The organism is Streptomyces sp. NPDC051315, assembly GCF_044455165.1.
Lineage (GTDB): Bacteria > Actinomycetota > Actinomycetes > Streptomycetales > Streptomycetaceae > Streptomyces.
In genome coordinates, this window is sequence record NZ_JBITEN010000005.1 from 169,738 (window position 1) to 225,796 (window position 56,059).

The 56,059-nt window shown below is 73.5% G+C and carries 51 protein-coding genes and 3 pseudogenes (2 of these 54 running past the window's edge); 32 read left to right on the forward strand and 22 right to left on the reverse strand.

The features are described from left to right. From rhaS to ACIBBD_RS12135, 6 genes are all read left to right on the forward strand, one after another. Nucleotides 1-585 carry the 3' portion of a rhamnose ABC transporter substrate-binding protein gene (gene rhaS, locus ACIBBD_RS12110; protein ID WP_399419241.1) on the forward strand. Its footprint begins 498 nt before the window's first position, so only the last 585 of its 1,083 coding nucleotides appear in the window; its start codon lies off the left edge, out of view; its stop codon occupies nt 583-585. A gap of 17 nt (nt 586-602) precedes the next feature. Next, nucleotides 603-923, forward strand: a complete 321-nt coding sequence (locus ACIBBD_RS12115; RefSeq protein ID WP_067280349.1) for an L-rhamnose mutarotase — start codon at nt 603-605, stop codon at nt 921-923. Between the two features lie 60 nt (nt 924-983). Next, nucleotides 984-2,408 (forward strand): BNR repeat-containing protein, encoded by a 1,425-nt coding sequence (locus ACIBBD_RS12120; protein WP_399419242.1) that lies wholly within the window; start codon nt 984-986, stop codon nt 2,406-2,408. Nucleotides 2,409-2,487: 79 nt separating this feature from the next. Next, the gene (locus ACIBBD_RS12125) at nt 2,488-3,507 is read left to right on the forward strand and encodes a LacI family DNA-binding transcriptional regulator (protein ID WP_399419243.1); all 1,020 of its coding nucleotides are present in this window, start codon (nt 2,488-2,490) and stop codon (nt 3,505-3,507) included. A 101-nt stretch (nt 3,508-3,608) separates the two neighbouring features. After that, on the forward strand, nt 3,609-4,910 hold the full coding sequence (locus tag ACIBBD_RS12130; protein ID WP_399419244.1) for an alpha/beta fold hydrolase: 1,302 nt from the start codon (nt 3,609-3,611) through the stop codon (nt 4,908-4,910). A gap of 64 nt (nt 4,911-4,974) precedes the next feature. Then, on the forward strand, nt 4,975-5,718 hold the full coding sequence (locus tag ACIBBD_RS12135; RefSeq protein WP_399419245.1) for a PIG-L deacetylase family protein: 744 nt from the start codon (nt 4,975-4,977) through the stop codon (nt 5,716-5,718). 95 nt (nt 5,719-5,813) lie between these two features. Here the strand turns inward: ACIBBD_RS12135 and ACIBBD_RS12140 are convergent. Further along, nucleotides 5,814-5,984 (reverse strand): annotated as a pseudogene (locus tag ACIBBD_RS12140) (DUF5999 family protein); the annotation flags it as partial. 181 nt (nt 5,985-6,165) lie between these two features. Here ACIBBD_RS12140 and ACIBBD_RS12145 point away from each other — a divergent pair. Continuing rightward, nucleotides 6,166-6,996 carry a pentapeptide repeat-containing protein gene (locus ACIBBD_RS12145; RefSeq protein WP_399419246.1) on the forward strand — a complete coding sequence of 277 codons (831 nt, stop codon included), beginning with the start codon at nt 6,166-6,168 and terminating at the stop codon, nt 6,994-6,996. Here the strand turns inward: ACIBBD_RS12145 and ACIBBD_RS12150 are convergent. Continuing rightward, nucleotides 6,958-8,493 carry a cytochrome P450 gene (locus ACIBBD_RS12150; protein ID WP_399419247.1) on the reverse strand — a complete coding sequence of 512 codons (1,536 nt, stop codon included), beginning with the start codon at nt 8,491-8,493 and terminating at the stop codon, nt 6,958-6,960. The genes ACIBBD_RS12145 and ACIBBD_RS12150 overlap by 39 nt on opposite strands. Nucleotides 8,494-8,602: 109 nt before the next feature. Between ACIBBD_RS12150 and ACIBBD_RS12155 the strand changes: the two genes are divergently transcribed. Next, complete coding sequence (locus ACIBBD_RS12155; protein WP_399419248.1) at nt 8,603-9,223, forward strand: TetR/AcrR family transcriptional regulator; 621 nt, start codon at nt 8,603-8,605, stop codon at nt 9,221-9,223. A 226-nt stretch (nt 9,224-9,449) separates the two neighbouring features. Continuing rightward, nucleotides 9,450-10,175 (forward strand): DUF2470 domain-containing protein, encoded by a 726-nt coding sequence (locus ACIBBD_RS12160; protein WP_399419249.1) that lies wholly within the window; start codon nt 9,450-9,452, stop codon nt 10,173-10,175. Here ACIBBD_RS12160 and ACIBBD_RS12165 read toward each other — a convergent pair. From ACIBBD_RS12165 to ACIBBD_RS12175, 3 genes are all read right to left on the reverse strand, one after another. Further along, on the reverse strand, nt 10,143-11,393 hold the full coding sequence (locus ACIBBD_RS12165) for a lactonase family protein (protein ID WP_399419250.1): 1,251 nt from the start codon (nt 11,391-11,393) through the stop codon (nt 10,143-10,145). The two genes, ACIBBD_RS12160 and ACIBBD_RS12165, sit on opposite strands and share 33 nt — an antisense overlap. Before the next feature lie 452 nt (nt 11,394-11,845). Then, nucleotides 11,846-13,099, reverse strand: a complete 1,254-nt coding sequence (locus ACIBBD_RS12170) for an FUSC family protein (protein WP_399419251.1) — start codon at nt 13,097-13,099, stop codon at nt 11,846-11,848. A gap of 155 nt (nt 13,100-13,254) precedes the next feature. Beyond that, nucleotides 13,255-13,749 (reverse strand): FBP domain-containing protein, encoded by a 495-nt coding sequence (locus ACIBBD_RS12175; RefSeq protein ID WP_399419252.1) that lies wholly within the window; start codon nt 13,747-13,749, stop codon nt 13,255-13,257. Between the two features lie 522 nt (nt 13,750-14,271). On the opposite strand from ACIBBD_RS12175, the gene ACIBBD_RS12180 reads away from it, so the two are divergent. Together ACIBBD_RS12180 and ACIBBD_RS12185 are read left to right on the forward strand one after the other, a co-directional pair. Beyond that, nucleotides 14,272-15,561 (forward strand): ROK family protein, encoded by a 1,290-nt coding sequence (locus tag ACIBBD_RS12180; RefSeq protein ID WP_399419253.1) that lies wholly within the window; start codon nt 14,272-14,274, stop codon nt 15,559-15,561. Between the two features lie 90 nt (nt 15,562-15,651). Further along, entirely contained in the window at nt 15,652-15,906 is a 255-nt protein-coding gene (locus ACIBBD_RS12185) for a hypothetical protein (RefSeq protein WP_399419254.1), read from the forward strand. Nucleotides 15,907-16,157: 251 nt separating this feature from the next. On the opposite strand, the gene ACIBBD_RS12190 is transcribed toward ACIBBD_RS12185, so the two are convergent. The 5 genes and pseudogenes from ACIBBD_RS12190 to ACIBBD_RS12210 all read right to left on the reverse strand — a co-directional run bounded on the left by ACIBBD_RS12190 (nt 16,158) and on the right by ACIBBD_RS12210 (nt 21,564). Then, nucleotides 16,158-17,186 carry an SDR family oxidoreductase gene (locus ACIBBD_RS12190; protein ID WP_399419255.1) on the reverse strand — a complete coding sequence of 343 codons (1,029 nt, stop codon included), beginning with the start codon at nt 17,184-17,186 and terminating at the stop codon, nt 16,158-16,160. Nucleotides 17,187-17,305: 119 nt separating this feature from the next. Continuing rightward, nucleotides 17,306-18,225: pseudogene (locus ACIBBD_RS12195) on the reverse strand (SDR family NAD(P)-dependent oxidoreductase). Nucleotides 18,226-18,536: 311 nt separating this feature from the next. Continuing rightward, the gene (locus ACIBBD_RS12200; RefSeq protein WP_399419256.1) at nt 18,537-19,787 is read right to left on the reverse strand and encodes an aromatic acid exporter family protein; all 1,251 of its coding nucleotides are present in this window, start codon (nt 19,785-19,787) and stop codon (nt 18,537-18,539) included. Further along, nucleotides 19,784-20,440, reverse strand: a complete 657-nt coding sequence (locus tag ACIBBD_RS12205) for an HAD family hydrolase (RefSeq protein ID WP_399419257.1) — start codon at nt 20,438-20,440, stop codon at nt 19,784-19,786. The genes ACIBBD_RS12200 and ACIBBD_RS12205 overlap by 4 nt, the downstream gene beginning before the upstream one ends. A gap of 83 nt (nt 20,441-20,523) precedes the next feature. Next, on the reverse strand, nt 20,524-21,564 hold the full coding sequence (locus ACIBBD_RS12210) for a PHP domain-containing protein (protein WP_399419483.1): 1,041 nt from the start codon (nt 21,562-21,564) through the stop codon (nt 20,524-20,526). A gap of 162 nt (nt 21,565-21,726) precedes the next feature. On the opposite strand from ACIBBD_RS12210, the gene ACIBBD_RS12215 reads away from it, so the two are divergent. From ACIBBD_RS12215 to ACIBBD_RS12225, 3 genes are read left to right on the forward strand one after another with little or no spacing between them, the layout of a single operon-like run. After that, nucleotides 21,727-22,536, forward strand: a complete 810-nt coding sequence (locus ACIBBD_RS12215; protein ID WP_399419258.1) for an SDR family oxidoreductase — start codon at nt 21,727-21,729, stop codon at nt 22,534-22,536. Between the two features lie 4 nt (nt 22,537-22,540). Continuing rightward, nucleotides 22,541-23,566 (forward strand): DNA topoisomerase IB, encoded by a 1,026-nt coding sequence (locus ACIBBD_RS12220; protein ID WP_399419259.1) that lies wholly within the window; start codon nt 22,541-22,543, stop codon nt 23,564-23,566. A 58-nt stretch (nt 23,567-23,624) separates the two neighbouring features. After that, nucleotides 23,625-23,861 carry a hypothetical protein gene (locus ACIBBD_RS12225; RefSeq protein ID WP_399419260.1) on the forward strand — a complete coding sequence of 79 codons (237 nt, stop codon included), beginning with the start codon at nt 23,625-23,627 and terminating at the stop codon, nt 23,859-23,861. Nucleotides 23,862-23,907: 46 nt separating this feature from the next. On the opposite strand, the gene ACIBBD_RS12230 is transcribed toward ACIBBD_RS12225, so the two are convergent. Together ACIBBD_RS12230 and ACIBBD_RS12235 are read right to left on the reverse strand one after the other, a co-directional pair. Then, nucleotides 23,908-24,558 (reverse strand): VanZ family protein, encoded by a 651-nt coding sequence (locus tag ACIBBD_RS12230; RefSeq protein ID WP_399419261.1) that lies wholly within the window; start codon nt 24,556-24,558, stop codon nt 23,908-23,910. Between the two features lie 168 nt (nt 24,559-24,726). After that, on the reverse strand, nt 24,727-25,389 hold the full coding sequence (locus tag ACIBBD_RS12235) for a DUF4230 domain-containing protein (protein WP_399419262.1): 663 nt from the start codon (nt 25,387-25,389) through the stop codon (nt 24,727-24,729). A 500-nt stretch (nt 25,390-25,889) separates the two neighbouring features. Here ACIBBD_RS12235 and ACIBBD_RS12240 point away from each other — a divergent pair, with 500 nt between their 5' ends. Beyond that, the gene (locus ACIBBD_RS12240; RefSeq protein WP_399419263.1) at nt 25,890-26,843 is read left to right on the forward strand and encodes a ribose-phosphate diphosphokinase; all 954 of its coding nucleotides are present in this window, start codon (nt 25,890-25,892) and stop codon (nt 26,841-26,843) included. Between the two features lie 132 nt (nt 26,844-26,975). On the opposite strand, the gene ACIBBD_RS12245 is transcribed toward ACIBBD_RS12240, so the two are convergent. After that, nucleotides 26,976-27,356, reverse strand: coding sequence for an anti-sigma factor antagonist (locus ACIBBD_RS12245; protein WP_399419264.1), 381 nt, complete (start codon nt 27,354-27,356; stop codon nt 26,976-26,978). Between the two features lie 320 nt (nt 27,357-27,676). Next, nucleotides 27,677-27,976 (reverse strand): annotated as a pseudogene (locus tag ACIBBD_RS12250) (MarR family transcriptional regulator); the annotation flags it as partial. A 20-nt stretch (nt 27,977-27,996) separates the two neighbouring features. On the opposite strand from ACIBBD_RS12250, the gene ACIBBD_RS12255 reads away from it, so the two are divergent. Continuing rightward, nucleotides 27,997-28,122 (forward strand): hypothetical protein, encoded by a 126-nt coding sequence (locus ACIBBD_RS12255; RefSeq protein ID WP_399419265.1) that lies wholly within the window; start codon nt 27,997-27,999, stop codon nt 28,120-28,122. Nucleotides 28,123-28,134: 12 nt separating this feature from the next. Here the strand turns inward: ACIBBD_RS12255 and ACIBBD_RS12260 are convergent, their stop codons facing one another. Continuing rightward, complete coding sequence (locus ACIBBD_RS12260; protein ID WP_399419266.1) at nt 28,135-29,085, reverse strand: NADP-dependent oxidoreductase; 951 nt, start codon at nt 29,083-29,085, stop codon at nt 28,135-28,137. Nucleotides 29,086-29,156: 71 nt separating this feature from the next. Between ACIBBD_RS12260 and ACIBBD_RS12265 the strand changes: the two genes are divergently transcribed. Further along, a complete protein-coding gene (locus tag ACIBBD_RS12265; RefSeq protein ID WP_399419267.1) occupies nt 29,157-30,116 on the forward strand; it encodes a GlxA family transcriptional regulator in 960 nt (319 codons plus the stop codon). 61 nt (nt 30,117-30,177) lie between these two features. Next, nucleotides 30,178-31,032, forward strand: coding sequence for a hypothetical protein (locus ACIBBD_RS12270; protein WP_399419268.1), 855 nt, complete (start codon nt 30,178-30,180; stop codon nt 31,030-31,032). A 4-nt stretch (nt 31,033-31,036) separates the two neighbouring features. Here ACIBBD_RS12270 and ACIBBD_RS12275 read toward each other — a convergent pair whose 3' ends face one another. Both ACIBBD_RS12275 and ACIBBD_RS12280 read right to left on the reverse strand, forming a co-directional pair. Then, complete coding sequence (locus tag ACIBBD_RS12275; RefSeq protein WP_399419269.1) at nt 31,037-31,600, reverse strand: TetR/AcrR family transcriptional regulator; 564 nt, start codon at nt 31,598-31,600, stop codon at nt 31,037-31,039. Continuing rightward, nucleotides 31,597-31,959 (reverse strand): DUF1304 domain-containing protein, encoded by a 363-nt coding sequence (locus ACIBBD_RS12280; protein ID WP_399419484.1) that lies wholly within the window; start codon nt 31,957-31,959, stop codon nt 31,597-31,599. Before ACIBBD_RS12280 ends, ACIBBD_RS12275 begins: the two co-directional genes overlap by 4 nt. 133 nt (nt 31,960-32,092) lie before the next feature. On the opposite strand from ACIBBD_RS12280, the gene ACIBBD_RS12285 reads away from it, so the two are divergent. After that, on the forward strand, nt 32,093-32,560 hold the full coding sequence (locus tag ACIBBD_RS12285) for a pyridoxamine 5'-phosphate oxidase family protein (RefSeq protein WP_399419270.1): 468 nt from the start codon (nt 32,093-32,095) through the stop codon (nt 32,558-32,560). 68 nt (nt 32,561-32,628) lie between these two features. Continuing rightward, nucleotides 32,629-33,021, forward strand: a complete 393-nt coding sequence (locus ACIBBD_RS12290; RefSeq protein WP_399419271.1) for a VOC family protein — start codon at nt 32,629-32,631, stop codon at nt 33,019-33,021. A gap of 51 nt (nt 33,022-33,072) precedes the next feature. Here the strand turns inward: ACIBBD_RS12290 and ACIBBD_RS12295 are convergent, their stop codons facing one another. Further along, nucleotides 33,073-33,369, reverse strand: coding sequence for a DUF4235 domain-containing protein (locus ACIBBD_RS12295; protein ID WP_399419272.1), 297 nt, complete (start codon nt 33,367-33,369; stop codon nt 33,073-33,075). A 66-nt stretch (nt 33,370-33,435) separates the two neighbouring features. Beyond that, entirely contained in the window at nt 33,436-34,455 is a 1,020-nt protein-coding gene (locus ACIBBD_RS12300; protein WP_399419273.1) for a glutathione S-transferase family protein, read from the reverse strand. Between the two features lie 212 nt (nt 34,456-34,667). Here ACIBBD_RS12300 and ACIBBD_RS12305 point away from each other — a divergent pair, with 212 nt between their 5' ends. After that, entirely contained in the window at nt 34,668-35,579 is a 912-nt protein-coding gene (locus ACIBBD_RS12305; protein ID WP_399419274.1) for a cation diffusion facilitator family transporter, read from the forward strand. 95 nt (nt 35,580-35,674) lie between these two features. On the opposite strand, the gene ACIBBD_RS12310 is transcribed toward ACIBBD_RS12305, so the two are convergent. Together ACIBBD_RS12310 and ACIBBD_RS12315 are read right to left on the reverse strand one after the other, a co-directional pair. Then, a complete protein-coding gene (locus ACIBBD_RS12310) occupies nt 35,675-36,124 on the reverse strand; it encodes a nitroreductase family deazaflavin-dependent oxidoreductase (protein WP_399419275.1) in 450 nt (149 codons plus the stop codon). 122 nt (nt 36,125-36,246) lie between these two features. Then, nucleotides 36,247-36,870 (reverse strand): LysE family transporter, encoded by a 624-nt coding sequence (locus ACIBBD_RS12315; RefSeq protein WP_399419276.1) that lies wholly within the window; start codon nt 36,868-36,870, stop codon nt 36,247-36,249. Nucleotides 36,871-37,190: 320 nt separating this feature from the next. On the opposite strand from ACIBBD_RS12315, the gene ACIBBD_RS12320 reads away from it, so the two are divergent. From ACIBBD_RS12320 to ACIBBD_RS12350, 7 genes are all read left to right on the forward strand, one after another. Beyond that, a complete protein-coding gene (locus ACIBBD_RS12320; RefSeq protein ID WP_399419277.1) occupies nt 37,191-38,489 on the forward strand; it encodes a cytochrome P450 in 1,299 nt (432 codons plus the stop codon). A gap of 12 nt (nt 38,490-38,501) precedes the next feature. Then, nucleotides 38,502-38,699, forward strand: a complete 198-nt coding sequence (locus tag ACIBBD_RS12325) for a ferredoxin (protein ID WP_399419278.1) — start codon at nt 38,502-38,504, stop codon at nt 38,697-38,699. Nucleotides 38,700-39,011: 312 nt separating this feature from the next. After that, the gene (locus ACIBBD_RS12330; RefSeq protein WP_399419279.1) at nt 39,012-40,970 is read left to right on the forward strand and encodes a M28 family metallopeptidase; all 1,959 of its coding nucleotides are present in this window, start codon (nt 39,012-39,014) and stop codon (nt 40,968-40,970) included. 51 nt (nt 40,971-41,021) lie between these two features. Beyond that, nucleotides 41,022-43,043 carry a M36 family metallopeptidase gene (locus tag ACIBBD_RS12335; RefSeq protein WP_399419280.1) on the forward strand — a complete coding sequence of 674 codons (2,022 nt, stop codon included), beginning with the start codon at nt 41,022-41,024 and terminating at the stop codon, nt 43,041-43,043. 43 nt (nt 43,044-43,086) lie between these two features. Beyond that, nucleotides 43,087-43,614, forward strand: a complete 528-nt coding sequence (locus ACIBBD_RS12340; RefSeq protein ID WP_399419282.1) for a flavoprotein — start codon at nt 43,087-43,089, stop codon at nt 43,612-43,614. 103 nt (nt 43,615-43,717) lie between these two features. Then, nucleotides 43,718-44,686, forward strand: coding sequence for an aldo/keto reductase (locus ACIBBD_RS12345; protein WP_399419283.1), 969 nt, complete (start codon nt 43,718-43,720; stop codon nt 44,684-44,686). A 465-nt stretch (nt 44,687-45,151) separates the two neighbouring features. Further along, nucleotides 45,152-47,125, forward strand: a complete 1,974-nt coding sequence (locus ACIBBD_RS12350; RefSeq protein ID WP_399419284.1) for a ricin-type beta-trefoil lectin domain protein — start codon at nt 45,152-45,154, stop codon at nt 47,123-47,125. A gap of 109 nt (nt 47,126-47,234) precedes the next feature. On the opposite strand, the gene ACIBBD_RS12355 is transcribed toward ACIBBD_RS12350, so the two are convergent. Beyond that, the gene (locus tag ACIBBD_RS12355) at nt 47,235-49,619 is read right to left on the reverse strand and encodes a SpoIIE family protein phosphatase (RefSeq protein WP_399419285.1); all 2,385 of its coding nucleotides are present in this window, start codon (nt 49,617-49,619) and stop codon (nt 47,235-47,237) included. Between the two features lie 267 nt (nt 49,620-49,886). Between ACIBBD_RS12355 and ACIBBD_RS12360 the strand changes: the two genes are divergently transcribed. From ACIBBD_RS12360 to ACIBBD_RS12375, 4 genes are all read left to right on the forward strand, one after another. After that, on the forward strand, nt 49,887-52,973 hold the full coding sequence (locus ACIBBD_RS12360; protein ID WP_399419286.1) for a glycoside hydrolase family 2 TIM barrel-domain containing protein: 3,087 nt from the start codon (nt 49,887-49,889) through the stop codon (nt 52,971-52,973). Between the two features lie 179 nt (nt 52,974-53,152). Beyond that, nucleotides 53,153-55,393 carry a glycoside hydrolase family 9 protein gene (locus ACIBBD_RS12365; RefSeq protein WP_399419287.1) on the forward strand — a complete coding sequence of 747 codons (2,241 nt, stop codon included), beginning with the start codon at nt 53,153-53,155 and terminating at the stop codon, nt 55,391-55,393. A 140-nt stretch (nt 55,394-55,533) separates the two neighbouring features. Beyond that, a complete protein-coding gene (locus ACIBBD_RS12370) occupies nt 55,534-55,779 on the forward strand; it encodes a hypothetical protein (RefSeq protein ID WP_399419288.1) in 246 nt (81 codons plus the stop codon). A 3-nt stretch (nt 55,780-55,782) separates the two neighbouring features. Then, nucleotides 55,783-56,059, forward strand: partial view of a toxin Doc gene (locus ACIBBD_RS12375; protein WP_399419289.1) — the 5' portion only. The gene runs 101 nt beyond the window's last position; only the first 277 of its 378 coding nucleotides appear in the window; the start codon lies at nt 55,783-55,785; its stop codon lies beyond the right edge, outside the window.

The window sequence follows — 56,059 nt, forward strand, 5'->3', positions numbered from 1 at the left end:
CTCGGCCGCACCGAGGTGCAGTTGCTCGCCGAGCAGATCGGCTACAAGGGCGAGATCGCGATCCTGTCCGCCGCGCAGACCGCGACGAACCAGAACATCTGGATCGACTTCATGAAGGACGAGCTGAAGGACCCCAAGTACAAGGACATCAAGCTCGTCAAGGTCGCGTACGGCAACGACGACGCCCAGCAGTCCTTCCAGCAGACCCAGGGCCTGCTCCAGGAGTACCCGAACCTGAAGGGGATCATCTCCCCGACCACCGTCGGCATCAAGGCCGCCGCCCAGTACCTGTCGGGCTCCAAGTACAAGGGCAAGGTCAAGCTGACCGGCCTCGGCACCCCCAACGACATGCGCAAGTACGTCAAGAACGGCACCGTCGACGCCTTCGAGCTGTGGGACCCGGCGAAGCTCGGCGCGCTGGCCGCGCAGACCGCCGTTGCCCTGGTCTCCGGCCAGATCACCGGCAAGGAGGGCGAGACCTTCAAGGCCGACGGCACCACGTACACCATCGGCAAGGACGGCGTGATCAGCCTCGGCAAGCCGACCGTGTTCGACGCCAAGAACATCGACCAGTTCAACTTCTGATCCCCGGAGGGGTGTTGATGCAACGCGTGTGCTTCCTGCTGAAGGTCCGGGCCGACCGCCTCGACGAGTACCGCGAGCGGCACGCCGCCGTCTGGCCGGAGATGCTCGAGGCCCTCTCGGCCACCGGCTGGCACAACTACTCGCTCTTCCTGCGCGAGGACGGCCTGCTCGTGGGCTACCTGGAGACCGAGGACTTCGCCGCGGCCCAGGCCGGCATGGAAGCCACCGACGTCAACGCCCGCTGGCAGGCGGAGATGGCGCCGTTCTTCGAATCGCTGGACGGCGCCCGGCCCGACGAGGCCATGAAACCGCTCACCGAGGTGTTCCACCTCGCCTGACTTCCCCGCGCCGCACCCCCGTCCCCCTCCCGCACCTCGCCGACAACGGAGTCCACCGAGATGAAACGACGCACGCTGCTGGGCGCAGCCCTCGCCGGTGCCGTGGTGACCCCCGCTCTCGCCTCCGGCACCGCACGAGCCGCCGACCCCGGCCCGTCGGTCACCCGGACCGGTACCACGACGCTCGACAGCCAGGCCATCTTCTTCGTCTCCTACGACGGCCTGGTCAACAACAACTCGTTCCAGAAGAACGGCCTGCTGACCTACAAGGGCTACCAGTACGCCGTCTGGTACACCGCCGACCGCAACGCCGTCGTCGGCCGCCGTGTCCTCGGCGGCACCACGTGGTCCACCGTCAAGGTCGGCCACACCCTGCGCTACAACGACTCCCACAACGTCATCTCCATGGGCGTCTCCAAGGTCGACGGCCGCCTCCACCTCACCATGGACTCCCACAGCGACGGCTTCACCTACGTCAAGTCGGTCGCCGGGCTCATGGACAACCCCGCCGGCCTGAGCTGGACCACCAGCCGCTTCGGCGCCCCCCAGTCCACCCTCGACGGGCTGGCGCTCACCTCGCAGTTCACCTACCCGCAGTTCGTCTCGACGCCCGACGGCAGGCTCCAGCTCAGCTACCGCGCCGGCATCTCCGGCAACGGCCGCAACGCGCTCGCCGAGTACAACGGCACCTCCTGGACCAACCTCGGCGAGTGGACCAGCTCCACCGGCACCTACACCAGCGAGCACGGCTCCAGCACCGCCCGCAACATGTACCTGCACGGCATCGACTACGACAGGAACGGCCGCCTGCACTCCTTCTTCACCTGGCGCGAGCAGAACGGCGCCGTGATGTGCTCCGGCGGCGGCATCACCAACCACGACACCGGCTACGTCTACTCCGACGACCGCGGCCGTACCTGGCGCAACAACGCCGGCACCGTCGTCGGCACCACCGGCGGCTCCGACCGGGTCGCCGTCACCGACGCCGGCCTGGTGGTGGACCCGCTCGACCCGGACCACTCCCTGATGAACCAGGAGAGCCAGTTCACCGACTCCGCCGGCCTCCCGCACGCGATCATCAGCTACGTCCCCGGCCGCTTCGGCCAGTGCACGACGAACTACGTCGCCGACCGCACCGCCAACGGCCGCGCCTTCCACCTCCGCAGGAACTCCTCGGGCACCTGGCAGAAGACCGAGATCCCGGTCCCGCTCAACTCCAGCCAGCGCACCAAGCTGGTCCTGGACAGATACGACAACGCCTACGCGGTCCTCCCCTTCGGCCGGATCGCGGGCGCGTCGAAGGCCTCCGGTCACACGGACTGGAGGCTGCTCTTCGACGGCAGCGGCCTCAACGCCTTCGGCGAGGTCGTCATCGACGAGACGCGTGTCGCCCAGGACAACGTCCTGTCCGTCATGTACCAGGAGAAGTCGAGCGGGACGACCCCCTCGGCGCTCCGCGTCGTCGATTTCAGGCTCCCCGCCTGACCGGTCTGGTGTGCGGCGGGATGACGGTAATGTGAAGGCCTCTCCCGCCGCCCCTCGTCTACCTGGAGGTCCTCACCTCATGGCCCAGTCGGTGGGTATCAAGGATGTCGCCCGTGCCGCCGGAGTCTCCGTCGGCACGGTGTCCAACGTCATCAACCGCCCGGACACCGTCGCCACGGAGACCCGGGCCCGCGTGCTGTCCGCGATAGACCGACTCGGCTACGTCCGCAGCGAGTCCGCGCGCCAGCTGCGCGCCGGCCGCAGCAGGATCATGGGGCTGCTCGTCCTCGACATGGGCAACCCCTTCTTCGTCGACGTCGCCCGCGGCGCCGAACGGGCCGCCCGCCGGGCCGGGCTCGGCGTCATGGTCTGCAACAGCGCCGAGAGCGTCGGTGAGGAGGCCGAGTACCTGGCCCTCTTCGCCGAACAGCGGGTGCGGGGCGTGCTGCTCACCCCGGCCGACGCCACCGGACGCAACATCGACTCCTTCCGCCGGCACGGCATCCCGTTCGTGCTGGTCGACCGGGTCTCCGAGGGCACCGCCGAGTGCTCGGTCTCCGTCGACGACGTGGCCGGGGGCGCGCTCGCCGTCCGCCACCTCATCGACGCGGGGCACCGCTCGATCGCCTACGTCAGCGGCCCGCCCGGCTTCACCCAGGTCCGCGACCGCCGCACCGGCGCCCTCAGTGCGCTCGCCGAGGCGGGCCTCGGCCCGGAGCACCTGCGCGAACTGCCCACCGAACGGCTCGACGTGGCCGCGGGCCGGGACGCGGGCGCCCGCCTGCTCGGCCTCGCCGACCGCCCGACCGCCGTGTTCTGCGCCAACGACCTGCTCGCCCTCGGCGTCCTGCAGGCCATGTACGCGGCCGGCGTCAACGTCCCCGACGACCTCGCCATCGTCGGCTACGACGACATCGAGTTCGCCGCCGCCGCGGCCGTCCCCCTCACCTCGGTGCGGCAGCCCGCCGTCACCATGGGCGCCCTGGCCGCCGAGATGCTGCTGGAGGAGACGGAGGAGAACGGAGGCCGGCACGAGCACCGGCGGGTCGTGCTCCAGCCGGAACTGGTGGTGCGGCGGTCCAGCCTGTCGGCGCGCTGAGCCGCCGTTCAGTAGCCGCTCGTGCTCCCGGGGTCGGCGGCCGGCCGGTCATGTGCTGAACTGGGACGCGGTCCGCACACCGATCGTCCCGGGAGCCCCTGTTGCCACTCAGTTACCGCCAGCCCGGCGTCGTCCTCACCGACCGCCACTTCACCGTGCCCCTCGACCACGCCGACCCGGCCGGGGAGACGATCGAGCTGTACGCCCGTGAGGTCGTCGCGAGCGACAGGGCGGGCCAGGACCTGCCGTGGCTGCTCTACCTCCAGGGCGGACCCGGCTTCGGCGCCAACCGCTTCGTCGGCAAGCCCGCCTGGCTCGGGCGCGCGCTGAAGGAGTACCGCGTCCTCCTCCTCGACCAGCGCGGCACCGGCCACTCCACGCCCGCCAACCGCCAGACGCTCCCGCTGCGCGGCGGCCCCGCCGAGCAGGCCGACTACCTCACCCGCTTCCGCGCCGACTCGATCGTCCGCGACTGCGAGCTGGTGCGCCGCGAGGTCACCGGCGGCGCCCCCTGGACGGTCCTCGGGCAGAGCTTCGGCGGCTTCTGCACGGTCACCTATCTCTCCTTCGCCCCCGAGGGCCTCGCCGCCGCCGTGATCACCGGCGGTCTGCCCTCCCTGGACGCCCACGCCGACGACGTCTACCGCGCCGCCTACCCGCGCATGGAGCGCAAGGCAGCCGCGCACTACGCCCGCTACCCGCAGGACGTGGAGCGGGTCCGCCGTATCGCCGACCACCTCCTGACGCACGAGGTGACCCTCCCGAACGGTTACCGCCTGACCGTCGAGGCCTTCCAGTCGCTCGGCGCCCTCCTCGGCGGCAGCGAGGGCAGCCACCGTCTGCACCACCTCCTCGAGGAGGCCTTCGTCCCCACTCTGCGGGGCCCCGCCCTGTCGGACGCCTTCCAGGAGGAGATCCAGGGCCTCCTCTCCTACGCGAGCCACCCCCTCTACGCCCTCGTCCACGAGGCGATCTACGGCCAGGACACCCGCCCCACCGCCTGGTCGGCCGAACGGGTGCGCGCGGAGTTCCCGCAGTTCGACGCGGCGAAGACGCTCGCGGGCGACGGGCCGCTGCTGCTGACCGGGGAGACGGTCCACCCCTGGCTCTTCGACTGCGACCCGGCGCTGCGGCCGCTGCGCGATACCGCCGACCTCCTCGCCGCCCGCACCGACTGGACACCGCTGTACGACCCCGCCCGCCTCGCCGCCAACGAGGTCCCGGTCGCGGCGGCGATCTACCACGACGACCTGTACGTCGACACCGCCCACTCCCTGACGACGGCCCGAGCCGTCCGGGGCCTGCGCACCTGGGTCACCGACGAGTTCGAACACGACGGCGTCCGGGCGGGCGGCCCCCGCGTCCTCGACCGCCTGCTGGCCCTGACCCGTGACGAGGCCTGACCCGGCGGGCGACGCCGCGGGACGTCGCGGGTACGGGGGAGCGGGCCCCGGTTAGTCTGCGGGCATGACCGAGCCGACGACCACTCAGCTCCAGCCGATGCCCGAGGACTGGTCCCGCGCCCTCGCCGTCGTGGCGCACCCGGACGACCTCGAGTACGGGTGCTCCGCGGCGATCGCCGCCTGGACCGACGCCGGCCGCGAGGTCGCCTATGTGCTGGCGACCCGCGGCGAGGCCGGCATCGACACGCTCCCGCCCGCCGAGTGCGGCCCGCTGCGGGAGCGGGAGCAGCGGGCGAGCGCGGCCGTCGTCGGCGTCTCCACGGTCGAGTTCCTCGACCACCGGGACGGCGTGATCGAGTACGGCACCGCCCTGCGCCGTGACATCGCCGCCGCCGTCCGCCGGCACCGCCCCGAGCTGGTGATCACCCTGAACCACCGTGACACCTGGGGCGAAGCCGTCTGGAACACGCCCGACCACGTGGCCGTCGGCCGTGCCACCCTCGACGCGGCCGGGGACGCCGGCAACCGCTGGATCTTCCCCGAACTGGCCGACGAGGGCCTCGAGCCGTGGGACGGCGTCCGCTGGGTCGCCGTCGCCGGATCAGCGTTCCCCACCCACGCCGTGGACGCGCGGCCGGGTCTGGAGCGGGCCGTGGCCTCGCTGCTCGAACACCGCACCTACATCGAGGCGCTGACCGACGAGGAACCCGAAGCGTACGCCCGCGGCTTCCTGACCGGCGTCGCCGGTTCGCTGGGCGAGCGCTTCGGCGGCAGGCCGGCGGTGGCGTTCGAGTTGATCAGCCGCTAGGAAACCGCGCACGACCCGTACCTCGGCCGAGGCCGGACGACAACGTCAGACGGGGAGACGACGGGAGGACCGGGGACGGCGGGAGGGCCGGGGACGCGGTGCGGGTCCACGACGCGGCCGTCCGGCAGGAGTTCACCGGTGTCGTCGAAGACGACGGTCCCGTCGCACAGCAGGCTCCACCCCTGCTCGGGGTGGGCCGTGACCACGACGGCCGTGTGACGGCCGGCGCTGTCCGCGGCCGGGCACGGGGGCTGGTGACTGGGCATGACGTACTCCTCGGTCCGTCGGCTCCTGCCGCTGCCGGCTCGTGACTCCGTGATAGCGGACGTTGTTTTCCGCCGGATGAGAGGAATCCCACACGGCCCGGAACCCGGCGGTGAGGCGCGCACCGGGCGGGGGACCATCGCGGTGACCGCCCCAGGACCGCAGGTCAGTAGGGTGGACGGCATGCGAGAACAGACGGTGGACCCGGACGGCCTGCGCGGTGACTGCGCCAACTGCTTCGGGCTGTGCTGTGTCGCCCTGCCGTTCGCCCGCTCCGCCGACTTCGCGATCGACAAGGACGCGGGCAGGCCGTGCCCCAACCTGGGGGAGGACCACCGCTGCGGCATCCACACCCGGCTGCGGCAGAAGGGCTTCACCGGCTGCACGGTCTACGACTGCTTCGGCGCCGGGCAGAAGGTCTCCCAGGTCACCTTCGGCGGCCGGGACTGGCGCACCGCCGACCGCGAGCACGCCCGCCGCGTGGTCGAGGTGTTCCCGGTGGTCCGGCAGCTCCACGAACTGCTGTGGTACCTCACCGAGGCGCTCGCCCTGCCCGCCGCCGCCCCCCTCCACCCGAAGGTGCGGCGGGCGCTGGAGAAGACCGATCGGCTCAGCCGGCAGACCCCCGGCGAACTCGTCGCCCTGGACGTGGCCGCGCACCGCCGGGACGTCAACGCCCTGCTGCTGAAGGCCGGCGAACTGGCCCGCGCGGGCATACCCGGGCGCAAGAAGCAACGCCGCAACGCCGACCTGATGGGCGCCCGTCTCAAGGGGGCCGACCTGCGCGGGGCCGATCTCCGCGGCGCCTACCTGATAGCCGCCGACCTCACCGGAGCCGATCTGCGCGGAGCGGACCTCATAGGGGCCGACCTGCGGGACGCCGACCTGACGGACGCCGACCTGACCGGGGCGTTCTTCGTGACCCAGCCGCAGCTCGACGCGGCGCGGGGGAGCGCCGGCACCAGGCTGCCGGGATCACTCACCCGACCCGCGCACTGGACAGCGGGGCGCTGACCCGCCCTCGTCCGGGGCCGGCCCGCCCGGCGCCGGAGGGGGCGTACGACGCTCCGGGCGCAGCCGCAGTCCCTCGGGCATCAGCGTCAGCCGCTCGGTCACCCGCAGCCGGTAGTCCGGGTCGGGGCGCAGCTCGTAGCGGCGCAGCAGCAGTCCCAGGACGAGCGTGGCCTCGTGCAGCGCGAACTGCCGGCCGATGCAGGCCCGCGCTCCCGTGCCGAACGGCTTGAAGGTGTGCGGGGCCCGCGCGCGGACCGCCCCCGCGTCGAAGCGGTCCGGGTCGAACTCCTCGGCGTCGGCGCCCCACACCTCGGGGTCGCGGTGCACCATCGGCGTCAGCACCAGCGCCCAGGCGCCCCGCAGCATCGGATGCTCCCCGGCCAGCACCGTGTCCGCGCGGGCCTCCCGCGCGAACGCCGGCGCCGTCGGCCACAGCCGCAGCGACTCGTCCAGCACCCGGCGCACGTACCGGAGCTTCGCCACCTGGTCGTACCCGGGTGCCGCGGCGTCCGCCCACACCCGGTCCACCTCGGCGCGGGCGCGGGCGGCGACGTCCGGGTGGCGGGAGAGGTAGTGCAGGGCGAAGGAGAGCGCGCCCGAGGTGGTCTCGTGACCGGCGACGAGGAAGGTGATGACCTGACGGCGGACGTTCTCGGCCGACAGCCGCTCGCCCGTTTCGGGGTGGGCGGTGCCGAGCATCCGGTCGAGCAGGTCGCCGTTCCCGCCGCCGTCCGCGCGGCGCGCCCGGACCAGGTCGTCGACGGTGCGGTTGAGGTGGGCGATGTCCGCCTCGTTGCGGCGCGAGGCCCGCCACAGCAGCCGCGGTGACGGCACGGTGTTCAGCCGCTGCGCGTAGCTGAGCGTGCCCACCATCGCGGTCACGAACGGGTGCGGCCGGGGGCGTTCGAAGGAGCCGAAGTCGTGCCCGAAGCCGGTGCGCGCGATGGTCTCCAGGGTCAGTTTGGTCATGTCCCCGGGCACGTCCACGGCCCGCCCGGCGGCCGCCGCGCGGTCCCACTGGCCGGTGAGCCGCTCCGCCACGTCCAGCATCATCGGGTGGTAGGCGTGCATCGCCTCCCGGCTGAAGCCGGGGGCCAGCACGTCGTGCGCCAACTGCCAGTTGGGCTCGTGGTTGTACGCCGTGAACAGCCCGTCACCGGCGACCGGCCGCAGGTTCGCCACGCCCAGCCCCACGTGCTTGGCGAACCGTGCCTCGTCCGCCAGGTCGGCGGCGAGCCGCCCGCCCCCCACGAACACGAACTCCCTGCCGAAGGCGCGGCGCCGGAATATCGGCCCCAGTCGGCGGCCGAGCCGCAGGGAGTCCTGAAGGGGGGTCCGCCGGCTCGTGCCCAGCACGTCTCCGAGCAGCGGGAGCCGGTGGGGCGGGTGCGGGATGCGGTGCAGCCCGGGCCACCCGAGCTCGGCGCTGCGGAACCCTTTCGGCAGTCCGTCCCCGGTCGTCGTCGCGGGCGTCGCCCCGGTCGTCGTCCCCGCCATGACGCGATCTCCCTTGAGTCAGCGGCACGTTGAGCCTGTTGTACGTGGGTTCAATAGCGCGGGGTCAGTCTTGTCCCGTTGTTGAACCGACGTCAAGTAAAGTGCGCGCATGGCCGCCAACCAGGGGGAGCGCACACGGCGTCGCCTCAGCACCGGGGAGCGCAGGGAACAGCTTCTGTCGGTCGGCGCGCGCCTGTTCTCGGAGAACCCCTACGACGAGGTGTGGATCGAGCAGGTCGCCGAGATCGCGGGGGTCTCGCGGGGGCTCCTCTATCACTACTTCCCGACCAAGCGGGACTTCTTCGCGGCGGTCGTCGAGCGGGAGAGCGAGCGGATGCTGCGCATGACGGCGGCGGTGCCCGGCGTCCCCGTCCGCGAACAGCTCACCGCCGGTCTGGACACCTACCTGGAGTACGTCCGCGCCCACGCCCACGGCTACCGCGCCTTCCACCGCGCGGACGCGGCCGGTGACCAGGCCGTGCGGCGCGTCTACCACCGCGCCCTCGCCGCCCAGGAACGGCAGATCCTCGCCGCCCTGGCCGCCGACCCCGAGTTCGGTCCGCTCCTCCAGGACCGCCCCGACGTGCGGCTGGCGGTGCGGGGCTGGCTGGCGTTCATAACGGCGGTGTGCCTGGAGTGGCTGCGCGGGTCGGACGAGTCGCTGTCGCGGGAGCAGGTGCGGGAGCTGTGCGCCAGGGCGCTGCTGGGGGTCGTCGCGCCGCCGGAGTGATCCTCGGCCGGCCGGCCGGCCGGCGCGGAGCCGGGGACGTGCCGGGGCGCCGCGCCCCGCCTCTGCTGCCGGCGGGGGCCTGGGTGACGAGGCCCCTTCGGGGGCGCGTTTCCGTCACTCCGAGGAACGGCGACCGGGGCCCGATCAGGACCGTGGTGACCACCATGGTTGGCGCGGACCCGGATCTTCGGTAGGTTAGGCAAGGCTTACCTAAGGAGGTTCTGGGATGGGTGACAGCCACAGCTGGACGGCCGCGCCTGCCGCGGCCGAGCGGGCCCGGTCGGTGCTCGCCGCCTCGTGGTCCTGCGCGGTGACCGCGGACGGCGGCCGCGAGGAGTTCGTCGGCGCGCACACCGTCGACGAGGACGGGCGGGTCCACCTGCACGTGCCGGAGGACAGCGCCCTGCTCGCGGCGGCGATCTGCGCGCCGCGCGGCGAGCCGTCCGCGGTGCTCGAGTTCGCGGACGTCGCGCCCGTCCCCGTCCGAGGCCGTATCCGCGCCCGGCTCTGGCTCGCCGGCTGGTTCGTCCCCGAGGACGGCCACCTGGCCTTCCATGCCACCCGCGTCGTGCTGAAACAGCCCTCCGGCACGGTCGTCGTCGACCTCGAGGAGTTCGCCGCCGCCGCACCCGACCCGCTCGCCACCGCCGAGGCCCAGCTCCTCACCCACCTCGCGGACGCCCACCCCGACGCCGTGGAGCGGCTCACCCGGCTCATCGGGAGCGACAGCCTGCACGGCGCCGTCCGCGTGCAGCCGCTCGCCGTGGACCGGCACGGACTGACGCTGCGCATCGAGCGCGCCCGCGCCCACGGTGACGTGCGCCTGCCCTTTCACGCGCCCGCCGACGACGTCGGGCAGCTCACCGAGCGCATGCACGTGCTGCTCACGCAGGCCGCCACGGCCTCCTGCCCGCGCGCCCTACAGCGGCAGCGCACAGACGGCGACGGGTGACGCGAACGGCTCGCCCGCGAGCCGCAGAGCGCCGGTGGCACCGTCCACGTGGAAGACGCTGACCGTGCCGGACCGCTGGTTGGCCGCGAACAGCAGGCCGCCGTCCGGCGAGAGGGCGATCTGCCGGGGGAAGTCCCCGGCCACCGGCACCGTGCCGAGCAGCCGCAGCCGGGCCCCGTCCGCCCGCACCGCGTAGCGCGCCAGCGTGTTGTCCCCGCGGTTGGCGAGATAGGCGTACGCGCCGTCCGGGGTGACCGCGAACTGCGCCGGATGGTTCGTGTCCGCCCTGGCACCCGTGGACTGCGGCGCGCCGATCGTGAGGCGGCCGGTGGACGGTTCGTAGGCGCAGACCGCGACCGTGTCGTCCGCCTCGTTGGCCAGGTAGGCGTACCGGCCGCGCGGGTGGAACGTGAGGTGGCGGGGGCCGGCGCCCGGGCGGGTGTGCGCCTGCGCGACCTCGGTCAGCGTGCCCGACCGCTCGTCCAGGCGGTAGGTGTAGACCGTGTCGGTGCCGAGGTCGACGGCGAGGACGTGTCCGCCGTCCGGCGCGGTGACGAACTGGTGCGCGTGCGGCCCGTCCTGGCCGGGACCGGGCGCCGGACGGCTGTGGGTGACCCGGTCGGTGCGTTCACCGAGCGCTCCGGAGGCGTCGATCGGGTGCACGGTGACGCTGCCGGAGCCGTAGTCGGCGCTCAGCAGCCAGCGTCCGCCCGGGTGCACGGACAGCTGGCACGGATGGGCCCCGCCCGTCGCCCTGCTCCCCAGCACCTCACGGTCCGCCAGCCGTACGGCGGTCACGGTTCCGCGCTCGCGTTCGTTGACCGCGTACAGCGTCCGGCCGTTCGGGTGCACCGCGAGGTACGACGGGTCCTGGACGCCCGTGACCGTGCCCCGGCGGGTGATCCGGCCCGAGGCGGGGTCGTACGTGGCGAGGCCGATGCCCGTGCCGCCTCCCTCGGCCGAGGTGTAGGTGCCGAGGTAGAGCGGCCGGGGACCGGAGGGCTTACCCGACGACCGGGACGGCGAGGCCTGGGGCGCGGCGCCGGACGGCCCGTCGGATGCGGCATCCGGCGTCTGCGACCGCGCCCGCGGGGAGTCCGTCGCGCCACCGCAGCCGACGAGCGCCGAGGCCGCGGTCGCCGCGCCGAGCACCCCGAGCGCCCCGACGAAACGGCGCCTGCTCCAGTCGCCGCACGCCGCTTCCGTCCCACTGCTCATGTCCCGCACCTCAGGTCGTCGTCCGCCACCGCCGGACCACCACCCTGGCGCGCGGGGACCACCGAACGCAAAGCCCGCTCGCGGCGCACCGCGTCCGGGCCGACGTCGTCCCGGCGCCGTAGGGCGCGGCCCTACCGGGTACGGAGGTCCTCCCGCCCGCCCCCGCAGCGTCCTGCCCGCCACGCGGCGTGCGGCCGGCGTGCCGGACCCTGGCCGGCACGCCGTGTACGGGCCGGCACGCCGCATACGGGCCATGCGCCGCGACGGGGGCGGCCCCCCTCGCGACGCGGGCCAGGGAGCTATGCCCAGGCGCATGGTCGTCGGCGCGGGCCGCGGCGAGCCCGACGATCCTCGCCCGGCACCGCCGAGCGGACGTACCGACGCGGCGGGCACGGGCGGCTCCTTACCGCCGCGCGTGCCCGCCCCCGCCGCCCCTACCGGTCACCGTTGCCTCAGAGGGAACGCCCGTCCATCCCCGTACGGCTCCGCCACAGCTTCTCCTGGACCCCCATGCGCTCGCGCAGCCGGGTCAGGCGCGGCAGCCGGGCGCGCTGTTCCTGGGACACACGGTCCAGTTCCTCCAGGAGACGGCGGGAGCGGTGCTCGGTGTCGAGCTCGTCGAGGATGCGGTTGACCTCGGTCAGCACGGCACCGTGCAGCTGCCACTGCCGGGCGTCGTGCTGGAGCTGTTCGAGCAGCAGCTGGGCCAGCTTGTCGCGGGTGGCGGCGGCCTGCCGCAGTTCCGCGGTGAGCCGGGCCTCCGCGGCGTCCGCGTTGAGGCTGACGTGCGTGGTGACCAGCACCGCGAAGCTCACCACGGCGTCGGCGATCTCCGACAGCAGCCGCTCCACCACCTCGCCGGTCTCGGAGGCGAACAGCGGCTCCTCGTCACGCTCCTTGGCCAGATCGGTGAGCGTGCGGGCCAGCACCCGCAGGACGACCGTGCAGATCTCCAGCGTGTCCAGGCCGGTGCGGAGCACGACCCGGTGCAGCAGACCCTCCCGCACGCGGGGATTGAACCGCAGACTGTCCTCGGCCTGCCGCAGCGCCGCGTCCACCTCGACGATGTCGTGGTCGAGGCGGCGCGCCTCGTACAGCCGGGCGGTCGCCTGCTCCACCTCCGTGCGGCCGGCGGCCTGCTCCCCGATGCGCAGCATCAGCTGCCGGAGCCGGCGGGCCAGTCCGTCGATGGACTCGCCGGCCTCCTCCACCCACACCGGAGGGGGCAGCAGGAGGTTGATGCCGAGTCCCACCACCGCCCCGATCAGCGTCTCCAGGATCCGCGCCCACGCCGTGTCGCCGACGGTGGTGACCCCGAGCACCAGCATGGCGCTGATCGCCACTTCGGGCACGTACTCGTCGACGCGCACCAGGTGCCCGACCGCCAGCGACGCCACGATCAGCAGCGCGAGACTCCACCAGGTCAGCCCCACCAGCAGGCTGAACGCGATGGCGACCAGCACCCCGGCCACCACCGAGTTGACCCGGCGCACACCGTTGGTGAGTGTCGCGAACAAGGTGACCTGGACGACCAGCAGCGCCGTCAGCGGCGCGGTCAGGGGGGCGGCCTCGGGACTCAGCCGGAGCGCGACGACATAGGCGATCGTCGCCGCCGCGGCGGACCGCAGGGCCTGGACGACCACGGGTTCCCGGTGCCGTTGCACGAGCCGGACAAGGGGCGCTGCACGCTCACGTACTTCTGCCATCCCTTGGCCAGTTCCCGTTCCTCAGGTACCTCGAACGTATCTTTGGCCAGCCGGAGGATCTGAGGGGGCGGAGCGGTCGTGGCGGAGCCGCGCGAGCGGTGGCAGCCGGTCCCGGTGGGGCCGGGGCCGGTCCCCTCGCGCGGCGGAGCCCCAGGTCAGGCGTACAGCTTGTCCAGGAAGGCGGACAGGTTGCCCGTGGTCCGGGCGATCTGCTCCTCCAGGGTGAGGCTCTCCTCGAAGCGGCCTCCCCCCTCTGGCGTCTTCCGCCCCCGGACATACAGAGAACAAGCCAGATCCGTGCACATGTACAGGCCCACCGAGTTGCCCTCGCGGCCCGCCGTCCCCGCCTTGCGGGCCGTCATCAGCGAGACGCCGCCGCCGGGATGCGTGGTCAGACAGAGGGAGCACATGCTGCGGTGCAGGAAGCCGCGTTGCGAGGAGGGGAAGCGGAGGGTGACGCCGACGAGCCGCCCGTCCCGCTCGGTGACCAGGTAACTGCGGTCGGGCGCCCCCGGATCTCGCCAGCCGAGGAAGTCCAGGTCGTCCCAGGGGCGTGCGTCGAGATCGCGCGGCACGGACAGACGCTTGGCCTCGCCCTTGGAGCAGTTGACGAACGAGTCGCGGATGTCCTTCTCGGTGAGTGACCTCATGGGGGCCTCCTGGGGTGTCGTGGGGCGTCCTGAGTGCCCTGCGGCGTAACCTAGGGAGACTAGGTTTCTGCCTACAGTACGCACCGGCGGTGAGGGCGAGCGACTGGATTTTCCGTATCGCCGACGCCCACTCCGCCGATCGTTTCGCTGGTCCTCCCGCCGACTACCGCCCGCTACCGCCGAGGCTGCTCCGCCGACTGATCCGCCCCCTGCTCCGCCGACTACCCGCCCGCTACGCCGCCGGCTCTTCCACCGGCGCGGCGGCGGGCGCCGGCGGCCACACACCCGTCGCCGCCCCCCGGCGCGCAGGCGCGGGCCAGCTCCCCTCCCCGGCAGCGTGAGCGTGTCGTCGACGATGTCGCTCACCGGGTCCGCGGTCAGCTCGCCGTGCCGCGGGGCGCAGCGCCGCGGGCTGTCGGACCCCGCGTTAAGCTCACATCGTGAAATAAGGGGTGGAGAATGTCGCGCCCGGCCCTCCCACGGCGGTATGTTGCAGGTCGGGCAGGGTGCGAAGGGAGCCACATGACGGGGCGGAACGGGCGTACGGTACGCGATCTCAGGCGGGCCAACCGCACGGCCGTACTGCAACGGCTCTACTTCGACGGACCCCTGAGCCGCTTCGAGCTCGGGCCGGTCACCGGTCTGAGCTCCGGCTCCGTCAGCAACGTCGTCGCCGACCTGGTCGCCGACGGGCTGCTGGAGGAGGCGGGCAGCGTCGACTCCGACGGCGGCCGGCCGCGCACCCTGCTGCGGGTCGCCCCCGCCAGCGGCCACATGATCGGCGTGGACGTCGGCGAGACGCGCGTGCGCGTCGAGCTGTTCGACCTCACCCTCACCGAACTCGCGCGCGCCGAGCGCCCGTTGCAGCAGCGGCGGTACGAGGTCGACGGCATCGTCGGGCACATCCGCGACGGTGTCGCCGAGGTCCTCGCCGCGGCGGATCTCTCCCCCGAGCGGCTGCTCGGCGTCGGGATCGGCGTCCCCGGCATCGTGGAGCGCACCCCCGACCGGGGCGCCGTCGTGCACGGACAGACGATCGGCTGGGACGCGGTGCCGCTGGAGGAACTGCTGCGCCGGGGCTCGCCGCTCCCCGACACCGTGCCGTACTTCATCGACAACGGCGCCAAGACCCTCGGCCAGGCCGAGATGTGGTTCGGCGGCGGACGCGGCGCCGGCAACGCCTGCGTCGTGCTCTTCGGCTCGGGCGTCGGCGCCTGCCTCGTCACCCCCGACGTCGAGCACGGCCGGGCCGTGGAGTGGGGTCACCTGACCGTCCGGGTGCGCGGGCGCCGCTGCCGCTGCGGGGCGCTCGGCTGCCTGGAGGCGTACGCGGGCGCCGAGGCGCTCCTCGACCGCTGGCGCGAGGAGGGCGGCCGGCCGCCCGAGGGCGGCGACGAGGAGAGCGCGCTGACCGCCATGCTCGCCGCCGCCTACCCGGCCGACGGCGACACGGCCGACCCCGTCGCCCTCGCCGTCCTGGAGGAGACCGCCGAGTACCTGGGCGCCGGGCTCTCCGACCTGATCAACCTCTTCCAGCCCGAGCGCATCCTCATCGGCGGCTGGGCCGGCCTCCAGCTCGGCACCCGCTTCCTGCCCGCCGTACGCCGCCACGCCACCGCGTACGCGCTGCGCCACCCGGCCCAGAAGGTCACCGTCGAGCTGGGCCGGCTGGGCCCCGACGCGGTCACCGTGGGCGCCGCGATCCTGCCGCTGGCCGACTTCTTCGCCCGGGGCGGACGGCGCCCCGAGCCCCTGCCCAGCGGCCCCGAGCCCGCTTGGCGCACGGCGCTGGAGGAACGTACTCCGCACTGACGTTTCGCCGGACGGGGCGGAGGTACTCGCGTGAGGCCGTCCCGCGCGACCGCGGGCGGCGCCGCACGACCCCGGAAGGAAGGACGCCCCGTGGCCGACCACCGCCTCGAAGGACCCGGCGAGAACGGCACGCCGGTCCCGCGCGACCTGCCCGACCAGCAGGCCGACGCCGGTGAGGACCCCTGGGAGGTCGCCCCCGCCCGGGCCGACGTGGACGAGGCGGAGGACGAGGAACCCGCCACCGACGTCCCCGACACGGACGAGGCGGGTACGGGCCGGCAGGACGCCCCCCGGCCGACCACCGCCCCGTCCGACCACCCCGTCCCCGACGAACCGGCCGACTGACCGCGGTTCCCGGCTCCCCGCTTTCCACCGCATCCGGTGCACCACCGCCCGGTCCCGTGCGTCCTCGTGCCGCGGCCGACCGGGCGGTGCACGTCGTGCCGCGGCGTGCCGCTCGTCGTGCCGACCGCTCGTCCGGAGGAAGGCCGGTCCGGTCGCGCCGTCGTCGTGTCCCGGAGGAAAGCGGGGGTGAAGGTGGCGCCGCCGTGCGGTGTGTGGGTCCGCACGACGGCGCGACCGGCGCCGACCGGGCCTCACCCCACCTTGCGCCCGCGCAGCGGTTCCGTCGGGGCGCCCTCGCCGGAGCGCATGCCGTGCAGGAACTCCTCCAGCACCTCCGTCGCCGCGCGTTGCGGGCGCCAGCCGAGTTCGACCCGGGCGCGTGTGCAGTCCATCAGCGGCAGGCGCAGGACCGCGTCGAAGAGGTGCGGGGAGGCGGGCAGCAGACGCAGGTTCCACGCGGCGGCGATCGCCGAGCGGGCCGCCGTACGGGGCAGACGCACCGTACGGGCGTCGAACATCTCGCCGAGCAGCCGTGCGTCGACCGGCGGATCCGCCGCCAGGTTGAACGGCCCGCGCACATCCGTGCGCACGGCGAGCCGGTACGCCTCGGCCGCGTCGTCGGTGTGCAGCGCCTGCATCCGCAGCCCCGGCACGTCCGGCAGGAACGGCAGCAGGTCCGGACGGGCGATCGGCCCCGGCAGGAACCGCCCGCCGAAGATGCGCCGCTGCTCGCTCGCCGACTCCCGCTTGAACAGGAACGCCGGCCGCATCCGCACCACCCGCATGTCCGGATGGTCGCGCTCGAAGATGTCCAGGGCCCGTTCCAGATAGGCCTTCTCCCGGCAGTACGCGGCGTCCGGCCACCCGTGCGTCGGCCATGACTCGTCCACCGCGCGGTCCTTCGGGCCCGGCGAGTACGCGCCCACCGACGAGGCGTGCACGAGCGCCGGCACCCGCGCGGCGGCCGCCGCCTCGAAGACCCGCATGCTCCCGAGCACGTTGGTCCGCCACGTCACCGCCGGATCGTGCGTCGGCTGGAACGCCCAGGCCAGATGCACCACCGCGTCCGCGCCGTCGAACACGCCGTCCAGACCGGTCTCCTCCGACGCCAGGTCGACCGCCGCCCACTCCGTCTTCGGCGGCGCCCACTCCGGGATCCGCCGGGCCAGACCCACCACCGACCCGATCTCCGGATCCTCCGCCAGGAGCCGCACCACACTGGTGCCGACATTGCCGGTGGCGCCCGTGACCACGACCTTCCTGCCCGACCCGTTGCTCACCGTCGACTCCTCTCGCCGTGTCCGGCTGGAGCGGCCCGAGTACCCCGGTGCCGCGAGGTGCACGCGGTGGGGGCGGGGCGGCCGGAGGCGCGCCTGCGCGCGGGGGAGGGGCCGCCGGCTCACCCGGCGAACGCGTTCACGCCCGTCGGCTCCGCCGACAGCCGCCACAGCCGGGCCGCCTGGTCGGGGGCCCGTGCCCAGTCCTTGACGCCGGCGCGTTCGCCGTCCGCCGGAGCGGGCTCGGCGATGTCGCAGTCCTCGAGATACACCCCGCCCATCCCGGAGAGCCGGGGCGAGGTCGCCGCCCACACCTGCGTGGCCGCCCCCTGCTGCGGCGTCTTGAAGCTCTCGGGGTCCAGTGGGTTGCCTGCCTCGTCGATCCAGCCGTTCGCCACCATCTCCCGCGTCGACAGGTGCCGCTGGAGCGGGGTGAGGATGCCGCCCGGGTGGAGGGAGAAGGCGCGGACGCCACGGTCTCCGGCCAGCCGGTCGAGGTGGACGGCGAACAGCACGTTCGCCGTCTTCGCCTGGCCGTAGGCCTGCCACTTGTCGTAGCCCTGCCGCCAGTGCGCGTCGTCCCAGCGCATGCCCGAGAAGTGAGGGCCGTGCGAGGAGACGGAGACCACGCGGGCGCCGCCCGGCTCGATCGCCGGCCAGAGGCGGTTGACGAGGGCGAAGTGACCGAGGTGGTGCGTGGCGAACTGCGCTCCCAGCCCGGCCCGACCCGCGTCTCGGGGCAGGCCATGACGCCCGCGTCGGCGATGACGAGGTCGAGGCCGCGGCCGGAGTCGAGGAAACGGTCGGCGAAGGCCCGCACGCTGTCCAGGTCGCCCAGGTCGAGCTCGTCCACCTCGACGCCGTCGATGCCGGACAGGTTCTCCCGGACGGCAGCCGGGCGCCGGGCGGTCTCCAGACCGAGACCCGAGTAGCCGCCGGTGACGAGGGCGAGCCGCCCGGTGAGGTCGATGCCACGGAGGACGTCGTCGGCGGTGCTGCGGGCACCGAACCCCGAACCGATCTGGTGGCGTGCGGTGTTCACGCTGGAACGCTACGAACTGGAGCGCTCTCGAAGTCGAGCCCGGCCCCGACGTCGCTGCCGCTGCGCGCAGCCGGCGGGCGCGACAGAAGAAAGCCCCGACCGGACGGGGGATCACGGTCGGGGCGGCTCGGTGGTGGGTACGGATGGCGGTCGCCTCTCGGCGAAAGGCTCCACAGGGCTTCAGCCGAACGATCGTCCCTGTGGGCAAAAGGTGAGGCCCGGGGACACTGTCCCATCCGTACCCACGGACTGTTCAACGGCGAACCACCGGGCGGTGTTCCCTTCCCCGCCCCGGTTCGCGGTGATCCGCGTCACTCCGCCCGGTTCTCCCGCCGGGCGCCGGGAAGGGCCTCCACCCACAGGTTCTCCGCCTGGAGCAGCAGCGTCCCGAGCACGGCCGTGTGCGCGGCCCCCTCCCCGGCATGGTCGCGCAGACTGTGCTGCAGCCGGCCGCGCAGCTCTTCCATCTCCTCCTCGGCCCTCCCCGCCTCGAACCCCTCCACTCCGCCCGCGGCCGCGCCCGCGTCCAGGAAACGCTCGGACTGGGCAGCGCACGCGTCGCCGATCAGTGCCAGCAGCCGGGCGTAGATCCGCAGCGCCTCCGCCCGGGGCGGGGCCGGGGCACGGTCGTCGTCGGCCGCGACCGCCAGGGTGCGGGTCAGCGCCGTGACATGGTCCGACACCCGGCCCCAGCGGGCGTCCTCCGACTCCGGCGGCACATCGAGCGGCACCCGGTGCAGCGCCCGCAACGGACCCGCGGTCAGCCGCAGGCTCTCGCGGCTCCAGCTCCGCGCCGACCGCAGTCCCTCGCACCGCCGTTCGAGCCGGTCGGCCCGGCGCGACCAGTCCGCGGCCGTCGCCGTGTCCCACTCGCCGTCCCGGAGCCCGGCGGCGACCGCGTGCAGCGCCTCGCCCGCCTCCCGGGTCAGCGCCGCGAGGTTCTCGCGGACGTCCCGCAGATGCACCGGCGGCAGCACGAGCGCGTTGACGGCCACCCCGATCACCGCGCCGAGTGCCGCCTGCCCGACCCGGTGTCCCACCGCCGACACCGACACCGCGCCCGAGGCCAGCGTGAACACGGCCGTGGTGGCCGCGTAGATGCCCTGGTCGCCGAAGCGGGGCCAGTGCGCCAGCAGCATCAGCAGCGGCACGGACAGCGCGAGCGCGCCCAGGGTGTTCCCGGTCAGCGCCTGCGCCGCCGAGGCGAGCAGGGTGCCCACGCAGATCGCCGTCCACTGCTGGGCGGCCTGGCGCAGCGAGCCGTACACCGTGGCCTGCACCAGGACCAGCGCCACCCAGGGAGCCATCAGGGCCATCGGGTCGTTCAGCCAGTCGCTCGCCACGAACCAGGCGAGCGCCGCGGCCAGCGCCGCCTTGAGCGACTGCACGACCAGGTCCCGCTCGCGGCCGGGACCGGCCCAGGCCGCCCGTACGGCCCGGCCGGCGGCGCCCGCCTCCCGTCGTACGGCCTCCGCCCAGCGGGCCCCCGCTCCTTCCGTTCCCGATGTTTCCGGTTCTCCCGGTGTCTTCGGCGTTCCCGACGTTCCGACGCGGATGCTCATGCCAGGGGGCTGTCCTCCAGCGAGGCCAGCAGGTCGGCCGGGTCGGCGTAGATCGCCTCGGCGCCCGCCTCCTCCAGGTCGGCGCGCGGGATGCCACCGCACAGCACGCCCACACAGCGCACGCCGGCCCGGCGCCCCGCACGCATGTCCCAGACGGTGTCGCCGACGAACACGGCCCGCTCGGCGGGTACCCCGGCGAGCTCCAGGGCGTGCTCGACGGGCTCCGGCGCCGGCTTGCCCTCCTCGACGTCGTCCGCGCTGGCCGTGGCCGTGATCGCCTCGTCGGCGTCGAGGGCGCGCCGCAGCGCCGTGAGTTCCGATCCGCTCGCCGAGGTGGCGAGCACGATCGTCCAGCCGTCGCCGTGCAGCCGCTTCAGCAGCGGCCCGGCGTCCCGCAGCGCGGGGAGACGGTCGAAGTACTGCCCGTACAGGGCCTTGTGGGCGGCGCTCAGGCCGGCGTCCTGGTCCCTGTCGCGGTCCTCACCCAGGAGGTGGGCGACCAGGTCGGCCGAACCCAGGCCGATCGCCCGGTGCACGGCGTGCATCGGGACCCGGTGGCCGGCCTGCCGCAGCGCCTCCCACCAGGTCACGACGTGCAGATGGTTGGTGTCGACGAGGGTGCCGTCGACGTCGAAGACGGCGGCGCGTTCCATCCGGGGTCCTTTCTCTCACGGGCGTGCCCGAGCGGGCGGCGCTCTCGCGGGTGTCCGAGCGGGCGAGCGCCCCGGGTACCACGTCAGGCGCCCGCCACGCCCGTCGGCACCCTGCCCTCCCGGGTCCAGGCCAGCAGGTCCGTTAGCGGCCAGGTCGTCACCACCCGCTCCGCGGGCACCCCGCACTCCTCGGCCCGCTCGCAGCCGAGGATCTGCCAGTCCAGCTGGCCGGGCGCGTGCGCGTCGGTGTCGACCGAGAACAGCACGCCCGCCTCCACGGCCCGGCGCAGCAGCCGCCGGGGTGGGTCGAGCCGCTCGGGCCGGCTGTTGATCTCCACGGCCGTACCCGACTCGGCGCACGCGGCGAACACCTCGTCGGCGTCGAACTGCGACTCCGGCCGCCCCCGTCCGGTCACCAGCCGCCCGGTGCAGTGGCCGAGCACGTCGGCGTGCGGATCGCGGACGGCGTTCACCATGCGGCGGGTCATCGCGCGGGCGTCCATGCGCAGCTTGGAGTGCACGGACACCACCACCACGTCGAGCCGCTCCAGCAGCTCCGGCTCCTGGTCGAGGGAGCCGTCATCGAGGATGTCGCACTCGATGCCGGTCAGCAGCCGGAACGGTGCCCAGGTCGCGTTGAGCTCCTCCACCACCTCCAGTTGCCGGCGCAGCCGGTCCGGCGACAGCCCACGGGCCACCGTCAGACGCGGCGAGTGGTCGGTGAGCGCCGCCCACTGGTGTCCCAGCGCGGCCGCCGCCCGTCCCATCTCCTCGATCGGGCTGCCGCCGTCCGACCAGTCGGAGTGCACGTGGCAGTCCCCGCGCAGCAGCGCCCGCAGCCGCGCGCCGCCGCCGTCCGTGAGGGGCTTGCCGGCCTCACCCTCCAGCTTCTCCAGGTAGGCCGGAACGCGCCCGGCCAGTGCCTCGCGCACCACCTGGGCCGTCTTGGGGCCGACGCCCTTGAGCGACTCCAGCGTCCCCGCGGCCGCCCGCTCCTCGACCTCCCCGGCCGGCAGCCGCCCCAGCGCACGGGCCGCGGTGCGGAAGGCGCGCACCCGGTACGTCGGCGCCAGGGAGCGCTCCAGCAGGAACGCGATCCGGTCCAGGGCCTCGACGGGATCCATCACCACCTCCTGGCTCGCGGGCTCCGTCGTCACGTCTGGCTCCAGAGTTCCCCAGCTCCACCCGGCCCGCACGACGGGGCGGCGGTTCGCCGCGCGGTTTGTTCCGTACCCACTCGGGTACTGCGCCGTCCCACCAGCCCCGCCGTTCACGAGGAGGCCGTGATGTCCGTCCCTCCCGCTCCCCGGCCCACAGTGGCCGTGATCACCGGCGCCGACTCCGGGATCGGCCGCGCCACCGCCGTACGCCTGGCCCAGGCCGGGATGGACGTCGGCATCACCTGGAACACCGACCTCAAGGGCGCCGAGAAGACCGCCGCGGAGGTCCTCGCGCACGGCCGGCGGGCCGCCGTGGCGCAGATGGACCTCACCCGGCTGCCCAGCGCAGCCGACGCCGTCGACGAGCTGTGCGACCGGCTCGGCCGGCTGGACGTGCTGGTCAACAATGCCGGTACCGGCATCATGACGCCGTTCCTCGACCTGGAACTGGACGAGGTGCGCCGGGTGCTGGACATCGACCTGGTCGGCCCGTTCCTGTGCGGACAGAGGGCGGCCCGGCACATGATCCGGCAGGGCGACGGTGGCCGGATCGTCAACGTCACCTCCGTCCACGAGCACCAGCCGCGGGTCGGCGCCGCCCCCTACTGCGCCGCCAAGGGCGGCCTCGGCCTGCTCACCCAGGTCATGGCGCTGGAGCTCGCCGAGTACGGGATCACCGTCAACGCCGTCGCCCCCGGCGAGATCGCCACGCCCATGACCGGGCAGGAGGACACCGACGTGCACACCGTCGACCGCCCCGGCGTCCCGCTCGGCCGGCCCGGCGACGCCCGTGAGGTCGCCGCCGTCATCGCCTTCCTCGCCGGCCCCGACGCCTCGTACGTCACCGGCGCCTCCTGGAGCGTGGACGGCGGCATGCTGCGCATGGGCCCGCAGGCCGGCTCGCACCTGGGCAGCGACGACTGGCGCCGTCCCTGAACCGATGAGACTGCGCACCAGCTCCAGCGACCGGCCCGGCTTCACCCGCGTCCGCTGCGGCCGCGGCTTCCGCTACCTCGACCAGCACGGCGAGCCCCTCACCGACCCCGAGCAGCTCGCCCGGATCCGGGCCCTGACCGTCCCGCCCGCCTGGCGGGACGTGTGGATCTGCCCCTGGCCCAACGGCCACCTCCAGGCCGTCGGCACCGACGACGCCGGCCGCCGTCAGTACCTGTACCACGAGGAGTTCCGCTCCCGGCAGGAGCAGGCCAAGCACGAGCACGTCCGGCAGGTCGCCCGCGCCCTGCCGGATGTGCGCGCCCGGGTCCGCGCCGACCTCGCCGGACGCGGCCTGAGCCGGGCCCGCGTCACCGCGTGCGCCGTACGCCTGCTGGACCTCGGCTTCTTCCGCATCGGCAGCGACCGGCACACCAAGGTGAGCGAGACGTACGGCCTGACCACGATGCTGCGTGAGCACGTCAGCTGCGGCCGCGGCGAGCTCGCGTTCCGCTTCCCGGCGAAGGGTGGCACCGAGATGGTCCGGGCGCTGGTGGACGAGCAGGCCCACGCAGTGGTCCGGGCCCTGCTGCGGCGACGCCGCGGCGGGCCGCGACTGCTGGCCTACTGGGAGGACGGCGCCTGGCACGAGCTGCGCGGGAGCCACCTCAACGAGGCGCTGCGGCGGCTGGCCGGCACCGACACCACCGCCAAGGACTTCCGGACCTGGCACGCCACCGTGCTCGCCGCGGTCGCCCTCGCCGTCACCACGAAGGAGGCCCGCGCCACCCCCGCCGCCCGTCGCCGGCAGGCCGCCCGGGCGGTGCGGGAGGTGAGCCGCTACCTCGGCAACACCCCCGCCGTGTGCCGGGCCTCCTACATCGACCCGCAGGTCTTCGAGCACTTCGAGCAGGGCCGCACCATCGCCCCCGCGCTCACCCGGCTGGGCGAACACGGGGACTTCGGGCGCCCGGCCACCCAGGGCGCGGTCGAGGCGGCGGTGCTGGATCTGCTCGACGGCGGAAAGCGATGAGACGGCTCGGACAAACCGGGAGATTCGTACCCGCGGGTTGCGTTCTACGCTCTATGACATGACCGAAATCGCGAGCCCTTACATCTCCCATCCGCGGATCACGGTGCTCGGGGTACAGCCAGGCACGTCGCCGTTCCGCATCGTGGAAATCGACGGCGAGGTGGTCGGCGAGGCGAGGGCCGTCACCGACGTCCTCCAGGCCGCCGCCGCCTTCGGCATCACGGTGCACGACCTGGACGACCCGGACGTGGTGCGCTGGGTGGGGGGTGACCGGTACACCTGGCACCCGCGCTGATCCGCCGGTCAGGCCCTGGCGCGACCGCCCCCGCCGGTCGCGCCCGTCACGCGTGCCGCTCGCGCGCGTGGACCGCGCGGCTCATCCGGCGGCCCACGAGCAGGTAGCCGATCAGCGCGCCCGTCGTGTTCAGGATGACGTCGTCGATGTCGAAGGCGCGCCCGGTGACCAGCGCGCCCTGCGCGAACTCCACCAGGAGCATCACGGAAGCCGTCAGCAGCAGCACGCGCAGCAGGCCGCGCGCCCGGGGCGCGAGGACCGGCACCAGCACGCCGAACGGTACGCCCAGCAGCAGGTTGCCACCGATCTGCCGGACCGCCTCGCGCAGTTCGGGCTGGTCGAGATAGGCCTGCAGCGAGCGGCCCGGCCGCAGGTTGGAGTGGACCAGCGCCTCGGAGGCGGGTGACGGCTCCAGGGTCACGCGGGCGAGCACGACGGCGAAGCCCACCATGAACGCGAAGGCCAGCAGCATCGCCAGCAGCCGCAGCGGGAACGGCAGCGGCCGGCGCCCGGCGGGCCTGGGGTCCTCCTCCCGCCCGCGCCTCGTCCACCGGCCCTTCGTCGCCTTGGCCCCGGTCTCCTCGGCGGGCCTGACGGCCGGCTCGGCCGGCGCCGACTTCCCGGGCCTGGCGGCGCGCGGACGGAACGCGTTGCGGGCGCGCAGGACAACGCGCGGACGTAGGGCTGCACGGGCCATGCGGTCCTCCAGTCTTCAACCTGCCAGAGTGGTATGCCGGTTACCCATGAACGGCCGGAGGATGCCGGAGGGGCGGCCGCTCCCGGCCTCGCCGAAAGGGGTGGCCGTCGACGGCCACCCCGAAAAAGCGGGCGTCGGCGGCCGGCCCCCGGCCCGGCCCGTCGCGCGTCAGGCGCCGTACGTCACGCGCACCTCCTCGAAGCCGAGGGAGCGCAGCAGGCCCTGGAGCATGTCGGTGGTGTTGGCCTCGGCGCGCGCGGTCAGCTCGCTGTCCTTCGCCGCGTCGCCGATGTGCCGGACGGCGAGCTTCTGCACGGCCTGCTCGCCGTTGGGGTTGTCCGAGAAGAGGTCGCCGAGGCGGTCGAGGAGACCCCGCTGCTTGGAGACCGCGTAGGAGCGGTCGGGGTCGAGGGCCGGGGTGCCGAGCCGGGCGTGGGGCAGCCTGAGGGTGGCCGACGTGCGGTCGTCGTCGACCGTCACGTCCTTCTCGCCGACCTGGCCGAGGTCGACGTAGGCGTCCACGGTGCCCGCCCCCACGTACAGGGTGCGGGTGCCGCGGAGTGCGTCGGGGAGGTACTTGGCGTCCTTCTCCAGGTCCACGACGACCTGGAAGTTGCCGGAGGCGGCGTCGTAACGGCTCATGTCCTGGATCGACTTCAGCAGTGCGGGACCCGAACGGTCCCGGGTCTCGGTCCCGAAGACGTCGCGCAGGCCCGGCAGCAGGCTCAGCCGGATCCCGGCGAACAGGACGACGAGCACCAGCAGGACGGCGGTGAGGGCCTTGGCCCAGCCGGGCATGCGCCTGGGGAGGCGCTTGATGGGAGTCGTCATGGCGGCGGTCCTCCTTTCTCCTGAGCGGATTCCCGCCAAAGTCCCTGTCAGGCCGGGCTGTTGAGGAGCTGTGACAGAGCGCCCGTGGTACGGCGCGGAGCGCCGTCCGCCGGTGCCCCGTCCCGCGGCACGGCACGCGGGGAGCGGGGAGCGTGTGGATACCGTCGTTCAGGACCGCGGTGGCCTGCGGCCCGGGCGGTGGACCGGCGTCCCCACCCACGACCGCCCCGGCTCCGCCGCCCCGGAGGCGGTCCGCCACCCGGGCCGCCCCCCGCGCGTTCCGCAAGCCCCCGTCGGCCCCCGGCCCGGCCGTACGCCCAACCAGCCCACCGTCCTCCTCCCGAGCCGCGGGCGCGAGAACCCCGGCATCCGTCCGGCCACCGGCGGGCGGCCGTCCGGTTCCGGCGGTCGTGAGGGTGACGGGGTGGGAGGGATCCGCAAGCATGAGAGATCCACGTCAGGAGAGCCCCGCCGCGCCGAGGTCATACGAGGAGCCGATCGTGCGAGACATCTCCGTGTTCAGCGGCAGCGCCCACCCCGACCTCGCCGCCGAGGTCTGCGCCCACCTGGGCGTCCCCCTGAGCCCCACCCAGGTCAGCCGGTTCGCGAACGACTGCCTCGAGGTCCAGCTCCAGGCCAACTGCCGGGAACGGGACGTCTTCCTGGTGCAGCCGCTGGTGCGGCCCGTGCAGGAGCACCTGGTGGAACTGCTGCTGATGTGCGACGCGGCCCGCGGGGCGTCCGCGGGCCGGATCACCGTCGTCATGCCGCACTACTCCTACGCCCGCTCCGACAAGAAGGACGCCCCGCGCATCTCCCTGGGCGGACGCCTGGTCGCCGACCTGATCGCGGCGGCCGGCGTGCACCGGGTCCTCGCCATGACCCTGCACTCGCCCCAGGTGCACGGATTCTTCTCGGTGCCCGTCGACCATCTGCACGCCCGGCGCGAGCTGGCCGCCCACTTCCGCCGCTACGACCTCACCCGCACCACCGTCGTCTCACCCGACCTCGGCAACGCCAAGGAGGCGGCCGCGTTCGCCCGCATGATCGGCGCCCAGGTCGCGGCCGGTGCCAAGCAGCGCTTCCCCGACGACCGGGTCAGCATCAGCTCCGTGATCGGTGAGGTCACCGGCCGGGACGTCATCGTCCTCGACGACGAGATCGCCAAGGGCAGTACCGTGCTGGAACTCCTCGACCGGCTGCGGGAGTCGTCCCCGAGAACGATCCGGGTGGCCTGCACGCACGGCCTGTTCGCGGCCGGTGCCCTCAAGCGGCTCAGCGAGCAGGAGGACGTCCTGGAGATCGTGTGCACCAACACCGTGCCCGTACCCGCCGAGGAGCACACGGACAAGCTGCGGATCCTGACCGTCGCCCCGGCGCTCGCCGAGGCGGTGCGCCGGATCCACAACGGTGAGTCCGTCAGCGCCCTGTTCGACGCGCCGCGCAGTGCGTAGCCGGCGGTGAGGCGAGGGGGGGGAGGGGGGTGAGCTCGTCCCCTCCGTGGGGGCGGCGGACGGCCGACGCCGGCCGGGTCACGAGGAGTGTCGAGCAGCGCACCGGAACGAGGTGGTCGCGCCGGAGCGCGGTCATAACGAGCCGGACGTGGCCTCGGGCTGTTCCAGGGCCGCGTCCAGCGTCGGGGCGGGCGGCAGCAGCCGGGACAGCCCGGTGGCCCGCAGGACGCGCAGGGTCAGCGGATGGGTGCAGACGAGGTGCAGATGCCCGCCGTGCTCCAGGACCCGGGCGCGGGCGCGGTAGAGCAGGCGCAGCCCGGAGCAGTCGAAGAAGTCGATCCGGCCCAGGTCGATCACGACCCGCGGGGCGGAGCCCGCCGTGGCGTCGTCGAGGCGCGGGGTGATCTCCGCCGCCGCGACGATGTCGATCTCGCCGCGGAACTCCAGCACCGTGTATCCCCGCTCCTGGCGGACGCGCAGGTGCGGGGTGTCCGCTGCGGGTTCCTGCTGCACGACGACATCGCCTCCAACCCGCTCCACCGGTCGGGAGCCTTCAACGGCGGGGGAGCGCACCGCAGTTCCCCGCCCCAGCAAGTTACCCCCGTTGGAGTGAATTCCAGCATGTTCGGTTGACATATGTCTTCGAATTGAGGGCGTGTCTCGACCGAGTTTCTTCGCGTCGTGAGCGAAGGGGTGGGTGGTGGGCCGCGGCGGGACCGCGCCCCGGCCTGCGACAGGCCGTACAGCGAAGCCGTGACGCGGCCCGGGACAGGTTGGACGGCGGGGTTTCGACCGGGCAATGGGGCAGGCCTGCGGAGGTCCCGGGTCCTGCCCTACGACAGGGCCTGCCACGCCTGGGCGAGGGCCGGCCGGAACTGGTCGGCCTGGCGGTCCGTGAGGTCCCGCCCCCTGCGTTCCTCCAGCTCCCGCACCGGTCCCGCGTGCCGTGCCGGCGGTTCGCGGCCCTCCTCGGTGAGCGGGGTCAGCCGCTCGCGCCGGTTGCGCGGATTGCGCTCGCGGTGGATCGGACCGCGGCTCTGCGGGAAGCGCACCAGGTCGGCGACGGACCGGGCGGTGACGAAGGAGTCCCGGGCCGGTTGCGCGGCCGACGGTCCGTCGTGCCGCTCCAGCACGCCCGGCCCTCGTCCGGCTGGTGAAGGAGGGGCGGCTGCCGCCGCACCGCCTGATCGGCACCTACGCGTTCGGCGACATCGACCGGGCGGCGCGGGACATCACCGGGGGCCGGACGATCAAGCCCGCGCTTCCGTTCCGCGGGTGAGGTGACGAACCGTCAGTCCACGGTGAGGACCAGCTTCCCGGTGGTCCGGCCGGTGTCGCCGAGCCGGTGCGCCTCGGCGGCATCGGCCAGCGGGAAGGTCCCGGCGATGGTGGCCCGCAGCGTGCCCGCCTCGACGAGCTCGGCGATCGTCCGCATCCCGGCCCGGTCGGCGTCGACGAGCATGCGCACCGCGCGGACGCCGAGCGCCTCGGCCTCCTCGAAGAACGCCTGCGACCCGACCGGCAGGATCGACACCACGACACCCGCCGGGCGCAGCACGCGCAGCGAGTCCGTCGACGTGCTCCCCCCGAGGGTGTCCAGCACCACGTCGACGTCCTTCACGGCCTCGGTGACCTCCGTCTCCCGGTAGTCGATCACCTCGTCGGCGCCGAGTTGCCGCAGGAAGTCGTGCTTGCCCGCGCTCGCCGTGCCGATCACGTACGCGCCGCGCTCCTTGGCGATCTGCACGGCCACGTGCCCGACGCCGCCGGCCGCCGCGTGGATCAGGACCCGCTGCCCGGCCCGCAGACCGGCGACCTCGTCCAGTGCCTGCAGGGCGGTCAGCGAGACCAGCGGCAGCGCGGCAGCCTGGACGTGGTCGATCCCGGCGGGCTTGTGCCACAGGGCGCGGACGGGGGCGATGACGTACTCGGCGTGCGAGCCGTGGCCGTACGGGTAGGGCAGCATGCCGAAGACGTCGTCCCCCGGCCGGAAGGCGGCGACGCCGATGCCCACCGCCTCGACCGTGCCGGAGACGTCCCAGCCCAGGACGAACGGGGGCCGGCCGAGGAAGCCGCCGTTCGCGCGGTGCTTCCAGTCGGTCGGGTTGACGCCTGCGGCCCGCACCCGGACCAGTACCTCGTTGGGACGCGGCTCGGGCCGCTCCACCTCTGCTTCCCTCAGGACCTCGGGACCGCCGAGGACGTCCTGTCGGATGACACGCATCGTGCGCTCAGTGCTCATGACACCCCACCCTGCCAAAGGCCGCACCCCCGGGGAATGGCAAGATTGCCACTCTTCGATAGGATCGTGCCATGCGTGGCAAGCAGCAGCGTCCCGAACGCGTGGTCGTCCTGGCCCTCGACGGCGTCTACCCCTTCGAGCTGGGCATCCCGAGCCGCATCCTCGGCGCGGCCGACGGCCGCTACGAGGTGCTGACCTGCACGGTGGACGGCCAACCGGTGCACACCAACGCCGACTTCACCGTCGGCGTCGAGCACGGCCCCGAGGTGCTGGAGACGGCCGGCACCGTGGTCATCGCTCCCGTCTCGCCCTCCCGGGTCGGCGCCGACCTCCCCGCCCCGGTCGCCGCCGCGCTCGCCCGCATCCGTCCCGACGCGCGCATCGTCTCCATCTGCACCGGCGCCTTCGTGCTGGCCGCCGCCGGTCTCCTCGACGGCCGCCGGGCCACCACGCACTGGCAACTCGCCGACCACTTCCGCCGGATGTTCCCGCACGTCGACCTCGACCCGGACGTCCTGTTCGTCGACGACGGCCGGGTGCTGACCTCGGCCGGCGCCGCCTCCGGCGTCGACGTCTGCCTGCACCTGGTGCGCAAGGACCACGGCAGCGACCTCGCCAACAAGGTGGCCCGCCGCTGCGTCGTCCCGCCCTTCCGGGACGGCGGCCAGGCCCAGTACATCGAGCAGCCGGTGCCCGAGGCCGGCGCCGCGAGCACGGCGGCCACCCGCGCCTGGGCGCTGGCCCGCCTCGGCGAGCCCCTCACCCTGGCCGACCTCGCCGCGCACGCCCGGATGAGTTTGCGCACCTTCGCCCGCCGCTTCCACGACGAGGTGGGCACCAGCCCCGGCCGCTGGCTCATCCAGCAGCGCGTGGAGCACGCCCGGCACCTGCTGGAGGCGAGCGACCTGACGGTGGACCAGATCGCCGGCCGGGTCGGTTTCGCCACCGGAGCCTCGCTGCGCCAGCACCTGCACGCGGCGATCGGGGTCTCGCCCCAGGCGTACCGCAGAACGTTCCAGACGACCCGCTGAACGTTCCGGGCCGCTGCCGCGTCGCAGAGACGCAAGGGCAGCCGGTGGAACAGGGGCGGTAATGCGCGGAGGGTTCATGGCGGTGACGGTGCTGGCGGCCGTGACGGCGGTGGCGTGCGGCCACGGGAGCGGGCGGGACGTCGTGGTCGAGGGCACGCCGCCGGCGTCACCGTACGGCGGTCCGCTGGACGTGCCCACCCAGGCCCTGGACGACAGCACGCCGCACGCACTGCGCGTCGCGTCCGGTGCGGCGGGCCGGGCGCTGGAGTGCGACGGGGAGATCTACGGGGGCGGCGGGCCCGACGGATGGAGCCGGCGCGACGGAGGGGACAGCCCTGAGGAGGGCCTGGGGCTCTACTTCGACCTGTTCGACCCGGAGGTCCCGCGCCACGGCTACCGCGTGGAGCGTCGCAGCGCGGACCGGGTCCTGTACTCCTTCGACGTCGGCGGCAGGACCAAGGTGGCGGTGGTGGTCGCCCGGGACCAGGAGGGCCGGCCCGGCTGGGGCCCGGAGACCAACGCCTCCTGCGATCCGGCCGAACTCCCGGCGGATTTCACCGACTCCTCGTGGTACGAGGTCTGGACCGACGAGAACGGCGAGCGGCAGCCGGTCGCGCGGATCCACACCTCGGCCGGCGCGGAACACTGCGGCTGGCAGGAGGCGCGCTTCCTGGCGCTGGGCCGGGGCGCGGACAGCCGGACGTACGTCCGCGACCCCGACGGCGTCCTCGACCCCGGCATGCTGAACGCCCCGTACGACGGCGACGTCCCGATGCCCGCCGACGCGCACGACACCGGATACCGCTACCGGGACTGGCAGTTGTGGCTGACGGACGACCGCGCGACGGCCTACGTCCGCACGCCCGACGGAGTCGAGGCCTGGCCCTCGGCCAAGGACGGCGTGGGCTGCATGTGACGCCTCACCGGCTCGCGTGCAGGGCGACCAGCAACTGCCAGACCTGGTCGGCGATCTCGGCCGGCGTGGCCTCGAGCATGCCGTGCAGCCAGTCGGCCAGCACCCCGGCGAAGGTCGCGGCGACGGCCGAGGCGACCAGCGGCGCGTCCGCGGCCCCCGCCCGCTCGCGCTCGCGCAGGCTGTACGCCCGCAGATCCCGGTGCAGTACCCGGCCGAGCGGCCCGCCGCCGCCCGGGGCGAGCAGGGCGCGGTACAGCGCCGTGTGCGGGGTGAGCGAGGCGAAGAACTCCGTGAGCGCCGCCGGGGCCCGCACCGGATCGGGCCGCCCCGGCCAGGCGTGGAGCGCCTCGACGGCCTCGCGGACGACGTCCGCGCAGGCGTCGACCGCGAGGGCCTCCAGGTCGGCGTAGTGCACGTAGAAGGTGGCCCGGCCCACGCCCGCCCGGCGGACCAGCGCGGCGACCCCGACCTCCTCCAGCGGCCGCTCGGCGCACTCCTCGAGGAGGGCCGCCCGCAGCCGCGCCCGGGTGCGCGCCGCCCGCGGGTCCTCGGGCTCGGCGCGGCTCACCGTGCGACGAGGACGGCGGCCAGGGCCAGGGCGCCGGGCAGGGCCTGCGCGACCAGGATCCGGCGGTTCGCCGTGACGGCGCCGTACACGCCCGCGACGATCACGCAGCTCAGGAAGAAGACCTGCGCGCGGAAGCCGGTCGGGTCGGCGGCGATCAGTCCCCACACCAGGCCCGCGGCGAGGAACCCGTTGTACAGCCCCTGGTTGGCGGCCAGCGCCGCGGTCGCCCGCGCCATGTCCGGGTCGAAGCCGTGGAACGACCGCCCCGGCTTCCTCTGCCACAGGAACATCTCCATCACCAGGATGTAGACGTGCAGCGCGGCCACCAGGGCCACCAGCACGTTCGCGACGGCTTCCACGGTCTTCCCCACTTCCGGACCATCTTGGACAGGTGTCCACTATAGCTGGACAGCTGTCCAGGAAGTTTCTGGGTGTCACTTCGGAGAAGAGCTCGGTCGTCCGGGAGAAGGGCTCTCCGCGCACACTGGAGACATGACCTCAGCAGCATCCGCACGCTCCCCACAGCAGCGCAGGCACGACGTCCTGCGCAGGCTGGAACACGACGTCGACGCCTGGGTCGCCACGGCCGCCGAGGACGGCGCCGCCCCCCACCTCGTCCCGCTCTCCTTCGTGTGGGACGGCGCCACCCTGCTCGTCGCCACCCCGGCCACCAGCCCCACCGGCAGCAATCTGCGCACCACGGGCGTCACCCGTCTCGGCATCGGCCCGACCGACGACCGCGTCCTGGTCGAGGGCACCGCGGTGGCGGTGCCGCCCGCCGAACTGCCGGAGGAGGACGCCGAAATCTTCGCCGGCAAGACCGGCTTCGACCCGCGCCTGCTGGCCGCGCCCTACCTGTTCTTCCGCATCCTGCCCCGCCGCATCCAGGCCTGGCGTACGCCGGGCGAGGGCGACGGGCGGGAACTGATGCGGGACGGGGAGTGGCTGGTGGGCGACTGAAACCGGGGTATCCGCAAGGTTCGGGGGCGGTGCCGGTCCGTCCCCGGCACCGACACTGCGGAGGAGACATGGCACTGGTGAAAGCGGGCGTCGTGGTGCTCGACTGCGCCGAGCCCGAGAAGCTCGCCGAGTTCTACAAGGGGCTGCTGGACGCCCAGGAGACCGACGCCACCGCCAACCGTGTGGAGATCGAGGGCGCCGGCGGTACCCGGCTGGCCTTCCGCCGGGACGTGAACGCGACCCCGCCCAGCTGGCCCCGCCCCGAGAACTCCCTCCAGGCCCATCTGGACTTCCTCGTCGACGACCTGGACGAGGCGGAGCGCAGGGTGGTGGGCCTCGGCGGCCGCCCCCTGGAGGCCAAGGGCGCCCCCGGCCCGTACGAGGAGCGCGGCTACGCCGACCCGGCCGGGCACTCCTTCACCTTGCGGCGGGTGGCCTCCACCGCACCGAAGCAGGGCTGAGGGGCGCTCCCCGAAGACGCGGGGCGGGGGTCGGCCCCCGCCCCGCGTACGTCAGTCCCGACCCCCCTTCTCCTTCGACGGCCACACCCCCGTGGACCGTTCGATCGCCTTCGCGCCCGTGCGGTCCGCCGCGCTGCGCACCGCGGCGAAGATCGCGCCCTGGATCGCCGCGGCCAGCAGGACCTCCCCCCAGCCACGGTCCTTGTCCAGGGCGTCGGGCGCGTCGTCCTCGTGCCGTACCACCTTCCACACCTTGCGGAAGGCCATCCCGGCGAGCGCTCCGCTCGCCCAGCCGAGCACGAATCCGACGGGCTGGTAGACGAGGGGGAGCTTCTGTTTCTTGGCCACGTGGGCCTCCTTGTGACGTAGGAATGTGAAAAGGGACGGAACGGTCGGAAGAGGGGGCGGGCGGGGTCAGGGCCGGCCCCGGGACGGGACCTCCTCCCCGGCGCGCACCGGGCCCGGCGGCGTCCCGTCGCCGAACGGCCGGCCGCCGAGTTCCTCCCGGTGGTGCGGGGTCAGCCAGCCGGACAACTCGGGTCCCAGGGGGATGATCCGGGTCGGGTTGATGCCGGAGTGCACCTGGTAGTAGTGCCGCTTGATGTGGTCGAAGTCGACGGTGTCCCCGAACCCGGGCGTCTGGAAGAGGTCCCGGGCGTACGCCCAGAGCACCTGGTTCTCCGTCAGCTTCCAGCGGTTGCACTTGAAGTGACCGTGATAGACGGCGTCGAAACGCACCAGTGTGGTGAACAGCCGGATGTCCGCCTCGGTGATCGTGTCGCCGACGAGATAGCGCCGGCCGGCCAGCCGGGACGCCAGCAACTCCAGCCGCCGGAAGACCCCCGCGCACGCCTCGTCGTACTCGTCCTGCCCGGTCGCGAAACCCGCCCGGTACACCCCGCTGTTGACGTCCTCGTAGACCTCGGCCATGACCGCGTCGATCTCGTCGCGCCGCTCCCGCGGGTACAGGTCGGGCGCGCCGGGCCGGTGCAGCCCGGTCCACTCGGTGGCGAGGTCGAGGGTGATCCGCTGGAAGTCGTTGGTGACCAGCTTGCCGCTGGGCACGTCCACGACCGCCGGCACGCTCACCCCGCCCGTATGGCCGCTCTCGCGCTTGTCGTAGGCCTCGGCGAGGTAGCGGATGCCGAGGACCGGGTCGCGCCCGTCGGGGTCGAGGGTGAAGCGCCAGCTGCGGTCGTCCTGGACCGGGTCGGCGATCGCCATCGGCAGAGCCTCCTCCAGCCCCAGCAACCGCCGGGAGATCACGGCCCGGCTCGCCCAGGGGCAGGCCAGGCTGACCACCAGCCGGTAACGGCCGGCCTCCACCGGCCAGCCGTCGCGGGCGTCCGCGGTGATCCGGTCGGTGAAGTGGCTCTTGGAGCGCGTGAAGGGCCTGTGCCCGTAGGCGCGGTTGCCGTCGCTCCCGCCGCTCATCGTTCCTCCCGCTGGTGGTGCGTGTGTGTCCTGCACAACGCGTTCCCCGTTTTCCGCCGACGGCACGGTGTGAGGGCGACCGGCCGGGGCAGCCGCCGGAGGTGACTGGGACATCCTCGGAACACTCCACGCGGCCACAGCCCGAAAGGACGACAACAGCGCATGGCGAGAAGCGCGCCGGACAGGCGGCGGACCGCAGGACACGCGTCACCGTGCTGGTGGCGCTCGCGGCCAACCTGGTCATCGCCGTCGCCAAGGCGGTCGGAGGCCTGCTCGCGGCCTCACCCGCGCTGCTGTCGGAGGCGGCGCACTCCGTCGCCGACAGCCTCAACGAGGTCTTCCTCCTCGCCGCCCTGCGCCGCAGCCGCCGCCCGGCCGACCGGCGCCACCCCTTCGGCTACGGCAAGGAACGCTTCTTCTGGTCCCTCCTCGCGGCCGTCGGCATCTTCGTCATGGGCGGCTGCTTCTCCTTCCTCCAGGGCATCGAGGCCCTCAGGAACGGGGGCGAGGAGGAGTTCGGCGGATATGTCGCGGGCCTGATCGTGCTCGGCGTCGCCCTCCTCGCCGAGGGTGCCTCGCTGCTGCGGGCCCTGTACCAGGTGCGCCGGCAGGGCGGCACCGCCGGACTGCGCGACCCCGCCCTGCGCACGGTCGTCGCCGAGGACGGCACGGCGGTGCTCGGCGTCACGCTGGCCGCGGCCGGCATGGCCCTGCACATGGTCACCGGAGAGGTGATGTGGGAGGCGTGCGCCTCGCTCGCGATCGGCGCGCTGCTCGTCTACGTCGCCTACGGGCTCGGTCGCGAGGCCCGCGACCAGCTGATCGGTGAGGCCGCCGACCCCGAGACCGGCGGCCGGATCCACGCCCTGCTGGCGGCCCAGCCGGAGATCGACAGCGTGGAGGCGCTGTTCACGATGAAGACGGGCATCGACTCCACTCTCGTGGCGGCCCGCGTCGACCTGGTGCCGGGCCTGGACAGCGAGCGGGTCGAGGAGGTCGCCGTCCGCATCAAGCGGTCCGTCGCCCGCGCCGTTCCCGAGGCGGACCAGATCTTCCTCGACGTGACCGACCGCCGGGAGACAGGAGAAGGCCCCGCCGCGACGGGGGAGCGCGGCGGGGCCTGACCTCCAGGTGCCCGGCCCGCACCCGTCCATGCGCGTCCCCGGCAGATTTTTCTACGCGCTCTGTCCGGGTCCGGGTCCGGGGCCGGTGGCCGCGGTCAGCTCGGGTCGGCGGGCTCCAGGACGAAGACCGGAATCTCCCGGTCGGTCTTCTCCTGGTACTCGGCGTACGGCGGATACGCGGCGACGGCGCGCTCCCACCACTCGGCCTTCTCCGCGCCGGTGACCTCACGGGCCGTCATGTCCTGCTTGACCGGCCCGTCCTGGAGCTCCACCCGGGGATCGGCCTTGATGTTGTGGTACCAGACCGGGTGGGTGGGCGCCCCGCCCTGGGAGGCGACCACGGCGTACCGCCCGTCGTGCTCGACCCGCATCAGCGGCGTTTTGCGGATCTTCCCGCTCTTCGCACCCCGCGTCGTCAGCACGACGACGGGCATCCCCGTGTCCCGCAGTGTCGTGCCCTTCGTGCCGCCGGAGCTCTCGTACAGCTCCACCTGCTCACGCACCCACTGGGTCGGGCTGGGCTCGTACTCGCCCTCGAGAGGCATGGTTTCCGTCCCTTCATCAGGTCTTTTCATGTCGTCGGCACCTGGCGTCCGAGTCGCACCGTGCCTCAACACCGGCACAGGCGGGTTTCATCCACCACGCGTCCCTCTGTGAGGCCTACCCCCTAGAACACCATGCGCACGGCCAGCACCGTCATCACTCCGCTGGACACGAGCGCCGTCGCCAGCCGCCCCCGGTGCCCGGTCAGCGCACGGCCCAGCAGGGCGCCGCCCCCGGCCAGCAGCACCTGCCAGCTCGCGGACGCGACGAAGGCCGCCGCCACGAACGCGCCCTGTTCCAGGGGGCGTACGGCGTCGGCGCCGCCGGTACCGAGGACCAGCGCGGCGAAGTAGACCACCGTGACCGGGTTGAGGAGGGTGATGCCGAGCAGGCTCAGATAGGCCCGGGCCGGGCTGGGCGGGGGCGGGTCGGCCCGGGTGGTGAGCCGGTGGGCGCGGTACCGGCGTACGGCCGCCACCGCGGCCCACGCCGCCAGCGCCAGCAGCGCCAGGGCCGAGGCCCAGCGCAGTGGCCCCAGCACCGGGCGCAGGGCGGCGGCGACCGCGGAGCCCCCGACGGTGGCCAGCAGGGCGTAGAGCCCGTCGGCGGTGGCGACGCCGAGCGCGGCGCACACGCCGGTGCGCAGGGACGTGCGGGCGGTGAGGGAGACGAGGTAGGTCCCGACCGCGCCGACGGGGATGGCGATGCCGTACCCCGCGACCAGGCCGGCGACCAGCGCGGCCGTCATGAGCGCGCGGGATCGGGCCTCCGGTGACGGCCGGGCTGCTGCTGGAGCCGCGCCGGCAGAACGGCGGCGGGCAACGGCGGCAGAAGAGCTGCGTGGGTGGGCATGGCCAGATCGTGCGGGTGGGGGCGGGCCGGCGGCAACCGGATTTCCTGGGCCAGGGCGGTGACCTTCTCGTTCCGTGCTCCGGCCGCGCCTCGCGGCGGCCGGTTCCGGCCACAGTGCCCGATGCGTCGATCTGGCCGAACTGAGCGTCGCCATCTGGATGCCTGGGGCATCTAATGGCGATCGGCACGACGCCCCATCGTCTGCGAGGTCCCCCCATGACGAACCCGACGGACACGACGAGCCCGACGGACACGACGAGCCGGACGGACGCGACGGACACGGCGAACCCGATCGACACGGCGAACCCGAAGGACACGACCGAACTCCCGGCGCCCGTCGCCTTCCCGCAGGACCGCAGCTGCCCCTTCCACCCGCCCACCGGCTACGACCCCCTGCGCGCCTCCCGCCCCCTGGCCCGCGTCACCCTCTACGACGGCGGCACCGCGTGGCTGGTCACCGGCCGTGACCTGGCCCGTGCCCTGCTCGCGGACCCCCGCCTGTCGAGCGACCGCACCCGCCCCGGCTACCCGACGACCTCACCGCGCTTCACGGCGCTCCGGGACCGCCGGGCCTCCCTGCTGAACGTCGACGACCCCGAACACCACGGGCAACGACGCATGCTGGTGCCGGACTTCACCCTGAAACGCGCCACCGCGCTGTGCCCGGCCATCCAGCGCATCGTCGACGAACGCATCGACGCCATGCTGGCCCAGGGCCCGCCCGCCGAACTGGTGAGCGCGTTCGCGCTGCCCGTGCCCTCGACGGTGATCTGCGAACTGCTCGGCGTGCCCTACGCCGACCACGAGTTCTTCGAGGAGCAGTCCCGCCGGATGCTGCGCGGCCGGGACCCGCGGGAGGTGCGGGGCGCCCGCGACCGCCTCGACGCCTACCTCGGCGCGCTGATCGACCGCAAGCTGCGCGAACCGCGCGGTGACGGCGTCCTCGACACCCTGGTCCACGAGCGGGTCGCGACCGGCGCCGTGGATCGCGCGGGGGCCGTCTCCCTGGCCACGCTCCTGCTGGTCGCCGGTCACGAGACCACCGCCAACATGATCTCCCTCGGCACCTACACCCTCCTCCGGCACCCCGAGCAGCTCGCCGAACTGCGCGCCGACCCCTCGCTGCTGCCCGCCGCCGTCGACGAGCTGCTGCGCGTGCTGTCGATCGCGGACGGGCTGCTGCGGCAGGCCACCGAGGACATCGAGGTGGCCGGGACGACGATCCGGGCCGGCGAGGGCGTCGTCTTCGCGACCTCGGTCATCAACCGCGACACGGACGCCTACCCCACCCCGGACGTCCTCGACTGGCACCGCCCCGTCCGCCACCACGTGGCGTTCGGCTTCGGCATCCACCAGTGCCTGGGCCAGAACCTCGCCCGCGCCGAGATGGAGATCGCCCTGCGCACCCTCTTCGACCGCCTTCCCGGCCTGCGCCTGGCCGTCCCGGCCGACGAGATTCCCTGCAAACCGGGCGACACGATCCAGGGGATGCTGGAACTCCCGGTGACCTGGTAAGAGGCTCGGGCCATGCACATCGACATCGACACGGACGCCTGTATCGGCGCCGGCCAGTGCGCCCTGGCCGCCCCCGGCGTCTTCACCCAGGACGACGACGGCTACAGCACGCTCCTGCCCGGCCACGAGGACGGCACCGACGACCCGATGACCCGGGAGGCCGCGCGCGCCTGTCCGGTCGGCGCGATCACCGTGACGGACCCGGATTAGGGCGGCGCGAGAGGACCGCCCCGCAGCACCGCGCGGACCAAGTCCCGCGGGAGGGCGCCCGCATTCCTCGGGGGAGCGGGCGCCGGGGGCCGGTCGGCCTGGGCGGTCCCGGAGGGCCGGAGAAGGTGAGAGCGGCGGCCGTCGCGTGGGCCGGCGGCAGGCACGCCCCGGCTTCCGGCCCGTATCCGCTTCAACTGTACGGCGGTCAACGGAAGTCCCGTACAGCCCGGGATGCGGGCCCGCGACCGAGGGCGGACGATGGAGAGGGCGGAATCCGACTCCGGGACCGGTTCACTGTGCGGAGGCACCGGTATGCCCGTGCTCTTCTTCGACATCGGCGCGACCTTGGCGGACGCCCGCCTGGAGGCCGACGGTGCGCTGACCCTCCGGCCCCGGCCGCGCGTCCTCGCCGTACTCGACGCCGTCCGTGACGTACGCAAGGGCGTCATCTCCCACCCCGGTCCGGGCCAAGGCGCCGCCGAGCGGGCCGCGTCGGCGCTCCGGGAGGCGTTCCCCGGCCGTTTCACCGACAGCGGGCTCGTGCTCTGGGGACCGAAGGACAGCCGCGCGATCTTCGACCGGGCGGTCGCCGCGACGGCGGTCGAGGGCGGGCCGGCGGCGGCCGACGCGTGCGTCTTCGTGGGCGAGGACTCCCGCGAGCGCGCCTTCGCCGGGCAGGCGGGCCTGCGTACCGCCGCCCACCCCGTGTTCACCCTCGCCGCCCTGGAGAACCGCCCCGTCCTCTGGGCCCGCGTCGCCCTGCCGGAGCGGCGTGGGCCGGCCGAGTTGGAGGCGGTCGCGAACGAGGCCGAAGTGGTGCCGGTGCACGTCGCCTCCGAGCGGCTCGTCCTTGCCATGGTGACCGCACAGGGCTCCGAGGCCCTCCAACGGGCGGGATTCCCCGTCGACTTGCGGGGACCGGTGCAGGACACGGCGGCCTTCCTGATCCGCGACGACCGTCCGCACACGTCCGCCCCCGGCCTCACGGTCACCGCCCTTCCCGCCGCCGAGGCGACGGCCCGCGCCACAAAGGCGTACGGCCAGGTCTCCGGCGCGCTGGCCCGTACGGCGATCCCGCCGCCCGTGCCGCTGGGCCCCGCTCCGGGCGGGGTGTACGTCGCCGCTCCGGCCGGCACCCCGGTCGAGGACGTTCACCCGCCGGGCGCGAAACCCGGCCACACCGAACGGCTGCTGCCCGACCCGGCGCTCCTCTCCCGCCCCGGGGAGGCCTGGGCCGCGGGCCTGGAGGCGGGCCCGGCCGCCGGAGCCCCCGGTGACGGCCCACCCTCCCCGGAGACCCTCGCCGCGGTCCGCGACGCGGTGACCCCCGAGGCGCTGCGCGCCCACGTGGCCCGGCTCACCGGTGTCGAACCGCTCAGGGAGGGCGAGGCACCGAGGGTCCGCAGCCGTGACGCGTCCACCGAGGACAACCAGCGTGTCGTCGAAGAACTCGCCCGCCGTCTCCTCGGCCTCGGACTGACCGTGCGACTGCACCGGTTCCCGTGGCGCGGGCGCCGGCTGTTCAACGTCGAGGCCGAACACCGGGTCCCCGACGCCGACTCCACCGTCCTCGTCACCGCCCACCTCGACTCCACCGCCGCCGGCGGCGACTTCGTCGACGCGGACGGAGAGCCGCGTCCCTACGACCCCGCCGTGGACCCCGCCCCCGGCGCCGACGACGACGGAAGCGGGACCGCCGCGGTCCTGGCCGCGGCCGAGTGCCTGCACGCCCTGCTCGCGGACGGCCGGGCGCCGGCGCGCAGCGTGCGCTTCGTGCTCTTCAACGCCGAGGAACAGGGCCTGGTCGGCAGCAAGTTCTCCGCACGGGCCGCCGCCGCGGCGGGCGAGCGCATCGCCGGTGTCTTCCAGATGGACATGATCGCGGGCCGGCGGCAGGGCACCACGCCCGTCGTCGAGATCCACGCCGGCTCCGCGGTACCCGGCCCGGTCGTGGCCGCGTCCGAGGCCCTCGGCGGCCTGGTCGCCCGTACCGTCCCGGCGTTCGACGGCGAGGTGACGGTGCAGCAGCTCACGGGCCCCGACGACCCGGCCGTGGGCCGCAGCGACCACGCGAGCTTCCACGAGCGGGGATGGGCCGCCGTCGCCGTCTCCGAGGACCTGTTCGCCACGCCCGACGGCGCGCCCGGCACGGGCACCCGCCAGTACCACACCCCCGCGGACACTCTCCTCGACCCGGACCACAGCACAGAGTTCGCGGCCACCATCGCCCGTTCCGTCACGGCGTCCGCCCTGACCCTCGCGGGCCTGTGAGACGTACGACCGATCCGACCGGGCCGCGCGCCCGCGGCAGGAGCATCCGTCATGACACAGTTGATCGACAAGCGGAACCTGGAGTACGACCGGCTGACCGAGGTCGCGGGCGCCGGCGCGTTCCTCGACGAGACGGCGCGGGTCGCGGAATCGGTGCACCACACCCTCATCGCCGAGGGCAGCAAGGTGAACCGCTTCACCGGGCACCTGACCGAGCTCCGCGTGGAGGGCGCGCCCGCCCTCGAGGAGGCGCGCGACGGCCGCCCGGACGGCCAGTACATCGCCCGGGCCAAGGAGTACGTCGCCTCCGTCGCGCAGGCGATCGGGTTCGCCTCCGGTGAGCCCGCCGAGTTCGAGGCCGACCCGAAGGTGATGGCCACGAGCCGGGGCCTGCGCGTGGTCAGTCTCCAGCAGACGCTCAACGGCATCGAGGTCTGGGGCATGGCCCCCAAGGTGTGGCTGCGCGAGGACGGCACGGTGGACCGGGTCGTCGGCGACACGGCGAGCGTGGGGGTGGACGTGCCCACGATGCCGGCGGTGCCGCCCGAGGCGGCGCTGACCGCTGCCGCGGCGAAGGCCGCCGAGGCGAGGACGGTCGAAGGCCCGTTCGGCACCGACGAACTGCCCGCCCTGGACGTCTCGGCCGGCTTCTCCCGCCTGACCCACCAGGCGGGCAACGCCCAGCCGATGACCTTCGACCAGGGCCCCTTCGACGAGGCGATCCCCACCCGGCTGGTCTACCTCTACATGGGCGACGAGGTCCGGCTCGCCTGGTCGTTCAGCTTCTCCCGGGACCAGGGGGCCGCGCAGTACCACGCGCTCGTGGAGGCCGACGACCGCACGGCGGACCCGGCGACGCCCCAGATCCTCTACTTCCAGGACCTGACCAGCCATGTCATCGCGGGACGGGTGTTCCGGCGCAACCCGGCCGAGAGCCCCTTCGACCGGGCCCCCTTCCCGCTGCCGCTGAGCGACTACCCGACCGAACCGCTGCCGAAGCCGTTGCCCGGGTTCCCCGGTGACTGGACCACACGGACGGACGGGCACGTGGCGACCGCCGGCAACAACGTGCTGGCCGTGGACGGGGCCACCCGCCGCAGCGTCGAGATCGACGTCGACCCGGAGGGCAACGGCGTGTTCGACCCGGCGCCCGACACCCCGGAGCAGTTCGTCACCAACATCTTCTTCTTCTGCAACTACATGCACGACTTCTTCGTGACGCTCGACTTCACGGAGGAGCACGGCAACTTCCAGACCGTCAACGTCACGGGACTGGGCAGGGGCGCCGACCCGGTCCACGCCTTCGCCCACCCCGGCCCGGTCATCGGCACGGCCAACATGGCCACCCCCGCCGACGGCTCGGCGGCGGTGATGAACATGGGTCTGGTCGCCCGCTCCGGCCGGCACACCGCCAACGACGCGGACGTCGTCTTCCACGAGTTCGTGCACGGGGTGACCAACCGGCTCGTCGGCGGCCTGCACGACGCCAACGGGCTGCGCGAACTCCAGTCCAGGGCGATGGGGGAGGGGTGGTCGGACTTCTTCGCGCTGACCACCCGCAACTTCTTCCAGGACCGGGAACGCACCGTCGTCGGCAACTGGGTCGTCGACAACGACCGGGGCATCCGCCAGCGGCCGTACGACGACCAGTACCCGGGCGGCTTCGGTGACATCGGCAAGGGCCCGGGGGAGCTGCCGGACGGACTCGACTACACGAAGATCCACAACGTGGGCGAGATCTGGTGCGCCGCGCTCATGGACATGACCCGCCGGATCAGCTCGGCGCTCGACGACAAGCAGCGTGGCTACCGCGTCGTCTGGCAGGCCGTCGTCGACGGACTGAAGCTCACCCCGAAGAACCCGACCCTGCTCGTCTCCCGCGACGCGATCCTGCGAGCCCTGAGGGACCTCGCGGGCGACAAGGTCACCGAGGCCGAGTACCCCGCGGTCCGGCGTGCGGCCTGGGAGGCCTTCGCCCGCTTCGGCCTGGGCTTCGACGCCTTCTGCCCGAACGCGTCCCTGCGGGGGTGCCGGGCCGGCACCCGGCTGCCGCCCGAGGGACACGAGGACTGACCTCGCACGACCACGCCCGGCGCCCTTGAGTAGGGTGCCGGGCGTGACCGAACGAGGCGAGAAGCCCCCCTTCCTCTACGTCGTCGTCTGCGCCGCCGGCATCGCCGCGGACGTCGGCAGGCTGATCAACGCCGCGCAGGAGCGGGAGTGGCACGTCGGCGTCATCGCCACACCCCTCGCGATGGACGGCTTCTTCGACACCGCCGCCGTCGAGGCGCAGACCGGCCGCCCGATCCGCTCCGCCTGGCGACGCCCGGGCGACCCGCGGCCCTTCCCGGAGCCCGACGCGGTCGTCGTCGCCCCGGCCACCTTCAACACGATCAACAAGTGGGCGGCCGGGATCGCCGACACCCTGGCCCTGGGCACCCTGTGCGAGGTGTCCGGCCTCGGTGTTCCCATCGCCGTCCTGCCCTGCGTGGCCGACGCCCTCGCCGCCCACCCCGCCTACCAGGAGAGCCTGACACGGCTGCGCGCGACGGGCGTGCGGTTCGGCCCTCCGTACGCGGGCGCGGACGGCGAGGAGTTCGCGTGGGAGGAGGCGCTGGACCTGCTGGACCGGGCCGCCCGATGACGTCCGGCGCGCTGCCGCGGGCCTCCCGCACGGGAGGGCACCGCGCGCGGACGACGACGTAGGCTCCCCCCGGTACCCCACACCGACGTCAGGAGCGGCGACGATGCAGTACGTGAAGCTCGGCTCGACGGGTCTGGACGTGTCGCGGATCTGTCTGGGCTGCATGACCTACGGCCTTCCCGACCGGGGCGTGCACGAGTGGACCCTCGACGAGGAGGCGTCACGTCCGCTCATCCGGCAGGCGCTGGACGCCGGCGTCAACTTCTTCGACACCGCCAACGTCTACTCCGACGGCACCAGTGAGGAGATCGTCGGCAAGGCGCTGCGCGACTTCGCCCGCCGCGACGAGATCGTGCTGGCCACGAAGGTGCACGGCCGGATGCGGCCCGGTCCCAACGGCGGCGGACTGTCCCGCAAGGCGATCCTCGCCGAGATCGACCACAGCCTCGCCCGCCTCGGCACCGACCACGTCGACCTCTACCAGATCCACCGCTTCGACCCGCACACCCCGGTCGAGGAGACGATGGAGGCACTGCACGACCTCGTGAAGGCGGGCAAGGTGCGTTACATCGGGGCGAGTTCGATGTACGCCTGGCAGTTCGCCAAGATGCAGTACGCCGCCGAGCGGCACGGCTGGACCAGGTTCGTGTCCATGCAGAACCACTACAACCTCCTCTACCGCGAGGAGGAACGCGAGATGCTCCCGTTCTGCGCCGACCAGGGCGTCGGCGTCCTGCCCTGGAGCCCTCTGGCCCGCGGCCGCCTCACCCGCGACTGGGGCACCGTCACCGGGCGCAGCGCCCAGGACGACTTCGGCAGCCGCCTCTACCTGGAGAGCGACCGCACCGTCGTCGAGGCCGTCACCCGCATCGCGGACGACCGCGGTGTCCCCCGCGCCCAGGTGGCCCTGGCCTGGCTGCTGCACCAGGACACGGTGACGGCCCCGATCATCGGCGCGTCGAAGCCCCGGCACCTCGAGGACGCGGTGGCGGCCGTCGGCCTCACGCTCAGCGACAGGGAACTGGAGGAGCTGGAGCGGCCCTACACCCCGCACCCGATCGCCGGCCACTGACGAGCCGGGTGCGCCGGCACCGTCCACTTCTCACGGGTGTTCAGGGCCCGCTACGGGATGCCGCCCGGCGCGTACCGGGACGGAATGCGCGCCGCAATTGCCCCCCGAAAAGGGACACCAATACAGGGACCGTCCCGAAGGGAGAACCCGTGACGAACCCATGGGGCTCCCTGTTGACATGTCGTCAAAGCCACGTCATGAGTTCGTAAAGCACGAAACCGGGGGACCGCTTGTTCCGCCTGGTCCGCCTGTGCGAAGGTGTGCCTTGTCGGCGCACGGACAAGATTTTCTCTTCTGTGCGCACGAGGCATCACCCGTCCGCAAACCCCCCACGCTTCAAAAGAGCCGCGCCGTACGGACGTAGGTGCCGAACCCTGTGCGAAAGGATCCCCGTCGCCCAGACGCCGGGGACACATACCCGCTGGAATGGACGCAATGCCGCATGTCCCCGGGAGGAATGCAGCCGTGAAAGACGCAGGCCTGTCGAATTCCCCTTCGGCGCGCCGCTTCGAGGTGACGGACCAGCAGCTCAGCGCCGAGCTGAAGAACTGGACGGGAGCGTCGCCCGCGCTGCACCCCGTCGGTGAACTGCTGGACCGGCACTGGGAGGCGGCCTTCGCCTACGCGCGGCTGTGCGCCGACGGGGAGCGTGCGGCCGGGATGCTCACCACGGCGGCGTTCACCCGGCTCTTCGGGGAGACCCTGCGGCAGAACGGGCCGACCGCCGCCTGGCGCCCCCATCTGCTGGTCACCGTGCGCCGGATCGCCGCGGAGTGGGACTCCGACGGCCGCCGGGACCTGCTCCACCCCGAGCTGCGCTCCACCGAGGGCGACACCGAGCGCCTGGCCGCCCGGCTGCTCCCGCCCCCGCACCGGCGGCTGCTGTCCCGGGCGTTCCAGCGGCTCCCCCAGAACGCCCGCTGCCTGCTGTGGCACACCGACGTCGAGGCCGAACCCCTCGCGGTCCCGGCCGGCCTGCTCGGCCTGGAGGAGGAGGGCGCCCGCGTCGAACTGCGCCGCGCCCGCGAACGGCTGCGCGAGGAGTGCCTGCAGCTCCACCGCGAACTCGCCGTCGACGAGGAGTGCCACCGCTACGACCGGCTCCTCGACGTCACCTGCCGCCGCGGCGGTGTCGACGTCGACCCCGATCTCCGCGCCCACCTGGACCGGTGCCGTCACTGCGCGCACACCGCCGACCAGTTGAGCCAGTTCGACGCGCACTTCGGCGCCGCGCTCGCCGAGGGCGTGCTGGGCTGGGGCGCCGCGGCGTACTTGGCGGTCAGAATGGGCGGTTCCGAAGCGCCCGCCCACGAGCCCGAGGTGCCGCGCCCGGTGATGGCGGGCGAGGCGTTCACCGACGAGCCGTTCGCGGCCGAGGCCCCGCCGACCGCACCCGGCACCGGGGCGGCCCCACCTCCCGGCACGGACTCGGGCCCCGGCGCCGAAGCGGCCACCGGCCTCGGACCGCTGCCCGCCCCCGACGGCCACCCCGCCACCGGTCCTCACGCCACCACCGGTCCTCACGCCACCACCGCCCCCCGCCCCCGGTCGCGCCTCGCCCGGAAGGCGGCCCGGCGCTCCCGCCGCCGCGGCGCCGCCGCCGTCCTCACCGTCAGCGGGCTGATCGTCCTCCCGCTCGTCGTCTGGTCCGTCCTCGGCGCCGACGACGGGGCCGCACCGGGCGCCGGCGAGAAGGCCGGGCAGAAGCCGGGCCCGGCCACGGACACGGCGACCGGCGCGCCGTCCCTGATCGGCGCGGACGAGAAGGCCCAGGGCACCCTGCGCGGCCGCCTGCACAACGTCGCCTCGGGGCTGTGCGTCGGGATCGCCGGCGGCAAGGCCGTCCAGGGTGCCGAGTCCCAGCTCGCCGCCTGCTCCTCCGCGGCCGGGCAGCAGTGGTCGTACGAGCCGGACGGGCTGCTGCGCAACGCCGACAACCCCGACCTGTGCCTCGACTCGCGGCTCGGCTACTCGGTGCGGCTGGCCCCCTGCACGGAGGGCGCCACGAACGTCCGCTACGACTTCACCCTCCAGGGCACGCTCGTCCCGCGCGGCAACCAGAACCTCGCTCTCGCGCCCGCCGCCACCGACGGTTCGGGCGCCGTCGTCCTGAAGAACCGCGACGACGGCGCGGTGCAGCGCTGGGTGATCGACACCTCGCAGCCCGACCCCCAGCTCCAGGTCGTCAACTGGGGCGCCGACGTCACCACGGAGCCCACGCCCGCGCCCACGTACGCGAAGACCCCCGCGCCCACTCCGACGCCGACCGCCACCCCGACGACCCCGCGGCCGACGGCGACGACCTCCGTGCCGGGCTCCTCCACCACCACCTGCTCGTACGACAACCCGTACGCCTGCTCCTGGGACGGCTCGTCGGGCGCGGGCGGCGGATCGGGACACGGTTCCGGATACGGCGGTCGCGACGGCGCGCGCCGCTGACCCGGGCCCGGTACCGGCGAGGGCGCCGAAGAGCCCGGTCGGTGCGCCGGGCCGGCGGCCACCGGCGTCACCCGCCTGCCGACCGGCGCCCGCCCCCGGCGAAGGACGCTCACTCCTGCTCGAGCAGCCCCAGCTCCGCCCAGATCGTCTTCCCGTCGGTCGTGTGCCGGCTGCCCCACCGCTGGGTGAGCTGGGCGACCAGCAGCAGCCCCCGGCCGCCCTCGTCCCAGGTCTTCGCCCGGCGCAGGTGCGGGGCGGTGTGACTGGTGTCGAAGACCTCGCAGATCAGGGTGGTGTCGTCGTGGATCAGCCGGAGCCGGATGGGGCGGGCGCCGTACCGGATGGCGTTGGTGACCAGCTCGCTCACCACGAGCTCGGCTGTGAAGGACGCCTCGACCAGGTTCCAGCGCTCCAGCTGCTGGACGACCTGCTTGCGGACCGGCGCGACGAGCGCGGGGTCGGCGGGGATGTCCCAGGTCGCGACCTGCGAGGCGGGCAGCCCCCGGGTGCGGGCCAGCAGCAGGGCCACGTCGTCGGAGGCGCCCCCCTGGGGGAGCAGCGCGTGCAGGACCTGGTCGCAGGTCTCGTCGAGGGAGTCCGCGTACGCGGCCAGCGCGTCGCTCAGCATCCGGTGACCGGTGTCCGCGTCCTGTGTCCGGGACGCGATCAGACCGTCGGTGTAGAAGGCGAGCACCGAGCCCTCGGCGAGCTCCAGCTCGGCCGACTCGAAGGGCAGACCGCCCAGGCCCAGCGGGGGACCGGCGGGCAGGTCGACCGGGCGTGGTGTGCCGCCGGGCGCCAGCAGCAGGGGCGGCGGGTGCCCGGCCCGGGCCAGGGTGCAGCGCCGCGACACCGGGTCGTACACCGCGTACAGGCACGTCGCGCCGACCTCGCCGGGACTGCTGCCGTCGCCGCCCGCCTCCTCCGACAGCCGCACGACCAGGTCGTCGAGGTGGGTGAGCAGCTCGTCGGGGGCGAGGTCGATGTCGGCGAGGGTGCGCACGGCGGTGCGCAGCCGGCCCATGGTGGCCGAGGCCTGGATGCCGTGCCCGACGACGTCCCCCACCACCATCGCGACCCGCATCCCGGACAGCGGTATCACGTCGAACCAGTCGCCGCCCACGCCCACCCGGGCCGCCGGCAGGTACCGGGAGGCGGCGTCGACGGCGGCGGTCCGCGGCAGGCTGCGGGGGAGCAGGCTGCGCTGGAGCGCCAGGGCGGTCTCGCGCTCCCGGGAGTAGCGGCGGGCGTTGTCGATGCAGACCGCGGCGCGGGCGGTGACCTCCTCGGCCAGCAGCACGTCGTCGGGCGAGAAGGGCTCCGGCCGCCGGGAGCGGGAGAACACGACGACCCCGAGGGTGGCACCGCGGGCCTGGAGCGGCACGGACATCGTGGAGTGGACGCCGTACTCCTCCACCCGTCGTACCCGCCGTTCGTCCCAGGCGCGCCAGGGGTCGAGGTCGCCGGACGGCACCGGGGCCACGATGGTGCGGCCCGCGAGCAGGGAGGTGGCCTGCGGGGAAACCTCGGGGTAGGCGTCCGCCTGGCCCAGCTCGACCACGGCCTCCGGGGCGCCCGGGTTGACCGAGTGGTGGGCCACCCGCCGCAGGTGGACGGGTGCGGTCAGCGGGCCGGCGGCCTCACCGCCGTGCTCCTGCGGGTCGAGCAGCTCGACGCTGACGAAGTCGGCCAGCGTCGGCACGCACACCTCGGCCAGTTCCTGGGCCGTCCGTGTGATGTCGAGGGTGCTGCCGATGCGCACGCTCGCCTCGTTGACCAGCTGGAGCCGCTCCTTGGCGAGGACGTGCTCGGTGAAGTCGTGGGCGGTCACGCAGACGCCCCGGACCCGGCCGGACGGGTCGGTGAGCGGCGCGACCCGGGCCAGCCAGGCGTGCGCCCGCTCCTCGCCCCTGGCCTTCATGACGGTCTGCATCTCCTCGCCCTGGCCGGTGGCGAGGACCCGGCGCATGTGCGTCTCGATCTCCGTGTTCTGCGGCCGGGCGCCGACGTCGCTGGCGCGCAGGCCGCGGATGCGGGCGGAGGGCAGTTGCAGCAGGTGGGCCATGGCGTCGTTGACCCCGCGCAGCCGCAGCCGGTCGTCGAAGATCATCGTGGCGCACGGTGACTGGGTGAGGGCCGCCCGTATCAGCTCGTCGTCCTCGGGCGCCGGGAAACCGCTGACCAGGGGGGTCACGGCGAGCCAGGTGACCGGCCCGCCGTCCTCGGGCGGTCTGCGGTGGGCGAGCACCCACACGGAGACCGTGTGGCCGTCGCGGTGGCGCAGCGCGAGGGTGCCGCTCCAGCGGTTCTCGCCGGGGGCGGGGAGCCGCCCGCCGCCGTCGGCCAGCAGAGCGGCGGCCGGCAGGCCGACGACCTCGGCGGAGTCGTAGCCCAGCAGGTGGCGCGCGCCCTCGCTCCACCGGGTCAGCGTGCCGTCCTCGTGGATGACCGCCCGCGCCGTCGAGGCGTCGTCGAACGGGTTGTCCGGGCTCATCGTCCCCACTCCATCGCGGACACTCACAGTGAACAGGCAGGTCACGTGAGTTCCACCTTAGTGCGTGCGGCTCCGGAGCGGAGGTCAACCCCGTCCGGCCCTCCCGTCGGGCGATCGGGGGAGAGACCCGGACGAAGTGGGATGGGCGGGGTGCGGGTGGCCGAAGGGCGCGACGCACCCTTGACGGGCAGGAGTGGCACGACGTCAGATTCTGTTTGCTGACGATCAGTTGTGAGTACTTCTGGTTCCTGATGAGGGAGAGCCGCCATGACGGTCACTCGCCGGTCTGTCCTGCTCGCCTCCGCGGCCGCACCGGCCGCCGGGGCACTCCTCGCCACCCCGGCGGCCCAGGCCGCCGACATCGCCGCGGGCGCCCCGGGCCGCCGTACGGTCGCGCTGCGCGACGGCTGGCGCTTCGCGCTGGTCAACGCGGGCGGGATCACCGACCCGACCGGTCAGTACGCCGACGCGGCCGCGCCCGGTCACGACGACTCCGCCTGGCGTGAGGTCGCGGTCCCGCACGACTGGAGCATCGAGCAGACCCCCACCACCGGGCTCGGCACCACCAGCGGCACCGGGTTCCTCCCCGGCGGCCTCGGCTGGTACCGCCTGGCCTTCACCCTGCCGCCCGCCCTCGCCGGGAAGCGGATCTCGGTCGAGTTCGACGGTGTCTACATGGACGCGTACGTCCACTGCAACGGCACCGAGGTCGGCCGGCACCCCTACGGCTACACCGGCTTCGCCTTCGACCTCACCGACCTGGTGCACACCGACGGCACCACCGAGAACGTGCTCGCGGTCAAGGTGCACAACCGCCTCCCGAGCAGCCGCTGGTACTCCGGCAGCGGCATCTACCGGGAGGCCCGCCTCGTCGTCACCGAACCGGTGCACGTGGCGCGCTGGGGCACGTACGTCACCACACCCGAGGTCTCCGCCGAGCGGGCCGTCGTCCGGGTCGAGACGTCCGTGGTGAACGCGTCGGGTGCGGGCGCGGACGTCGAGGTGGTCTCGCGGATCGCCGATCCCTCGGGCCGGACGGTGGCGCGTACGTCCTCCACGGTCCCCGTCACCGGGACGGCGACCGAGACGCACGAACTCACCCTGAAGCGGCCGCGGAGGTGGGACGTCGACGCCCCGCACCGCTACACCCTGCACACCGAGCTGCGCGTCGGCGGCCGGACCACCGACACCCACCGCACCGTCTTCGGCGTCCGCACCTTCCGCTTCGACCCCGACGAGGGCTTCTTCCTCAACGGCACCCACCACAAGATCAGGGGCGTCGACCTGCACCACGACCTGGGCGCGCTCGGCGCGGCGGTCAGCCTGGACGCGATACGGCGGCAGATGACCATCATGCGGTCGATGGGCGTCAACGCCCTGCGCACCTCCCACAACCCGCCCGCGCCCGAGGTGATCCAGGTCTGCGAGGAGCTGGGCATCGTGATGCTGGTGGAGGCGTTCGACTGCTGGCGCACCGGCAAGAACCGGTACGACTACGGACGGTTCTTCGACGAGTGGTGCGAGAGGGACACCACCGAGATGGTGCTCGCGGCCCGCAACTCACCCGCCGTGCTGATGTGGTCCATCGGCAACGAGGTCCCGGACTCCACCTCCACCGCCGGCCTCGCCATGGCCGACCGGATCATCTCCGCGATCAGGGCCGCGGACGACACCCGCCCGCTGGTCATCGGCTCCGACAAGTACCGCCGCCTCCCGGCGAAGGGGTCCGCCGCCGACCTGATGCTGGCCAAGCTCGACGGGCTCGGCCTCAACTACAACACCGCCAGGTCGGTGGACGAGCTGCACGCGGCCTACCCCCACCTCTTCCTCTTCGAGTCGGAGTCGTCCTCGGAGACCTCGACCCGCGGGACGTACCAGGAGCCCGAGCGCCTCAACACCGGTGAGAACCACACCCCCGGCAGGCGCGCGACCTCCTCGTACGACAACAACCTCGCCTCCTGGACCATGAGCGGCGAGTACGGCCACAAGAAGGACCGGGACCGCGCATGGTTCGCCGGACAGTTCCTGTGGTCGGGCATCGACTACATCGGGGAGCCCACGCCGTACGACGTCTTCCCGGTCAAGGCGTCCTTCTTCGGCGCGGTCGACACCGCCGGTTTCCCGAAGGACATGTACTACCTGTTCCAGAGCCAGTGGACCAGCGAGCCCATGGTCCATCTGCTGCCGATGACCTGGAACCACGAGAAGGGCGACACGGTCGAGGTGTGGGCGTACTCCAACGTCGACACCGTCGAGCTGTTCCTCAACGGGCGGTCCCTGGGCGTGCGGCGGTTCGACACCAAGAAGACCCTCGACGGCCGGGAGTACCTGGAGACCACCGAGGCCACCGGCGACGACAAGACCTTCACCGACGGCCCCTACCCCGGGAGCTACACCAGCCCCAACGGCAGCGCGGGCAAGCTGCACCTGACCTGGAAGGTGCCGTACGAGCCGGGCGTGCTGGAGGCGGTGGCCCGCCGGGACGGCAGAACGGTCGCCACCGACGTCCTGCGCACCGCCGGAGCCCCGCACGCCGTCCGCCTCACCCCGGACCGCACCTCCCTCCCGGCCGACGGCCGTTCGCTCGTCTTCGTCACCGCCGAGGTCGTCGACGCGCGCGGGGTCGTCGTGCCCGACGCCGAGCACCTCCTCTCGTTCGAGGTGAGCGGCGGCTCCCTCGCCGGGCTCGACAACGGACGGCAGGAGAGCGCCGAGCGCTACCAGGCCAGCACCCGGACGGCCTTCTGCGGCAAGGCGCTCGCCATCGTGCGCGCCGGCACCGAGGCGGGCGTGCTCAAGGTGACCGCGCGCGCGGACGGCCTGCGCAGGGGGTCCACCACCGTGCGCACCGCGCGGGCCCGCCAGGTGGCGACCACGGCGGCGGCGGCCTTCGCGCCCGACCGTCCGGCGCCCCACGACGTCCCCCACGCGGACGCCAGCTATTCCGGCCGCCCCGACACCCTGCCCGCCGCCATGCTGGACGGCGACCCGGCCACCGGCTGGTCCAACGCGTTCGTCAAGGCGGCCACCGCCCTGCTGCCCGCCTTCAGCCAGGCGCGGGCGCGCGACTGGGTGTCGGTGGACTGGGGGCGGACGCGGACCCTCGACCGGGTGGAGGTGTCGTTCACCGTCGGCGACACGCACAGCCTGCCCGCGGCGGTCGAGGTCGCGGTCTGGGACGGCGAGCGGTACGCGCCGGTCACCGGGGCGGCCGTCGACTGGGCGGAGGCCTCGGACGAGCCCACCGTGATCACCTTCGACGCCGTCCGCGGGTCCCGGCTGCGGCTCACCCTGACCAGCGGTCACCCGGGTGAGGTCCGCGGAGCCCTGCGGATCAGCAGGCTGGAGGCGTAGCCCGCGGGCGGTGGGGTCTCGGGGCGCTCGCGTCGCGACGGTCCGGGCGGGGGAGCGGCGCAAGCCGTTCCGTCCGGACCGTTGACGGGGTGTCATGACTGCAACAAGCATGTCCTGCGACCGTCTTTGGGAGCGCTCCCATAATGTGCGCTCCCCCGAGGAGCCCAGGAGTTGCGACAGTGAAACGACGCAGAACCACCCTGCTGCCCCTGGCGGCCCTGCTGGGCACGGCGCTCACCGCCCTGCCCGCGCAGCAGGCCGGGGCCGAGGAGACCGAGCAGGTCAGGAACGGCACTTTCGACACGACCACCGACGGCTGGTGGACCAGCAACGTCGGCGCCGGCGCGGCCGAGGGCCGGCTGTGCGCGGACGTGCCGGGCGGCACCGTCAACCGCTGGGACTCCGCCGTCGGCCAGGACGGCATCACCCTGGTCAAGGGGGAGACCTACCGGTTCTCCTTCAAGGCGTCCGGTGTGCCCGAGGGGCACGCGGTGCGGGCGATCGTGGGCCAGTCGGTCTCGCCGTACGAGACGTGGCAGGAGGCGACCCCCGTCCTGGGGGAGTCGGCGGACTCGTACTCCTACACCTTCACCTCGCCGGTCGACTCCACGCAGGGCCAGGTCGCCTTCCAGGTCGGCGGCAGCGCGGACCCCTGGCGGTTCTGCCTCGACGACGTGTCCCTGCTGGGCGGGGTGCCGCCGGAGGTGTACGAGCCGGACACCGGGCCGCGGGTCCGCGTCAACCAGGTCGCCTACCTGCCCGCCGGGCCCAAGAACGCCACCCTCGTCACCGACGCCACGGGGCGGCTGCCCTGGGAGCTGAGGAGCGCCGCCGGCGCGAGGGTCGCGCGGGGCTGGACCGTGCCGCGCGGAGTCGACGCCTCCTCCGGGCAGAACGTCCACTCCATCGACTTCGGCGCCTACCGCACCCGCGGCACCGGCCTCACGCTGGTCGCCGACGGCGAGACCAGCCGCCCCTTCGACATCGGCACGGCCGCCTACGAGCGACTGCGCCTGGATGCGGCCAAGTACTACTACACGCAGCGCAGCGGCGTCGCGATCCGCGACGACCTGCGCCCCGGCTACGGCAGGGCCGCCGGTCACGTCGGCGTCGCCCCCAACCAGGGTGACACCGCCGTCCCCTGCCAGCCCGGTGTGTGCGCCTACACCCTGGACGTCAGCGGCGGCTGGTACGACGCCGGCGACCACGGCAAGTACGTCGTCAACGGCGGCATCTCGGTGTGGGAGCTGCTCAGCACGTACGAACGCGAACTGCTGGCCCGCACCGGCCAGGCGGAGAAGCTGGGCGACGGAACACTCGCCATCCCGGAGAGCGGCAACAAGGTGCCGGACCTGCTGGACGAGGTCCGCTGGGAGCTGGAGTTCCTGCTGAAGATGCAGGTGCCGGCGGGACAGCCGCTGGCCGGCATGGCGCACCACAAGATCCACGACGAGCAGTGGACGGGGCTGCCCCTGCTGCCGAGCGACGACCCGCAGAAGCGCGAACTGCACCCGCCGTCCACCGCGGCGACCCTCAACCTGGCGGCGACGGCCGCGCAGGCGGCGCGCCTGTACCGGCCGTACGACGCGGGCTTCGCGGCGAAGGCGCTGAGCGCCGCTCGCAAGGCCTGGTCGGCGGCGCTCGCCCACCCCGACCTGTACGCCTCGGAGAGCGACGGCGTCGGCGGTGGGGCGTACGCCGACAACGACGTCACCGACGAGTTCTACTGGGCGGCGGCGGAGCTGTACCTGAGCACGGGTGAGAAGGCGTTCGCGGACCACGTCCTCGGCTCTCCGGTGCACACCGCCGACGTCTTCGTCCCCGTCGGCTACGACTGGGCCAGGACGGCGGCCGCGGCCCGGCTGGACCTGGCCACCGTGCCGAGCAGGCTGCCCGGCCGGGACAAGGTGCGCCAGTCGGTCGTCAAGGGCGCGGACCGCTACCTGGCGACCCTCGCGTCCCACCCGTACGGCATGCCCTACGCCCCCGCGGGCAACGTCTACGACTGGGGATCCAACCACCAGGTCCTCCACAACGCGGTCGTGATCGCCACCGCGTACGACATCACCGGCGCCTCGAAGTACCGGGACGGCGCGGTGCAGAGCATGGACTACGTCCTCGGCCGCAACGCGCTGAACATCTCGTACGTGACCGGCTACGGCGAGGTCCACTCCCGCAACCAGCACGCCCGCTGGTACGCCCACCAGCTCGACCCGAGCCAGCCGAACCCGCCGAAGGGCACGTTGGCCGGCGGTCCCAACTCGAGCATCCAGGACCCTCTGGCGCAGAGCAGACTCCAGGGCTGTGTCGGCCAGTTCTGCTACATCGACGACATCCAGTCCTGGTCGACGAACGAGCACACCATCAACTGGAACTCCGCCCTGACCCGGATGGCGTCGTTCGTCGCGGACCAGGGTTAGACCGTCCTGGACCGGACGGTGTCCGATTCTGTCGCGAAGCGATCGGCGACGTGACCGCTCGGACACCGTCCGGTACCGCCACACCGTCACCTTGACCTGGGGATATTTACGAGTAAGTACCCGCGCGGTACCGTGAAGGCATGCCAGCCCTCAATGTGGAATTCAGCGATCGCGAGCTGGAGGACCTGCGGCAGATCGCCAAGGAGCGCGGTACGTCGATGAAGGCGCTCGTGCGGGAGGCCGCCGCCGCCGACATCGCGCGCCACCGGGCGCTGCAGGAGGGAGCGGAGGCGTTCCGCCGGTTCTTCGCGTCGCACGCCGACGAGTTCGCGGCCGCCTTCCCGGACGACGAGGCGCCCGTCAAGGGTGAGGGGCGGGTCGCCTGACCGATGACGCCCGTCATCCACATCGACGTGCCCTGGCTGCTCCAGCGCCACGAAGAGGTCCTGCCGGACCAGCCGACCATCAACGACTTCTCCGCTCTGGTCGCCGCCGTCGCCCGGCACCGTGTCGACCCGCCCCGCCTCGGCGTCGACTCCGACCCGGCCTGGCGGGCCGCCGCGCTGCTGCACACCCTCGCGCTGCTCAAGCCCCTGCCCTCGGCCAACGCCCGCTTCGCCTGCGCCACGGCGGTGGCCTACATGTTCGTCAGCGGCGTCGGCATCG

Coding starts and splice junctions, on each gene's coding strand:
- ACIBBD_RS12230 (WP_399419261.1), bottom strand. CDS start 24,558: ATGGCCCGTGCAGCCCTACGTCCGCGCGTTGTCCTGCGCGCCCGCAAC.
- ACIBBD_RS12160 (WP_399419249.1), top strand. CDS start 9,450: ATGGGTGACAGCCACAGCTGGACGGCCGCGCCTGCCGCGGCCGAGCGG.
- ACIBBD_RS12210 (WP_399419483.1), bottom strand. CDS start 21,564: ATGGATCCCGTCGAGGCCCTGGACCGGATCGCGTTCCTGCTGGAGCGC.
- ACIBBD_RS12170 (WP_399419251.1), bottom strand. CDS start 13,099: ATGGCAGAAGTACGTGAGCGTGCAGCGCCCCTTGTCCGGCTCGTGCAA.
- ACIBBD_RS12355 (WP_399419285.1), bottom strand. CDS start 49,619: ATGAGCCCGGACAACCCGTTCGACGACGCCTCGACGGCGCGGGCGGTC.
- ACIBBD_RS12290 (WP_399419271.1), top strand. CDS start 32,629: ATGGCACTGGTGAAAGCGGGCGTCGTGGTGCTCGACTGCGCCGAGCCC.
- ACIBBD_RS12320 (WP_399419277.1), top strand. CDS start 37,191: ATGACGAACCCGACGGACACGACGAGCCCGACGGACACGACGAGCCGG.
- ACIBBD_RS12345 (WP_399419283.1), top strand. CDS start 43,718: ATGCAGTACGTGAAGCTCGGCTCGACGGGTCTGGACGTGTCGCGGATC.
- ACIBBD_RS12360 (WP_399419286.1), top strand. CDS start 49,887: ATGACGGTCACTCGCCGGTCTGTCCTGCTCGCCTCCGCGGCCGCACCG.
- ACIBBD_RS12175 (WP_399419252.1), bottom strand. CDS start 13,749: ATGAGGTCACTCACCGAGAAGGACATCCGCGACTCGTTCGTCAACTGC.
- ACIBBD_RS12315 (WP_399419276.1), bottom strand. CDS start 36,870: ATGACGGCCGCGCTGGTCGCCGGCCTGGTCGCGGGGTACGGCATCGCC.
- ACIBBD_RS12325 (WP_399419278.1), top strand. CDS start 38,502: ATGCACATCGACATCGACACGGACGCCTGTATCGGCGCCGGCCAGTGC.
- ACIBBD_RS12205 (WP_399419257.1), bottom strand. CDS start 20,440: ATGGAACGCGCCGCCGTCTTCGACGTCGACGGCACCCTCGTCGACACC.
- ACIBBD_RS12145 (WP_399419246.1), top strand. CDS start 6,166: ATGCGAGAACAGACGGTGGACCCGGACGGCCTGCGCGGTGACTGCGCC.
- ACIBBD_RS12260 (WP_399419266.1), bottom strand. CDS start 29,085: ATGAGCACTGAGCGCACGATGCGTGTCATCCGACAGGACGTCCTCGGC.
- ACIBBD_RS12165 (WP_399419250.1), bottom strand. CDS start 11,393: ATGAGCAGTGGGACGGAAGCGGCGTGCGGCGACTGGAGCAGGCGCCGT.
- ACIBBD_RS12370 (WP_399419288.1), top strand. CDS start 55,534: ATGCCAGCCCTCAATGTGGAATTCAGCGATCGCGAGCTGGAGGACCTG.
- ACIBBD_RS12220 (WP_399419259.1), top strand. CDS start 22,541: ATGAGACTGCGCACCAGCTCCAGCGACCGGCCCGGCTTCACCCGCGTC.
- ACIBBD_RS12115 (WP_067280349.1), top strand. CDS start 603: ATGCAACGCGTGTGCTTCCTGCTGAAGGTCCGGGCCGACCGCCTCGAC.
- ACIBBD_RS12135 (WP_399419245.1), top strand. CDS start 4,975: ATGACCGAGCCGACGACCACTCAGCTCCAGCCGATGCCCGAGGACTGG.
- ACIBBD_RS12285 (WP_399419270.1), top strand. CDS start 32,093: ATGACCTCAGCAGCATCCGCACGCTCCCCACAGCAGCGCAGGCACGAC.
- ACIBBD_RS12200 (WP_399419256.1), bottom strand. CDS start 19,787: ATGAGCATCCGCGTCGGAACGTCGGGAACGCCGAAGACACCGGGAGAA.
- ACIBBD_RS12215 (WP_399419258.1), top strand. CDS start 21,727: ATGTCCGTCCCTCCCGCTCCCCGGCCCACAGTGGCCGTGATCACCGGC.
- ACIBBD_RS12265 (WP_399419267.1), top strand. CDS start 29,157: ATGCGTGGCAAGCAGCAGCGTCCCGAACGCGTGGTCGTCCTGGCCCTC.
- ACIBBD_RS12125 (WP_399419243.1), top strand. CDS start 2,488: ATGGCCCAGTCGGTGGGTATCAAGGATGTCGCCCGTGCCGCCGGAGTC.
- ACIBBD_RS12225 (WP_399419260.1), top strand. CDS start 23,625: ATGACCGAAATCGCGAGCCCTTACATCTCCCATCCGCGGATCACGGTG.
- ACIBBD_RS12120 (WP_399419242.1), top strand. CDS start 984: ATGAAACGACGCACGCTGCTGGGCGCAGCCCTCGCCGGTGCCGTGGTG.
- ACIBBD_RS12300 (WP_399419273.1), bottom strand. CDS start 34,455: ATGAGCGGCGGGAGCGACGGCAACCGCGCCTACGGGCACAGGCCCTTC.
- ACIBBD_RS12235 (WP_399419262.1), bottom strand. CDS start 25,389: ATGACGACTCCCATCAAGCGCCTCCCCAGGCGCATGCCCGGCTGGGCC.
- ACIBBD_RS12335 (WP_399419280.1), top strand. CDS start 41,022: ATGACACAGTTGATCGACAAGCGGAACCTGGAGTACGACCGGCTGACC.
- ACIBBD_RS12180 (WP_399419253.1), top strand. CDS start 14,272: ATGACGGGGCGGAACGGGCGTACGGTACGCGATCTCAGGCGGGCCAAC.
- ACIBBD_RS12150 (WP_399419247.1), bottom strand. CDS start 8,493: ATGGCGGGGACGACGACCGGGGCGACGCCCGCGACGACGACCGGGGAC.
- ACIBBD_RS12155 (WP_399419248.1), top strand. CDS start 8,603: ATGGCCGCCAACCAGGGGGAGCGCACACGGCGTCGCCTCAGCACCGGG.
- ACIBBD_RS12330 (WP_399419279.1), top strand. CDS start 39,012: ATGCCCGTGCTCTTCTTCGACATCGGCGCGACCTTGGCGGACGCCCGC.
- ACIBBD_RS12270 (WP_399419268.1), top strand. CDS start 30,178: ATGCGCGGAGGGTTCATGGCGGTGACGGTGCTGGCGGCCGTGACGGCG.
- ACIBBD_RS12310 (WP_399419275.1), bottom strand. CDS start 36,124: ATGCCTCTCGAGGGCGAGTACGAGCCCAGCCCGACCCAGTGGGTGCGT.